Source organism: Micromonospora sp. NPDC051300 (assembly GCF_044455315.1).
Classification (GTDB): domain Bacteria; phylum Actinomycetota; class Actinomycetes; order Mycobacteriales; family Micromonosporaceae; genus Micromonospora; species Micromonospora robiginosa.
In genome coordinates this window covers 1-42,732 of sequence record NZ_JBITEP010000039.1, presented here as the reverse complement: position 1 = coordinate 42,732, position 42,732 = coordinate 1, and the positions used below count along the sequence as shown (strand labels likewise).

Sequence of the window (42,732 nt, the reverse complement as noted above, 5' to 3'; positions counted from 1 at the left end):
GCGGGGCCGTGGAGGTTCGTCTTCCTCGGTCGTTCACCGGGTTACAACGCCCCGCCCCCACCAACGATTCCGCCACCAGGGTGCCACCCACCACCCCCGAACCGGACATCACACCCACCCGGGCAGATACCACCGGCACACCCCGCCCGGCCCGGCCCACCGACCGGAACACCACGGGTGCATCCCGGCCCCGGAGACACCCATGACGCTCCACCCACCAGCGCACCGAGGCGTCACCGGAACACCACGGGTGCCTCAAGCCCGCGCAGACACCCACCGCGTTCCACCCGGCAGCCCACCGAGGCGTCACTGGAACACCATGGGTGCCTCAAGCCCTCCGAGACACCCACGACGTTCCACCCACCGACCCACCGAGGCACGACTGGAACACCATGGGTGTCTCAAGCCCGCGCAGACACCCACCGCGTTCCACCCACCAGCCCACCGAAGCGTCACTGGAACACTATGGGTGTCTCAAGCCCGCGCAGACATCCACCGCGTTCCACCCGGCAGCCCACCGAAGCGTCACCGGAACACCACGGGTGCCTCAAGCCCGCGCAGACACCCATGGCGCTCCGCCCGGCAGCCTCTTGAAGCGTCACTGGAACACCACGGGGTGTCGGGCGGCCGGGAACGGCGGCGCCGGTCTCGTAGGAGCGGCCGCGACAGGCCGGACCCGTTGGGGTACGGCGGGGCGACAACTACCCGATCGACGCGAGGGATGGTCAGGCGGCGGGCCAGTCCTGGGAGGCCATACGCGGCGAGACCGCCCCCGGAGGGGCGGCCTCGAGCCAGGAGAGGAAGCCGGTCACCGTGGACCGCGCCATGGCGATCTCGACCGGAGCGTGGTCGCTGGTGCAGCGCAGGATCACCCAGTCGGCCGGCATGGAGAAGCGCTCCTGCCCCTCGGGCAACCGGCGTCGCTCCACCGCGAGCCCCTTGCGGGAGAGGACCCGCTTCGGACGCAACGCGAAGCTGAACATGCGGTACCAGCGAAGCTGGTCGCCCGCGAACCGGCCGAAGCCGGGCGACCAGCCGCGACCGTCGAGAACGGTGGTCACCCGGACGCTCAGCCGGATGATGCCCCCGCTACGGGTGAAGAGCGCCCGCCGGATGAAGAGGATCAGGAGCGCGACGACGACTACCGCGACGCCGATTCCGATCCCTTCCACGATCTCCATCGGCGGGTCGGCTCAGCGGGCCGGAGTGGCCGGGGTGGCGCTCTCGGCCAGGACGGTCACGCCCTCGCCGGTCACCGACAGGAAGCCGCCGGCGACGTCGTACGCGACCTGCTGGCCGCCGGCCTGCTTGATGCGCACCTGGCTGGGCTCCGCGAGCTGGCCGAGCAACGGCGCGTGCCCCGGCAGCACACCGAGCTCACCCTCGGTCGTCCGGGCGACGACCATTTCGGCCTCACCGGACCAGACCTTCTCCTCGACGGCTACGAGCTCGACGTGAAGCTGCTGTGCCACGCTGTCTCCTTGCTGCGGCGGCGGATTGTCGAAAGTCTAGTCGCGCGCCCGTCGCCCACCCAAGGCGGGTGGTGAGAGCCGGAACACGACGCTCCGCACCCGCCCAGGCTACTTGGTCTTCTGCTTGAAGTCGGGGTGCTCCAGCAGGAACGCGTCCAACTGGTCGGTGCGCAGCGCGGCGAAGAAGTCGTCGGACGGGGCGAGCAGTTCCTCGCCCCGGTAGGCGCTGCCGCTGCCGATCGGGCCGCCAGGCAGCTTGATCGTCTCGATCGCGTCGGGTCGGATGTCCTTCAGCGCGAGCCCGAAGTCGACGACGCTGTTGCCCCGGCCGTTGAAGATCAGCGACTGCCCGGCGGCGCGCAGCACCCGGTCCAGCTTGACCGGGTTGGACACCACGTCGGCGCTGAACGCCTGGCTCACCATCGCCTTGACGAACTGCTGCTGGTGCCGCTGCCGGCCGTAGTCCGCGTCCGGCACGCCGTTCTTCGGGTAGCGCTGCCGGACGTAGTCCAGCGCCTGCCAGCCGTTGAGGTGGGCGTCGCCCTTCTGGTAGCGGGCCTGCGGGCCGAGGTAACCCCCGCCGCCGGGCTTGAGCTGGCGGGCCGAGCCGTCCGGCTTGAGGTGCTCGGACTTCACGTCGCGCTCGATGTACATGTCGACGCCGCCCATGGCGTCCACGATCTTCTTGAATCCGCTGAAGTTGATGATCGCGCCGGCGTCGAACCGCTTGATGCCGGTGACCCCCTGGACCGTCTTGGCGAGCAGCTCGAAGCCCTGCGCGGCGCTCGGGTCCTTGCCCGGCACGTTGCTGCCGTGCGACATGGCGGCGTTGATCCGGTCGTTGCCGCCGCGGTAGTCGGCCTTCGGGAAGGCCGGGATGTCCACCCGCAGGTCACGGGGGAGCGAGAAGAGGTAGCCCCGGTCCATGCCCGCCGGCACGTGCAGAATCATGATCGAGTCGGAGAGCGGCCGGGCCGTCGGGGTACGCGGGTCGACGCCGACCAAAAGGATGTTGAGCGGCCCCTTGATGTTGCTCTTCTTCTCCGACGCGCCGGCCGCCTGGTCGCCGAAGAGGTCGCCCTTGCCGACCGAGCCCTCGTAGCGCGCGACGAGCGTGTGGTAGCCGAGCAGCACCGAGCCGCTGAGCACCACCATGACGATGCCGAGGATGGTGCAGACCCGGGCCCACCGGGGCACGCCACGCCACATGGACCGCTTGCCGCGATCCACGCCGTCGCCCTTACCCACGAGCATCTCCAATCGTCGCACCCATGAGAGGAGACGGGCGCGGGAGTCCGTTTGGTTGCAGAGATCAACGCTGGTGACGCGAATTCGTGTCACGAACGGTACCGCGCCCGTCGGCGAACCGCCTGCCGGCGAAGCGGGCATCCGGCACCTGGACGGCCCGGAACGGGCGAAGGCCGCCCCGACATCTCGTCGGGACGGCCCTCGTGGTGTGAGCGGGCTCTCAGCCCTCCTCGGCCATCAGCTCCTCGGCCTTGGCCTTGAGGTCCTCCAGGCCACCGCACATGAAGAACGCCTGCTCCGGGAAGTGGTCGAACTCCCCCTCGCTGATCCGGCGGAAGGCGTCGATGGTCTCCGCGATCGGCACCGTCGAGCCCGGGACGCCGGTGAACTGCTCGGCCGCGTAGGTGTTCTGCGAGAGGAACCGCTCGATCCGGCGGGCGCGGCCGACGGTGAGCTTGTCCTCCTCGGAGAGCTCCTCGATGCCGAGGATGGCGATGATGTCCTGCAGGTCCTTGTAGCGCTGCAGGATCCGCTTCACCTCGGTGGCGACGGCGAAGTGGTCCTCGCCGACGAACTCCGGGGCGAGGATCCGGGACGAGGACGCCAGCGGGTCCACGGCCGGGTAGATGCCCTTGTCGGAGATCGACCGCTCCAGGTTGGTGGTCGCGTCGAGGTGGGCGAACGTGGTGGCCGGCGCCGGGTCGGTGTAGTCGTCGGCGGGCACGTAGATCGCCTGCATCGAGGTGATGGCCTGGCCCCGGACGGAGGTGATCCGCTCCTGGAGCTCGCCCATCTCGTCGGCCAGGGTCGGCTGGTAACCCACGGCGCTCGGCATCCGGCCGAGCAGCGTGGAGACCTCGGAGCCGGCCTGGGTGAAGCGGAAGATGTTGTCGATGAAGAGCAGCACCTCCTGCTTCTTCACGTCACGGAAGTACTCCGCCATGGTCAGGGCCGACAGCGCGACCCGCAGCCGGGTGCCCGGCGGCTCGTCCATCTGGCCGTAGACCAGCGCGGTCTTGTCGATGACGCCCGACTCGGTCATCTCGGCGATGAGGTCGTTGCCCTCACGGGTGCGCTCACCCACGCCGGCGAAGACCGAGGTACCACCGAAGTTCCGGGCCACTCGGGTGATCATCTCCTGGATGAGCACCGTCTTGCCCACGCCCGCGCCGCCGAACAGGCCGATCTTGCCGCCCTTGACGTACGGGGCGAGCAGGTCGATGACCTTGATGCCGGTCTCCAGCATCTCGGTCTTCGGCTCCAGGTCCGCGAAGGCCGGAGCCTTGCGGTGGATGCCCCACCGGTCGTCGGCCTGGATGGTCTCGCCCTCGGTGAGGTTGAGGCACTCGCCGATCGCGTTGAACACGTGGCCCTTGACCGCGTCGCCCACCGGCACGCTGATCGGCGCGCCGGTGTCGCGGACGTCGGCACCCCGGACCAGGCCGTCGGTCGGCTGCATCGAGATGGCACGAACCAGGTTGTCACCCAGGTGCTGGGCGACCTCCAGGGTCAGCGTCTTCTCGCCACCGGAGAGCGTCACGTCCACGTGCAGGGCGTTGAACAGGTCCGGCATGGCGTCGCGCGGGAACTCGGCGTCGACGACCGGGCCGATGACCCGGACCACGCGACCCGTGGCCGTCTTGGTCTCAACTGCGGATACAGTCATCACACTTCACTTCCCGACGCGGCAAGCGCGTTCGCGCCGCCGACGATCTCACTGATCTCCTGGGTGATCCCGGCCTGACGGGCCGAGTTCATCTCACGCGTGTACTTCTCGATCATCTCTTCGGCGTTGTCGGTGGCGCTCTTCATCGCCCGCCGACGGGCGGCCGACTCACTCGCCGCCGACTCCAGCAACGCCGCGTAGATCCGCGTGTTGATGTACTTCGGCAGCAGCGCGTCGAGCAGCGACTCCGGCTCCGGCTCGAACTCGTACGCCGGCAGCAGCCCCTCGGACCGGGGCCGGTCCTCGACCTGCATCGGACCGACGATCCGGGTCACCGGGTTCTGCGTCATCAGGGACTTGAACTCGGTGTAGACGATGTGCAACTCGTCCACGCCGAGGATCCCGTCCGCGCCGGCGTGGCCGTCGGTGTCGTCCGCGCCGGCGGTGAACGCCTTGATCAGCGTGTCACCGACCTCGCGGGCGTCGTCGAACGACGGCTGCTCGGAGAAACCGGTCCAGCTCCCGGCGATCTCCCGGTTGCGGAACCGGTAGAACGCCACGCCCTTGCGGCCGATGACGTAGAGCACCGGCTCCTTGCCGTCGGCGCGCAGCCGGGCGATCAGCGACTCGGCGGTCCGGATCGCGTTCGAGCTGTACCCGCCGGCCAGGCCACGGTCGGCCGTGACCAGCAGGACGCCCGCCCGCCGCACCCGCTCGCGCGGGGTGAGCAGCGGGTGGTCGATCCGCGCGTTCGAGGCCAGCGCCGTCAGCACGCCGGTGATCGCCTCGGCGTACGGCAGCGAGGCCGCCACCTTGGCCTGGGCCTTGGCGATGCGGCTCGTCGCGACGAGCTCCATCGCCTTGGTGATCTTCTTCATCCCCTTGGCGGAACGGATCCGCTGTCGGAGAACGCGTACCTGGGCGGCCATCGGATCAGCTCTCGGCCGGGCGGTCGGTGGTGCCGTCGCGGAAGCGGGTCACCGTCTCGCGGGTCTGCTCCCCCTCCAGCGGCTCGGCCGGGGCCTCGTTGACGCGGACCTCGTCCTCCTTGCCCAGGAAGACCTGCTTGAACTCGGTGATCGCCGAGTCCAGCGAGGAGATGATGTCGTCGCCCCACTTGTTGTCCGCGATCGAGGCCAGCACGCCCTCGTGCTTGTGCCGGAGGTACTGCAGGAACTCCGACTCGAAGCGGCGGACCTCGCCGACCGGGACGTCGTCCAGCTTGCCCTCGGTGCCGGCCCAGACGGAGACGACCTGCTCGTTGACCGGGTACGGCGAGTAGTTCGGCTGCTTGAGCAGCTCGACCAGCCGGGAACCACGGGCGAGCTGGTTCTGCGAGGCGCGGTCCAGGTCGGAGGCGAAGGCGGCGAACGCCTCCAGCTCACGGAACTGGGCCAGGTTGAGCCGCAGCGAGCCGGCGACCTTCTTCATCGGCTTCACCTGCGCGGCGCCACCGACCCGGGAGACCGAGGTGCCGACGTTGATGGCCGGCCGGACGCCCTGGTTGAACAGGTCGGTCTCGAGGAAGATCTGGCCGTCGGTGATCGAGATGACGTTGGTCGGGATGAACGCCGAGATGTCGTTCGCCTTGGTCTCGATGATCGGCAGACCGGTCATCGAGCCACCGCCCAGCTCGTCGGAGAGCTTGGCGCAGCGCTCCAGCAGGCGGGAGTGCAGGTAGAAGACGTCACCCGGGTAGGCCTCACGGCCCGGCGGGCGGCGCAGCAGCAGCGACACGGCGCGGTACGCCTCGGCCTGCTTGCTCAGGTCGTCGAAGACGATCAGGACGTGCTTGCCGCCGTACATCCAGTGCTGCCCGATGGACGAGCCGGTGTAGGGCGCGAGGTACTTGAAGCCGGCCGGGTCGGAGGCCGGGGAGGCGACGATGGTGGTGTATTCCATCGCGCCGGCCTCCTCCAGCGTCCCCTTGATGGAGGCGATGGTGGAGGCCTTCTGGCCGATCGCGACGTAGATGCAGCGGACCTGCTTGGTCGGGTCGCCGGAGCGCCAGTTGTCCCGCTGGTTGAGGATGGCGTCCAGCGCGACGGTGGTCTTGCCGGTCTTCCGGTCACCGATGATGAGCTGGCGCTGGCCGCGGCCGACCGGGGTCATCGCGTCGATGGCCTTGATGCCGGTCTGCAGCGGCTCGAAGACGGACTGCCGGGCCATCACGTTCGGGGCCTGCAGCTCCAGCTCGCGGAAGCCCTCGTTGGCGATGTCGCCGATGGCGTCGATCGGCTCGCCGAGCGCGTTGACCACGCGGCCGAGGAACGCGTCACCGACCGGCACCGAGAGCACCCGGCCGGTGCGCTTGACGCGCTGACCCTCTTCGATCCCGCCGAAGTCACCGAGGACGACGACACCGATCTCCCGGACGTCGAGGTTCAGCGCCACGCCGAGCGTGCCGTCCTCGAACTCCAGGAGCTCGTTGGTCATGGTCGAGGGGAGACCCTCGACGTGGGCGATGCCGTCGCCGGCGTCGGCGACGGTGCCGACCTCCTCACGGGAGACGTCGGCCGTGTAGGAGGAGACGTAGCGCTCCAGGGCGCCGCGGATCTCCTCCGTCGAGATGGTCAGCTCGGCCATCCTCTGCTTCCTTAAAGTTCAGGGGCCCGGGATACCAGGTACCGACCGGTCCGATGGCGTCGAAATCAGGGCTGCAAGACGCTGGTCAGCGCTTCGCGAGCGCGTTGCGGGTCTCGTTGAGGCGGCGCAGGACGGTGCCGTCGTACAGGTCGGAGCCGACCCGCACCCGCACCCCGCCGAGCACGTCGGGGTCGACCGTCTGCTTGACGGACACCTCCCGACCGTACATCTCGGTGAGGCGGGCACCGAGGCGTCGCTCCTCCTCGTCGGTCAGCGGAGCCGCCACGGTCACGTACGCGACCTGACGGTCCCGCCGGTCGGCGGCCAGCTCGACCAGCCGGGTGAGCGCCCCGACGAAGGAGCGTCCCCCGAAGCCGGCGAGCGCCGCCGCGACGAGCCGGACGGTGACCGGCCGGGCCTTGCCGTCGAGGAGCTGGCCGGTGAGGCCGGCCCGCCGCTCGGCCGGGGCCATCGGGTCGGAGAGCGCGTTGGACAGCTCGGTGGAGCCGGAGACGACCTGCCCGAAGCGGAACAGCTCGTCCTCGACCTCGCCCAGCTCGCCGGCCGAGTCGGCGCTCGCCAGGAGCGCCTCCACGCCGAGCCGCTCGACGCCGTCGAGCAGTTCCGACGGGGTCGACCAGCGTCCCGAGACCAGCGCGGCGAGCAGGTCGAGCGCGTCCGCGCCGACCTTGCCGCTCAGGATCCCGGTGAGCAGCGCGCCCCGGTCCTCGCCGGAGCGGGCCGGGTCGGAGAGCGCCCGGCGCAGCCGCGGCTCGCGCCGCAGCAGGGCGGCGACGGAGAGGATGTCGTCGGCGGTGGTGGCCACCGCCGACGGCTCCGCGCCGCGGACGTACGCGTCGAGGCGCTCGACCCCGGCGGCGTACGACTCCCGGCTGGCGGCCTGCATCAGCGGGCCCCCGTGCTCTCGAGACCGTTCAGGAACCGGTCGACGGTGCCCTTGCGACGCGCCTCGTCGGCGAGCGACTCACCGACGATCTTGCTGGCCAGGTCCACCGCGATGGTGCCCATCTCGGTGCGCAGCTCACGCACGATGGTGGCCCGCTCGGCCTGGAGCTGCTCCTTGCCGGCGGCGATGACCCGGTCGGACTCCTCGCGCGCCTTGGCGAGGATGTCCTGCCGGATGCCCTCGGCGTCGGCCCGCGCGTCGTCGCGGATCTTGGCGGCGTCGGTGCGCGCCTCGGCGAGCTGCGCGCGGTACTGCTCGAGCAGCTGGTTCGCCTCGGCCTGCGCGGCCTCGGCGCGCTTGATGCCGCCCTCGATCGCGTCGACCCGGGCCTGGAACGTCTGCTCCATGCGCGGGAAGACGAACTTCATCAGCACGAAGCAGAGGACACCGAAGGCGACCAGCCCGACCACGATCTCCTGCCAGACCGGAATGATCGGGTTGTGGGTCGTCTCACCACCCTCAGCGGCGAGGAAGTACATGGGAAAACCTCCCGGTCAGAGGGACTGGGTCAGCCGGCCCAGATGAAGCCGAAGGCGATGCCCAGCAGCGCCAGGGCCTCGATGACGGCGAAGCCGATCCAGACGTAGGGCAGGGTCATCCGGGACGACTCCGGCTGGCGGGCGGTCGACTGGATGTAGGCCGAGAAGACGAGGCCCACGCCGATGCCCGGGCCGATGGCCGCGAGACCGTAGCCGATGGCGGCGGTGCTGCCCTCTACCGCGGCGTAGATGTCCATTGGTTGGTTCCTCCTGGTTATCACGCGTGACTCTCACGCGGGACGACAACGGTTGGTGCGAAAGAACGGATCAGTGCTCGTCGGCGAGGGCGCCCTGCACGTAGCTGGCGGTCAGCACCGTGAAGACGTACGCCTGCAGACAGATCACCAGGAATTCGAGGAAGGTCAGCGCGATGGTCATGATCCAGGACAGCACCGACACGGGCGCCAGCCAGACGTTGGCGCTGAGCATGGCGAACCCGCCGAGCGTGAACACCAGCAGGAGCATGTGGCCGGCGAACATGTTCGCGAAGAGACGGACGGCCAGCGAGAACGGCCGGACCAGGAAGGTCGAGAAGAACTCGATCGGGATCAGCAGCGGCAGGATGTACCAGGGCGCCGGCGGGATCAGGGAGTTCTTGAAGTACTTCACGAAACCGTGGTGCCGGATGCCGACGAAGTTGAACATCACGTAGCTGATCACGGCGAGGATGGCCGGGAACGCGATGTGCGAGTTCGGCGAGATCTGGAAGAACGGCACGATCGCGAAGAAGTTCGTCAGCAGGATGAAGCAGAAGAGCGTGGTGAAGTAGGGAGCGAACCGCACCCCCGCGTGCCCGATCATGTCCACCGCGATGTTGTTCCGCACGAAGCCGTAGATCGATTCGGCGAACCACTGCTTCTTGGTGGGGACCAGCTGCGGCTTGCGGTAGCTGACCAGGAAGAAAATGATCAAGATCCCGACGGCGACCCACACCATCGCCGTGATCTTGGTGAACCAGTACGAGTTCTCCGCACCCCAGGGCAGGATGCTGGGCAGGTAGAAGTCCCCCACGCTCGGTGGGAATTCCGCCTGGCCCTGAGCCAGGACGTTCGCCTGTCCGAACACCGCGTCCCTTCCTAAGTAGGCGTGCCCAGCCGGCGGACGACCAGGATGATGCCCCCGGCCATGCCGAGCACGACCCCGATGCCGGTGGCGACGCCGCCGGTATCGAGCCAACGGTCGACCAACCAGCCGATGAAACCCCAGACGAGCATGCCCCCGATGAGGTATGAGAGCGCGGTCCAACCCTGACCGGCACCGGACGGAACGTCGCCCGAGCCGCCAGTGTTGGGGGGTTTCTGGTCACCGGCCATGACGGGGCGAACGATATCAGTCGAGCAGAAGAGGTTGTGCCTCACCCCCCGCACAACTCGGTTGTGTGGGACACGGGTGGGCGAAGTCGTCTGGAGGCACCGTACTCCTCCCCCGCCACTGAGAGAATGACCGATCGCGGACACTCCGGCGCGTCGCCCGAAGGGTGGGACGTGTCAGCCCCGCACCCGTCGCGCGTGGACGGTGGCCAGCCACCAGATGTGCACGCCGGTCCAGACCACCACGCCGGCCGCGATGCCCAGGCAGAACGGGATCAACCCCGGCCAGCCGGTCGCGCCGACCAGCACCATCACCCCGCCGAGCGCGGTGATCTTGGCGAGGTAGAGGCCCAGCCCGAACGGCAGCACGAGCTGCGGATCCCGGGCGTCGGCCCAGGCCAGCACCACCGTGGTCAACGTGTAGCTGGCCGCCGTGACGGCCACCCCGGCCGCCGCGCCGAGCGCGCCGTCCGCGCCGCGCCACACCCCGCCGGCCACCGCCGTCACCGCGGCCATGACCGCCACCGCGGCCAGCAGCACCGGCAGGTGGCGCAGTCGCCAGCCACGGTCCGCGGTCGCCTCCGCCGCGCGCGTCCCCGGCTCAGCCACGGGGGTACGCCGGGAACGCGGTGACCAGCTCGGTCACGTCGGCGGCCACGCGGGCCAGGCCGTCGGCGCCGCCGGGCGACTCCGGATCGGTCCGCACCGCCCGGCAGACCAACGCCGCGATCCGCCGCATCTCGCCCTCGCGCATGCCCTGGGTGGTGACGCTCGGGGTGCCCACCCGGATGCCGGAGGCGACCATCGGCGGCTGCGGGTCGTACGGGATCGCGTTCTTGTTCAGCGTGATCCCGGCGGCGTCGCAGCGGGCCTCGGCCTCGGCGCCGGTCACGCCGGTCTCCCGCAGGTCGAGCAGGGCCAGGTGGGTGTCGGTGCCGCCGGAGACCGGTCGCAGGCCCTCGGCGGCCAGCCCGTCGGCGAGCGCCCGGGCGTTGGCGACCACCTGCGCCGCGTACGTGCGGAACTCGGGCTGCGCGGCCTCGCGCAGCGCGACCGCCTTGGCGGCGACCGCGTGCATCAGCGGGCCGCCCTGGGTGAACGGGAAGACCGCCTTGTCGATCCGGGCGGCCAGCGACTCCCGGCACAGGATCATGCCGCCGCGCGGCCCGCGCAGCACCTTGTGCGTGGTCGCGGTGACCACGTCGGCGTGCGGCACCGGGGACGGGATCGCGCCACCGGCCACCAGCCCGACGAAGTGCGCGGCGTCCACCATCAGGTACGCGCCGACCTCGTCGGCGATCTCCCGGAACCGGGCGAAGTCGATCAACCGGGGGTACGCGGTCGCGCCGCAGATGATCAGCTTCGGCCGGTGCGCCCGGGCCAGGTCACGGACCTCGTCGTAGTCGATCGTCTCGGTGTCCGGCCGCACCGGGTAGCCGACCGGGTGGAACCACTTGCCGGAGAAGTTCACCCGGCTGCCGTGGGTCAGGTGCCCGCCGTGCGGCAGGTCCATCGCCAGCACGGTGTCGCCGGGCTGCACCAGCGCCGCGTACGCGGCCAGGTTGGCGCTCGCGCCGGAGTGCGGCTGGAGGTTGGCGTGCTCGGCGCCGAACAGCTCCTTCGCCCGGGCGACGCCCAACTCCTCGGCCCGGTCCACCTCGGCGCACCCGCCGTAGTAGCGCCGGCCCGGGTAGCCCTCGGCGTACTTGTTGGTGAGCGTGGAACCCAGCGCGGCAAGCACCGCGGGCGAGGTGAGGTTCTCGCTGGCGATCAGTTGCAGGCCGCCGCGCAGCCGCTCCAGCTCCCCCAGCACCACCCCGGCGATCTCCGGGTCGACGGTGCTGAGCTGCTCGAAGTCCGGTCCCCAGAAGGTGTCCCTCGCGTTCTCCACAGCGAAGGAGTCTACGGAGCCGCACACTGGAGCCCGTGAGATGCCTCGTCACCGGCGCCACCGGCTACATCGGCGGGCGCCTCGCGCCCCGGCTCCTGACCGAGGGGCACGACGTGCGTTGCCTAGCCCGCAAGGCCGGGCGGCTGCGCGACGTGCCCTGGGCCGCGAAGGCGGAGATCGTCGAGGGCGACCTGCGCCGGCCGGAGACGTTGCCGGCCGCGTTCGAGGGCGTGGACGTCGCCTACTACCTGGTCCACTCGCTGGGCCAGCGCGGCTTCGAGGCGGCCGACCGGGAGGCGGCGACGAACTTCGCCGAGGCGGCCCGCGCCGCGGGCGTACGCCGGATCGTCTACCTCGGTGGGCCGGAGCCGGCGGAACGGGACGGCCTGCCCTCGGCGCACCTGCGCTCCCGCGCGGAGGTGGCGCGGATCCTGCTCGACAGCGGCGTGCCGACCGCGGTGCTGCGCGCGGCGGTGATCATCGGCTCCGGCTCGGCCTCGTTCGAGATGCTGCGCTACCTGACCGAGCGGCTGCCGGCGATGGTCACCCCGCGCTGGGTGCGCAACCGGATCCAGCCGATCGCGGTCCGCGACGTGCTGCGCTACCTGGCCGGCTGCGCGCACCTGCCGCCGGAGGTGAACCGCGGCTTCGACATCGCCGGCCCGGACGTGCTGACGTTCGCGCAGATGATGCAGCGCTACGCCCGGGTGGCCGGGCTGCGGCCGCGGATCATCCTGCCGGTGCGCCCGCTCACCCCGGGGCTCTCCTCACACTGGGTCGGCCTGATCACCCCGGTGCCGAACGCGATCGCCCGCCCGCTGGTGGAGAGCCTGATCCACGAGGCGGTGGCGCACGAGCACGACATCGCCCGGTACGTGCCCGACCCGCCGGAAGGGCTCACCGGCTTCGACCAGGCGGTCGGGCTGGCGCTGACCAAGGTGCGCGACGCGCAGGTGGAGACGCGCTGGTCGAACGCGAGCGGGCCGGACGCGCCGGCCGAGCCGCTGCCGTCGGACCCGGACTGGTCCGGCGGCACCGCCTACACCGACGTGCGGGAACAGGCAGTCGGCGCGCCGCCCGCCGCGTTGTGGCGGGTCATCGAGGGGGTCGGCGGCGAGCACGGCTGGTATTCGTTCCCGCTGGCCTGGTCGGTGCGCGGCTGGCTGGACCGGCTGGTCGGCGGCGTGGGGCTGCGCCGCGGCCGGCGTGATCCGCACCGGCTCCAGGTCGGCGAGGCGCTGGACTTCTGGCGGGTCGAGGAGATCGTGCCGGGCGAGCTGCTGCGGCTGCGGGCCGAGATGCGGGTGCCCGGCCGGGCCTGGCTGGAGATGCGCGCCGAGCCGGCCGAGGGCGGCGGCAGCCGCTACGTCCAGCGCGCCGTCTTCCTGCCGCACGGCCTGCCCGGCCACCTCTACTGGGCCTCGGTCGCCCCGTTCCACGCGGTCGTCTTCGGCGGCATGGCCCGCAACATCGCCCGGGGCGCCGAGCACCCCACCGGTTAGGCGGGGCCCCCTGTTATCGCCTGGCGTTAACAAGGGGCCCCTCCTTACACCTCAGTTGCCGGTGCGCGGGCCGGTGCGCTGGAAGGCGACCGCCTCGCCGGGCGGGACGAAGTCGCGGACCGGCTGGTCGCGCAGCGCCCAGGCGAGGATCCGCCCGACGGCCGGGATCTGCCGCTTCTGCACGCCCCCGCCTACCGCGTCGCGCGGGTCGTCCGGGTTCGCCGCGATCGTCGCGACGGAGAGCTGCGGGGTGAACGCCACCACCGTCTCCGTGGCGTTCCGTTCCGAGCTGCCGGTCTTGCCGCCCAGCGGCCGGCGCAGCCCCGGGGCCAGCTCCTCGGCGGTGCCGCCGGCGCAGCGCCGGTACATCGTCTGGTCGCCGACCGGGCAGCGGCTGGCGTCGGCCGCCGCGCGGGCCACCTCGGTGTCGAGCACCTGGCGGCAGTCGGTGTCACCGGCGGCCACCCGCCGGCCGGTCGCGTCCGTGATCGAGGCGACCGGGGTGGGCCGGCACCAGGTGCCCTCGGCGGCCACCGTGGCGTACGCGTTGGCCAGGTCCAGCGGCGTGGTGGCGGAGACCCCGAGGGTGAACGGCCCCCAGCTCGCCGCCCCGTCGCGGGCCAGCTTCGCGTCCTGCGGCGCGCGGAACACGATGCCCAGCCGCTCGGCCATCTCGACCACCCGGTCCGCGCCGACCCGCTCGGTCAGCCAGGCGAAGTAGGTGTTCACCGAGCGGCCGAACGCGTCCCACATGTCCCGGTCGCCGTCCATCCAGTAGGTGTTGGCGTTCGCCGGGCACCACCGGCCGCCGCAACTGGCCGGACCGCCGTCGATCGGGTACTTGGTGACGTAGACCCGGGGCGCGTCGAACTCGGTGTCCAGCGGCATCCCGGCCTCCAGCGCGGCCAGCAGGGCGAACAGCTTGAACGTGGAGCCGGCCTGGTAGCCGGTGATGCCGCCGCCCCCGGCCACGAGCTGGTTCACCGTGTTCGGGTAGTTCTGCTGCCCGGCCGGGTTCCCGCCGACGCCGTACGCGCGGTTCACGGCCATCGCGAGCACCCGGCCGGTGCCGGGCTGCACCACGGCGGTCGGTGCGGCGCGCTGGATCGTCTCCGGGTAGATCGTGCGCACCTGCTCGCTCGCCTTGGCCTGCACGTCCGGGTTCAGCGAGGAGACGATCGACCAGCCGCCGCGACGCAGCGTGCGCTGCCGCTCGTCGACGGTCTGGCCGAACGCCGGCTGGGCGTTCCACCACTGGGTGAACCAGTCGCAGAAGAAGCCCCAGTCGTTGTGGCCGGCGGGCACCGCGGCGCAGTCGTTCGGGGTGGCGCTGGGCTTCAGGTTCAACGGCGTGCCCTTGGCCGCCGCCGCGTCCGCCGCGCTCAGCCGGCCGGTCTCCGCCATCCGGTCCAGCACGTACGCGCGGCGGTCCAGCGCCGCGCCGGAGTCGCCGTTGATCGGGTCGTCGTGGTCCGGCGCCCGCACCAGCCCGGCGAGCATGGCCGCCTGGCCCAGCGTGAGCCGGTCAGGCGTGGTGGAGAAGTAGCGCTTGCTGGCGGCGGCGATGCCGTACGCGCCGGCGCCGAAGTAGGCGATGTTCAGGTAGCGCCCGAGGATCTCGTCCTTGCCGACGCGCCGTTCCAGCGTCAGCGCGTACCGCATCTCGCGGATCTTGCGGCCGGCGGTGATCTCGGTGGCGGCGGCCCGTTGCTGCTCGGTCAGTCGAGGGTCACCGGCCAGCGCGTTGCGCACGTACTGCATGGTCAGCGTGGAGGCGCCCTGCCGGGTGCCCTCCTTGCGGTTGGCGGTCAGCGCCCGCACCACGCCCCGCACGTCGACGCCGTGGTGCTCGTAGAAGCGCGCGTCCTCGGCGGCCACGATCGCGTCGCGCATCACCGGCGCCACCTCGCCGACCGGCACGTCCACCCGGTCCTCGACGTAGAACGAGGTGATAAGCGTGCGGCCGTCGTCGGCGTACAGGTTGGAGCGCTGCGCCGGCTGCGGCGCCTTCAGCGCCTCCGGCAGTTCGGTGTACGGCATCAGGTTCTTCACGCCGAGCCCGAAGACCAGCGCGGCCGGCAACGCGGCGGCGGCCAGGGCCAGGCCGGCGAGCACGCCGGCGAGCAGAACGGTGAACAGCTTGTCGAGATGGGCGCGGTTCATCAGCTCTCCCCGCAGGAGCCGGCCGTACGGACCCGTCAAGAATGACCGGATTCGCCCTTTCAGCCGACAACTTCGGAGAAATGCGCAGGAAGTTCGCGAGGAAGGATGAACGTCAGGGCAGCAGCACGGCGGCCAGCGGCTGGACCGTCTCCTCGATCTCGTCGGCCACCCGGCCGAAGCACTGGTCGCCCCGGCCCCACGGGTCGTCCAGGTCGTCCGTGGGCAGCGCGGAGGCGCCCTGCCGGGCCGCCTCGGCGGCCGCCACCAGCGCGACGCCGCGGGCGTGCACCGCCTCCGGCGTCGGCTCCCCCGGCGGCAGGGCGGACCGGTCCAGCGCGCCGAGCAGCCGGCCGAACTCCCCGAGCACGAACGTGCGCCCGGCGGCGTCCGGCCGCAGCGCCACCACGTACTCCTGCTGGTCGGCGGTGGCGGTGAGCACCAGGTCGGCGGCGTCGATCAGGTCCGAGCGCAGCCGCCGCGCGGCGAAGCCGGTCACCTCGCCCCCGCGCGCGATCACCTGGCGGGCCGCCGGCGGGTTCATCTCCTCGCCGGCGTGCCACCCGCCGGTGCCGGCGCTGTGGCTGTGCACCAGCGCGTCCGAGCCGGCCGGGTCGACGTCGAGGCGGGCCAGCCGCTCCCGGACGGCGAGCAGCAGCAGGCGCTCGGCCATCGGCGACCGGCAGATGTTGCCCATGCAGACGTGCAGGACGGTGAACGGCGGCACTCAGAACCCCCGCTCGTCGAGGATGCCCGGCGCGACCTCACGCAGCTTCGCCAACGTCACCGCGCCCTGTCGCAGCACCCGCGGCACCTCGCCGGTCACGTCGACGATGGTGCTCGGCACCGGGTCCACCGCCGGCCCGGCCTCCAGGTAGGCCCGGACGCCGTAGCCGAGCTGGTCGCGGGCCTCCTCGGCGGTCTGCGCGGCCGGCTGGCCGATCTTGTTGGCGGACGCCACCGCCATCGGCCCGGTCTCCCGCAGCACCTCCAGCGCGACCGGGTGCAACGGCATCCGCACCGCCACCGTGCCGCTGGTGTCGCCGAGGTCCCAGGCCAGGCTCGGCGAGTGCTCCACCACGATCGTCAGCGCCCCCGGCCAGAACGCCTCGATCAGGTCGCGGGCCGCCTGCGGCAGCGAGAAGACCAGGCCGTCGAGCGTGTGCCGGGAGCCGATCAGCACCGGGGGCGCCTGCCGGGCGCCACCCTTGGTGTCCGCGAGGGCCTTCACCGCGTACGGGGTGAAGGCGTCCGCCCCGATGCCGTAGACCGTGTCGGTCGGCAGGACGACGAGCTCGCCGTTCTTGACGGCCTCGATGGCAGCGGCGATGCCGCGGTCCCGGTCGGCGGGCGACCGACAGTCGTAGAGCATCACGAGAAGTCAGTCTGCCACGCCGGGTCGGGGTCGGCGGAACGGCCGTCCGCCCGCCGGGACGCGCTCGCCCACCGGGGTCGCCCGGTCAGGTCCCGGTGCTCCTCGACCCGCTCGTAGCGGCGGTCGGCGGCGAACACCGCCGGCACCGCCGTGGCGTGCGTGTCGTCGTGCTCGACGCCGATCACCCCGCCCGGCCGCAGCAGCGTCGCGGCCCGCGCCACCACCGGGCGGATCACGTCCAGCCCGTCCGCGCCGCCGAACACCGCCTCGTCGGGATCGTGACCGGCCACCTCCGGCGGCACCGGCACCGACCGGGGCACGTACGGCGGGTTGCAGAGCAGCACGTCGACCCGGCCGGCCAGGTCGGCCAACAGCTCCGGGTCGGTGACGTCGGCGGCGACCACCTCGACCGGGCGGTCCCCCGCGTCGGCCCGGGCGGCGGCGTTGCGGCGCAGCCAGGCCAGCGCGGCCGGAGACCGCTCCACCGCCACCACCCGCGCCGACGGCACCTCCTGGGCGACCGCGAGCGCGATCGCGCCGGAGCCGCTGCACAGGTCGACCACGAGCGGCGCGGCGAGCCGCCGGGCCACCTCGATCCCCCAGCCAACCAGCAGCTCGGTCTCCGGCCTCGGCACGAACACGCCCGGACCGACCGCCAGCTCCAGGTGCCGGAAGCCGGCCGCGCCGGTCAGGTGCTGCAACGGCTCCCGGGCCGCCCGCCGGCCGACAAGCGCGTCGAGGCGGTCGCGCTGCGCCGAGGTGAACCCGTCGGCCAGCGCCAGCCGGCCGCGCGGCACCTGGAGCACGTACGCGGCCAGTTGCTCGGCCTCCGCCCGGGGCGACTCGACCCCGGCATCGGCAAGCGCCCGCGCCGTGCGGGCGACCACCACCGAGGGCCGTTCGCGTTCTGTCCCTTCGGACGGGTGTTGCGGGAGTGTGCTCACGCAATAATCATGAAGCGTCGCGGGTCGCCACACGAGCGGGTGCGTCCGGGCGCACACGGCAGGGAGGTCGCGAGTGGGCTGGCTCGACCAGGTCGAGGACCAGGTTGACGCCCTTCGGAGCGCGCGCGCGTTGCAGGAGGCCAGCCGCTCCGCGGAGGCGTGCGTCCTGCTGGACCGGGTGATCCGCACCACCGGAGACCCGTACGCCCGGGCGGACGCGCTGGTGCAGCGCCTGTCCGCGCTGATCAATCTCGGTCGGACCGCCGAGTTCACCCGGGCCGTCGAGGACGCCTCCGCCGCCGTGCGCGACCTGGCCGAGCCCTACCTGCACGGGCACCTCAACGCGCTGGCCGCGCTCGCCGCCCACCACCAGGGCGCCCTCGACAGGTGCGTCATGCACCTGGTCCGGGCCGCCCGCGCGCTGGGCGCCGACGACACCCCGGACCGGGACACCGCCTGGGGCTGGCACGACCTGGCGATGGCCTACTCCTACCTCAGCTTCCACGGTCACGCGCTCGGCGCGATCGAACGCGCCCGCGAGGTCGGGCTGAGCGCCGGCATCCCCGAGGAGACGTTCGCCGCGCCGGGCATCCGGCTGCGCAACGCGGTGGCGCTGGACCACAACGGCGACAGCGACGGCTGCCTGCGGGTGCTGCGGGACGTGGCCGGCGACCTGGCCCGGTTCCTGCGCGGCGGGCGGGCCGGCAACATCCGGCCCAGCAGCCTGGCCGCCTACGGATACGCCGCCGCCCGGCGGGCCGCGCTCGGCGACCGGGTGGAGTCCGCCGGGGACGCCGACCCGAACCGGCTGCTCGGCCACGGCGGGGACAGCGCCCGCGCCCGTGACCTGCGCCAGCTCGGCCAGGTCTGCCTGGCGGTCGCGGCCGGCCGGCCGATCGAGGCGGTCACCCGGCTGGACGCGATCCGGGTCTCCGACGAGACGCTGGGCGCGGCCGAGGCGCCCCGGCTGCGCAGCGTCGCGCTCGCCCGGGCCGGTGACCACGCCGGCGCGCACCGCGCGGACCGGCACGCGTTCCGGCTCGCCGCGCGGCGCAGCGACCGGCTGCGCGACGTCTACATCGACGGCATCGCCGCCCGGATCGACCACGAGGAGATGCGCCGCGAGGCCGCCCGCTACGAGGGCGAGGCGCTCACCGACCCGCTCACCGGGCTGCCCAACCGGCGTCGGTTGGAGCGCTACCTCGGCGCGGTGGTGTCCCGGGGCGAGCGGGTGGTGATCGGCGTCTGCGACCTCGACGGGTTCAAGGCGGTGAACACCCGCCACGGCCACCACTCCGGCGACCTGGTGCTGCAACGGGTGGCCGGTGTGATCAACCGGGTGATGCGGCGGGGCGACTTCGTGGCCCGCTACGGCGGCGACGAGTTCGTCGTGGTGCTGCCCGACACCGGCATGTCGGAGGCGGTGGAGGTGGCCCGGCGGATCGAGGCGGCCGTGCGCACCGAGGACTGGGAGTCGCTGGTGCCGGGCACCCCGGTCGGGGTGACCATCGGCTTCGCCGAGGTCGACGGCAGCACCACGATCAGCGTCCGGGAGGCGCTCGGGGCCGCGTTCGAGCTGGCCGACCGGGAGATGCTGCGCGCGAAGGACCGCCTCCGCGCGAGCTGAGGGGGGTAAGGAGGGGCCCCCTGTTAACGCCTCCGGTATAGGCGGGGCCCCTTGTTAACCGCGTCGGCCCTCAGCGGCGGGACAGTTCGGTGCCGCCGGCCAGTCGGGCCGCGCGGTCCGCCTCGGCCAGCGCGTCGAGCACCCCGTCCAGCTCGCCGGCCAGCGCCAGGTCCAGGTTGTACGCGGTGTAGCCGATCCGGTGGTCGGTGATCCGGTTCTGCGGGAAGTTGTAGGTGCGGATCCGCTCCGACCGGTCCACGGTGCGGACCTGCGCCTTGCGGGCGTCCGAGGCGGCCGCGTCGGCCTGCTCCTGCGCCGCCGCGAGCAGCCGGGCACGCAGGATCCGCATCGCCTGCTCGCGGTTCTGCAACTGCGACTTCTCGTTCTGGCAGGAGACCACGATGCCGGTGGGCACGTGCGTGATCCGGACCGCGGAGTCGGTGGTGTTGACCGACTGGCCGCCCGGCCCGGACGAGCGGAACACGTCGATCCGCAGCTCGTTCGGGTCGATGGTGACGTCCACGTCCTCCGCCTCGGGCAGCACCAGCACGCCTGCCGCGCTGGTGTGGATCCGGCCCTGCGACTCGGTGACCGGCACGCGCTGCACCCGGTGCACGCCGCCCTCCCACTTGAGCCGGGACCAGACCCCGTTGCCGCCGTCGGGCACGCCCTTGGTCTTGATCGCCAGGGAGACGTCCTTCACCCCGCCGAGGTCGGAGTCCTGGGCGTCGATGACCTCGGTGAGCCAGCCCCGCCGCTCGGCGTAGCGGGTGTACATCCGCAGCAGGTCGCCGGCGAACAGCGCCGACTCCTCGCCGCCCTCGCCGGCCTTGATCTCGACGATCACGTCCTTGGCGTCGTGCGGGTCGCGCGGGATGAGCAGCTCGGCGAGTCGCTCCTCCAGCGCCGGCAGGGCGGCGGCGAGGGTGTCCGCCTCGGCGGCGAACGAGGCGTCCTCGGCGGCCAGCTCGCGGGCGGCGACCAGGTCGGCGCGGGCCTGCTCCAACTCGCCGGCCGCCTTGTGCAGCGGGACCAGTTCGGCGTACCGCCGGCCGACCCGCCGGGCGGTGCCCTGGTCGGCGTGGATGGCCGGGTCGGCCAGCCGCTTCTCCAGCTCGGCGTACTCGTCGAGGAGGGCGGCCAGGCGCTCACTGCTCATGCTGCGGGGGCTCCTTCGGTTGAAACCGGCGGAAACGGACGAACGCCCGTGTCCGGCACGGAGCCGGACACGGGCGTCGTCGACGGAGCTACTTGGCCTTCTTGGCCTGAACCTTGGCGTACTTCTGCTGGAACTTCGCGACCCGACCGGCGGTGTCCAGCACGCGCTGCTTACCGGTGTAGAACGGGTGGCAGGCGCTGCAGGTCTCGACGCTGATGGCGCCGCCCTTGGCGGTGCTGCGGGTCGTGAACGTGTTGCCGCAGGAGCAACGGACCTCGGTGGTCGTGTACTCCGGGTGGATGTTGGGCTTCATGTCGCCTCGGTCCTTTCGTGGGTGGTCGCCGGGTCGCCCTCGATGCGCCCCGTCGTCGCGACGGGCTCGGGCGTGAACCGGAACCGGTGGCCGATTGACCAGTGTGCCATGGGCGTCGGCCGGCCGGCACAGCAGGTCCGGCAGCAGTAACGCACCCCGACCCTCCCGCATTCCCACCCTCCGCCCGACCACTCCCCCGCTCCCGTCGATCATGAAGTTGACCGCGAATTCTGTCCGTTTTGTCGCCGCCAACTTCATGATCGACGGATTCTCCGGCGAGGGCTCCTCCCCCAGGTCGAGGAGCCCCCGCCGGGGAATCACGCGGCGGGGCGCGCCTGCGCCGCCGCGGTGGTGACCGTCGCCTCGGCGCGCACGCCGTTGACGGTGACGGTGAGCAGGATCCGTCCGCCCGGGCGCAGCGCGGTGAGCCGCCCGGTCGCCGGGTCGAACCGGGCCACGTGCCACCGGCGTACCCCGGAGGCGTCGCCGACGAGCAGGTTGGGCGAGCCGGCCCAGTCGGCGCTGACCGGCGCGGCCACCGGCACCTGCCGGCCGCCGGGCTGGGTGAGCGTGGCGGCGACGGTCGCCGGAGCGCCGATCCGCACCTCGGCCGGCGCGGCCAGGTCGAGCCGGTCGACGTGGGCGTGCGTCTCCGCCGTCACCCACCGCGGCCCCTCCGCCAGCGGGTCCCGGCGGGCCCGGTCCGCCTCCCGCGGCGTCACCGGGTCGACCCCGAACTCGGTCCAGCCGGTGAACCCGCCGAGCCCGGCCGGCGTGGACGGGTCCTTGCCCGCGTTGCCGTTGACCACGTACGGCACGCCGTCCACCCGGTCGGCGTGGAACGTGCCGACATGCCCGTTGACCACCAACGCGCCCTTGCCGGTGCGGTGCTGGAAGTCGGCCAGCCACTGCTCGACCAGGGCGGCCTCCTTCCGGTCGCCGAGCTGGCTGGCCTTGGCCGGGCTGGGGTCGCGCGGCGGGTGGTGGAACAGCACCGTGACCGAGCCGACCGACCGGTCGGCGGCCGCCTGGTCCAGCGTCCGGCGCAGCAGCTCCACCTGGTCGAAACCGCCCCCGCGCAGCGAACCGGAGGCCGTGGACAGGGTGACGAAGCGGGTGCCCCGGTGGTCGAAGACGCGGGAGGTGTCCCCGAAGACGCTCCGGAAGTTGTCGATCGGCGCGCCCATGATCTCGTGGTTGCCCGGCACGTAGTAGTAGGGCACCTGACCGCCCAGCTCCTCGTCGAGGATCCGCTTCGCCAGCGCGAAGTCGGCCGGGTAGGCGGTGTCCACGAAGTCGCCGTCGATGACCAGGAAGTCCGGTCGGGCGGCGCGGACCTCGCGCAGCGTACGGCGGGCCTGGGCGACCAGCTCACTGTCCGGGTCGGCGGCGACGAACTGGGCGTCGGAGAGCACCGCGAAGCGCCAGGGCGCGCCGTCCACCGTGCCGTCGCGCAGCACCACCCGGTCGGTGCGGTTCGGCTCCGGCGGGGCCTGCACGTCCGGTGGCACCCGGGCCACCAGGTCGTCGACGACCACCTCGCTGCGGTACTGCTTGGCCGGGTCGGTCTCGGCGACGTAGAAGCGGCGCACCCGCACCGGGTACTGCACGCCGGGCGGGACGGCGAACTCGACGTACTTCCAGCCGGTCCAGTCCAGGTAGGGGCCGCGCAGCACGAACTGGGTGTCCTGCGCGTCGTGCAGGTGCAGGCTCGGCCACTCGCCGGTGCCGTTGGCCTTGATCCACATCCCGAACGCCTGCGGCTGGCCGGGCACGTCGATCCAGGCCGGCGGGTCGGCGTACGCGGCCCGGGTGCCGGTGGACTGGTCGAACTCGTACGACATCTTCAGGCCGGCGCCGGTGTGCCCGTCGGCCGGGGCGACCGAGCCGGCGGCCCGGGCCTGGCTGAACGTCCAGGACGCGGCATCGTCGAAGCCGGCCACCGGCACGTCGGTCAGCCCGACGGTCACCGGCAGCACCGTGGTACGCGTGCCGACCCGCGCGGTGACGAGCGCGGAGCCGGCGTCGCCGAGCGCCTTCACGGCCAGGTTGCCGTCGGCGGTGGGCGTGACGGAGAGCAGCTCGTGGTCGTACTCCAGCCGCAGGTCGGCCGGCTCGATCGGCGCGGTGTTCCCCTCGGCGTCGTAGCCGACCACGCCGAACAGGCCGGTGTCGCCGGCCCGGTCGAGGCCGACCCGGTCGACTGTGGCGTCGACCCGCTCCAGCGGACCGAGCACGGTCAGGTCGAGCGTGCCCCGGGCCCGTCCCCGCGCGGCGGTGACCGTGCTCGGGCCGGGGCCGCCGGCCCGGAACACGCCGTCGGCGTCCACCCGGCCGTGCGTGGCCCGCCAGCGCGGCTCGCCCGCCGCCGGCCCGTACGTCTCGTCGTAGCCGGCAGCGGTGAGCCGGCGGGTGAGGCCCGGGAAGACCCGGTCCGGTCGACCGCCGCGCACCGGGGCGACGCCTGGCGCGGCGGTCGGGTCGCCGGCGGTCTCCAGCCAGTAGCCGGTGAGCCGGCCGCTGCCCTTCGGGGCGTAGATCGCCAGCCCGTTCGGCACCGGGCGTTCGCTGCCGTCGGACGGGCTGTTCTCCACCTGGACCGCCGCCGCGCCCGGCTCGCGGGCGAGCAGGGTGGACGAGCCGCCGCCGTCGAGGTTGAGCGCGTTCGCCGCGCCTAGCTCGACCATCATCCGGCCCATCTCGGCCTGGGTGACGCCCCGGCTGTCGACCTGCCGGCCGTCCACCGTCATCATGATCATCTTCCGGCCGTCGGCGGAGAACCCCACCGAGGTACGCGGAGCCAGCGACTGGTCGGCGACGGCCTGCACCACGCCGTCGCGGACCAGCACGTTGCCGCCGCCGACCGCCGCGCGCAGATCGCCGCCGTCGGAGGCGCGCGGGCGCCAGGACAGGTGCACCGCGTCGCCGGGGCGCAGCGCGGCGAGCGCGTCCGCGCCGGCCTCGCGGCCGAGCAGCACCGTGCTGCCGGCCGGGATCGGCCCCTCCCCCGCCGTGGTGGCCACGCCGGCCACCCGGCCGCCGGTAAGCGTCACCTCGACCACCCGGGCGGCGCCGTCCACCGCCCGCTGCCGGGTGTACGTCCCCCACAGCGGGGTGAAGACGCCGACGCCGTCGCGCTGCACCATGTTGTTGAACTGGGTCAACGACACCGGCCCGGCGGGCAGCGCCGCGGTGCCCTCGAAACCGACCTGGACCACCCGACCGATGCCCTGGGCGCTGATCCCGACCGCGTTGGGGTGCCCGGCGACCGGCGACTGGACCAGCTCACCGGAGCGGATGCCGACGCCCTGCGCGGCGCCGGAGTTGTTGATGTCGAAGAAGTCGCCGTTGACCGCCGCCACCGCGCGGGACCGGTCCACCGCGACGCGCAGCGGCTCGTCCCGGGTGACCGCGCCGGAGTTGACGTAGTCGACGCCCAGCCCGCCGGACAGGTCGGCGGTGAGCGCGTCGGCCCGCAGCCAGCCGGCGGCGTCGTACCTGTCGAAGGAGGTCAGGTCCAGGCCGGGCGCGACCGGCCGGGTGGTCTTGGCGGTCTCCAGGCCGCCGGCGGGCTCGACGCCGGCCAGCGCGACCGCGGGGTCGGGACGGGAGGACGCCGCAGGCGCGTCCTCGGCCGGGGTCGCCGGGGCCGGCCTCGTGGCGGCCGGCCCGGCGGCGGCGGGCGCCACCGGAGCGGTGAGGGTGAGCAGCGGCGTCAGCAGCAGGACGCCGGCGAGACGGGCGGATCGCATGGACGACAGTCAACCCGACCATGAACAGAAGTTTCAATACTCTGCGACTGAACTGTAGAAAAACTTCACGCCCACCCGACGGGCCCGAGACGCGAACGAGGGGCACGGCCGGTGGCCGTGCCCCTCGTCGTCGATCCTCAGATCACTCGCCCGGAGTAGACTTCGCGATCTGCATCAGGAACTCGATGTTGGTGCGGGACTGCTTGAGCCGGTCCAGCAGGAGGTCGAGCGCCGCCTGCGAGTCCAGCGAGTGCAACACCTTGCGGAGCTTGTGGATGATCGCCAGCTCCTCCGGCGCGAACAGGACCTCCTCCTTGCGCGTGCCGGTGGGGTTGATGTCGATCGCCGGGAAGACCCGCTTGTCGGCGATCTTCCGGTCCAGCTTCAGCTCGGCGTTGCCGGTGCCCTTGAACTCCTCGAAGATGACCGTGTCCGCCATGGACCCGGTCTCCACCAGCGCGGTGGCGATGATGGTCAGCGAGCCGCCGTTCTCGATGTTGCGGGCGGCGCCGAGGAAACGCTTCGGCGGGTAGAGCGCGGTGGAGTCGATACCACCCGACATGATCCGGCCGCTGGCCGGCGCCGCCAGGTTGTACGACCGGCCGAGCCGGGTCACCGAGTCGAGCAGCACGACCACGTCGTGACCCAGCTCGACCAGGCGCTTGGCCCGCTCGATCGCCAGCTCGGCGATCGTGGTGTGGTCCTGCGGCGGACGGTCGAACGTGGCCGCGATGACCTCGCCCTTGATCGACCGCTGCATGTCGGTGACCTCTTCGGGCCGCTCGTCGACGAGCACCACCATCAGGTGGCACTCCGGGTTGTTGCGGGTGATCGCGTTCGCGATCGCCTGCAGCACCATCGTCTTACCCGCCTTGGGCGGCGACTGGATGAGCGCCCGCTGGCCCTTGCCGATCGGCATCACCAGGTCGATCACCCGCGTGGTCAGGATGTGCGGCTCGGTCTCCAGCCGCAGACGCTCCTGCGGGTAGAGCGGGGTGAGCTTGTAGAACTCCGGTCGGCGGCGCGCCTCCTCGGGCTCCATCCCGTTGATGGTGTCCAGCCGGACCAGCGGGTTGTACTTGTCGCGCCGCTGCTCGCCGTCCCGGGCCGCCCGGACCGCGCCGGTGATCGCGTCACCGCGGCGCAGGCCGTACTTCTTGATCTGGGACATCGAGACGTACACGTCGTTCGGGCCGGCCAGGTAGCCGGTGGTCCGGACGAAGGCGTAGTTGTCGAGCACGTCGATGATGCCGGCGACCGGGACGAGCACGTCGTCCTCGCCGACCTGCGGCTCGCGGCCACCACTGCCGCCGCCGTCGCCGCCCTCGCCACGCTCGCCGCGCCCGCGCCGGCGGTCCCGGAACCGGCTGCGCCGGCCCCGCCGGCCGCCGCCCTCGTCGTCGTCGTCGACGTCCCGGTCGGCGCGCGGACCCCGGTCGCCCCGGTCGTTGCGGTCACCGCGGTCGTTGCGGTCACCGCGGTCGTTGCGGTCACCGCGCTCGTTGCGGTCGCCCCGGTCGCCGCGCTCGGCGCGCTCGCCCCGGTCGTTGCGGTCACCGCGCTCGCCCCGGTCGTTGCGGTCGCCCCGGTCGTTGCGGTCACCGCGCTCGGCCCGCTCGCCCCGGTCGTTGCGGTCACCGCGCTCGGCGCGGTCACCCCGCTCGGCACGCTCGTTGCGGTCACCCCGGTCGGTGCGGTCGGTGCGCTCGCCCCGGTCGGTGCGGTCGCCGCCGCGCTCGACCCGCTCACGGCCCCGGTCGTCGGTGCGCTCCGCCCGCTCGCCGCCGCGCTCGGCCCGCTCGCCGGTCTCGGCAGGAGCCTCCTCGGCGCGCGTCTCGGCCGGACGCGTCTCGGCGCTCGCGGCGGTGGCCCGGCTGCGGCGACCCCGGGTACGGCCCTCGGTCACCTCGGCGGCCGGCGCCTGCTCGGCGGTGCGACGCTCGCCCTCGGCCCGATCCTTGGAGACCTCGGCGTGCACCTCCTCGCGGGCGGGAGCGGCCGCGGCCGCGACCTCGGCCCGTGGTCGAGGGGTTCCGGCGGCGGCGCCGCCCTGCCGCTCGGTGATCGCACTGATCAGCTCGCCCTTGCGCATGCGAGCCGTACCGGAGATGCCGAGCGACGCGGCCAGGCTCTGGAGCTCCGGCAGCAGCATCGCCGACAGGCCGGTGCCGCTACGCCGACGGCGCGTGGGGGCCGCGGTGGTGGCATCGCCAGCGACGTTGGAAACATCCGACGTCACGTCGGTGGTGTCGCTCAATGGATTCCTTCCCTCGATAGGCCGGGGCTGCCCGGAGTCGTGGAGCCAGGTGGCCGGGCGGCCTCGGTGCACCCGCCTCGCATGGACGCGTCGCGGGAGTCTTGAGCACAGCAGCCGGGCGGTCTCCCGACTCACCAACATCGGTGAGCAGGTCTCGCCGTCTGCGGCGACCTGCGGAAACTGCGGTGCGGCGTATGCCTTGGGCAGGGGTGACGGGCTGACCGCCGAGAGCTTCGGGGGTGCGCCGAACCGCAGGAAGATCGCATGCTTCGCGGCTGTGCTCGGTCTAGAGCGTAATCAACTCTTCCGACCTGCGGCAACAGGGTCCCGCTCGGCGTGTCAAAGTCTACCCCGGAAAACCCGGGCCCCGCTGACATCTGTCGGCAACTCCCAACGGCGCCAATCTGTTCCCGCAGCGAAACCCGCCGGCACCTCGGAGAGCGCCAGCACCGTCGGACCCGCCCCGCTGACCACTGCGGCCACACCGGCCCCACGCAGCTCAGCCATCAGCTTCGCGGTGCCCGGCATCCCCGGGGCCCGCTGGTCCTGGTGCAGCCGGTCGACGGTCGCCGGCAGCAGCAGCGCCGGGTCGACGGTCAACGCGTGCACCAGCAGCGCGGCCCGGCCGGCGTTGGACGCCGCGTCCGCGTGCGGCACGGTGGCCGGCAGCGCGGCGCGGGCCACCGAGGTCAGGCCCCGCTCGGCCGGCACGAAGACGGTGGGCCGGATCGCCGGCGCCACCGGCAGCGACACCGCCCGGGCGCCGGACGGCTCGGTCCAGGCGATCGTGAACCCACCGAGCAGGCAGGGCGCCACGTTGTCCGGATGGCCCTCCAACTCCGCCGCCAGTCGCAGGACCGCGTCGTCGGCCAGCCGCTGCGCGCCGTCGACCACCAACGCGCGGGCCGCCAGCACCCCGGCCACGATCGCCGCCGAGGACGAGCCGAGGCCGCGCGCCTGCGGGATCCGGTTGGCGCACTCCAGGACCAGGCCGGCGGGGCGCGCGCCGAGCACGTCGAAGGCGGCCCGCATCGCGGTCACGACCAGGTGCCGGTCGTCCGACGGCAGCTCACCGGCGCCCTCGCCGGTGACCACCACCCGCACGCCGCCGTCGGTCACCTCGGCGGTGACGTCGTCGTGCAGGCCGAGGGCCAGCCCGAGCGCGTCGAAGCCGGGACCGAGGTTGGCGCTGGTCGCGGGCACCCGGACCCGGACCGGGCCGGAGGCGAGAGTCGTCGGCACCGGCACATGCTATGGCCTGGGTACGACCTCGCACCGAACCCGCCCGCAGCCTGGGAACGGTCCCCGTCAGCCGGCCCGCCCCGGGGCCGGGGCGCCGGCCGGGTCGGTGAGCGACAGCCGCCGGGTGGCGAAGCGCCAGCCGATCGCGTAGACCACGGTGACCAGGCCGCAGCCGGCCAGCACGGTGCGCTCGTCCACCCGGTCCACCACCAGCGCCACCACCAGTTGGCTGACCGCGATGGCCAGCGTGGCCAGCATCATGTCGGTGGCGAAGACCCGGCCGCGCAGCCGGTCCGGCACCTCGCCCTGCAGGGCGTAGTTGGACAGCACCCAGTTGCTGCCGCCGCCCAGGTGGGCCAGGAAGACCAGGACCAGCACCAGCGGGAACCAGGACACCGCCGACGCGCCGAGATAGGCCAGGCCGTACGTCGACATGGACAGCGCGAGGCCGGTGAGCAGCCAGCGCCGGTTGCTGAGCACCCGGCGCATCAGGATCGGGCCGACAAGCGCCCCGGCGCCCCGGGCGGCGAAGAGCAGGCCGGCGCCGACCGCGCCGACGCCGTAGACGCCGGCGAGCAGCGGAAAGACGGTCAGCACGCCGTTGCCCAGACCGACCGCCGACTTCACCGTGACCAGCGCCAGCACGCGCGGCCGGTGGGCGATGTAGCCGAGCGCCTCGCGGATCGCCGCCATCGTGCGCGGCACCGACGCCGCCGGGTCCCGGGGCGCCTGCAGGGGCCGGCGGATCAGCGCGGCCAGCACCGCCGCCCCGGCCAGGCCCGCGGCGGCCACCCAGAAGCTGGCGTACGGCCCGGACGCGGCGCTGAGGATGCCGCCGAGCGAGGCGCCGACCACCGTCATCGTGCCCCAGGCCGAGCCGGCGACCGCGTTGGCCGCGGCCAGGTCCGCCGGGTCGACCACGTTGGGCAGGGCGGCCTGGGCGGCGGGCGAGTAGAACGCCTTCGCCACCGCGACGATCGCGATCGCCGCCAGCGCCAGCCACGCCGTCGCGCCGGAGCGGACGCCGAGCAACAGCAGGACACCGACGAGCGCGGCCACGTTGGCCGCCATCATGACCTTGCGGCGGTCGAACCGGTCGGCGACGGTGCCGGCGTACGGCAGCAGCAGCGCGGTGGTGCCGGTGTCCACGGCCAGCACCAGCGCGCCCCAGACCCCGCTGCCGGTCAGGTCCGGCAGCAGCACCAGCAGCGGCACCATCACGAACCAGTCGGCGCCGAAGACCACCAGCTCGGCGAGGAACAGGTTGCGGAAGTCGCGGTTGCGAACGAGGACCGAGAGGGTGGGCGGCACGCCGGCACCCTACCGGGCCGCTCCCGGGCCGGCAGCGCGACGCAGCAGGTCGGAGACCGTGACGAAGGTGTAGCCCCGGGCCCGCAGCCCGGCGATCATGTCGGGCAGGCCGCGCAACGCGACAAGTCGCCGTTCGTCGCCGACGTCGTGACCGAGCAGGATGGTGCCGGGTCGCACGTCGGCGACGATCCGCCGGGCGTGCCCGGCCGGGTCGTGCGGGAACTCGCTCTCCACCATCTGCAGCGTCCAGAGCACCACCCGGTAGTCCAGCCGGGCCGCGGCGTGCAGCACCGCCCCGCCCAGGTGGCCCCAGGGCGGGCGGAGCAGGCGCGGCGCCGACCCGGTCGCGGCGACGATCGCGTCGTGGCTGCGGCTCAGGTCGTCGTGCACCGTGTCGGCGTCCATCCGGGCCAGGTCGTGGTGCGCCCAACTGTGGTTGCCCACCTCGTGCTCGCCCATCCGGCCCCGCACCAGCGCGGCGTGCCGGCGGGCGCGCTCACCGACCAGGAAGAACGTCGCCGGCACCCGGTGCTCGGCAAGCGTGTCCAACACCATCGGCGTCCACTGTGGCCGGGGGCCGTCGTCGAACGTCAGCGCGACCAGCGGTGTGCCGGCCCGGACGCCCCAGACCACCTGGACCCCGCCCCCGCCGACGTCCTGGCGACGGTTGCCCAGCGTGGCGCTGGCCGGACCACCGGCCAGCGGGAGCCGGCGGTCGGCCACCCAGGTGCTCTCCGCCGTAGCGGCGGACCCGAGCGCGGCGCCGCCGAGCACGAGCGCGGACCGGCGCAGCAGTGTGCGCCGATTCCACCGGCCCGCGCCGTCCGCCATCGCGCCCCCGCACCCCGAGTAGGCACCAGCTCACTGAGCGTACCGCCCGGCTCGGGGTTGAGCGGGGCCCCCGCCTATGCAGGACGCGTTAAGCAGGGGCCCCGCCTTTCACTCGGTGGGGGGAAGCGGGGAACGGCGACTCTTCGGCAGGCGGAGCACCTCGAACTGGTCCGTACCGTCGATCAACGCGCCGGAGGGGCGGGCCGGCGGCCTGGCCGGCTCCTCCCCGCCACCGACCGGCACCGGCACCGGGGCCTCGGCCGGCTCGACCGGCCGGGCCGCCTCGACCGGAGCCGGGCCGCCCCGGCGACGGTCCCGGCGGGCCCGCAGGGAACCCTTGGTGCGCTCCACCATCGTGTAGAGCGTCGGCACCAGCACCAGCGTCAACAGGGTCGAGCTGAGCAGGCCGCCGATCACCACGATCGCCAGCGGCTTGGAGATGAAGCCACCCTCGCCGGTCAGTCCGAACGCCATCGGCAGCAGCGCGAACACGGTGGCGACAGCGGTCATCAGGATCGGCCGCAGCCGCCGCCGGCCGCCCTCGACCACCGCCTCGGTGACCCCCATCCCCTGCGCCCGGTACTGGTTGATCAGGTCGAGCAGCACGATCGCGTTGGTCACCACGATGCCGACGAGCATCAGCACGCCGATCAGCGCCGGCACGCCCAGCGGCGTCCCGGTGGCCAGCAGCAGCGCGATCGCCCCGGTCGCCGCGAACGGCACCGAGATCAACAGGATCAGCGCCTGGGTCAGGCTGCGGAACGTGGCCACCATGATCAGGAAGACGATCGCGATGGCGGCCAGGACGGCCAGCCCGAGGTCCGCGAACGCGTCCGCCTGGTCGGCGCTCACCCCGCCGATCACGTACGTGGCGCCCGGCACGTCCAACGCGTCCAGCTTCTTCTGCAGTTCCTGCGTGGTGGCCCCGAGGTTCGAGCCGGTGGCCGTGCCGGTCACCGAGACGCTGCGCTCCCCGTCGATCCGGGTCACCTGCTGCGGGCCGTCGACCTGGTCGACGTCGGCGATCGCGTCAAGCGTCACCGCCCCCACCCGCAGCGCCCGCAGCTCGGCCACGCTCACCGGCGGCCGGGCCCCGGTGCTCAGCACCACGTCCTGCGCGGCGCCGTCCAGCGTCACCTGGCCCAGCGGCGCCCCCCGGTACGCCTGCGCCACGACCTGCCCCACGGCCGCCTCGGTGAGACCGGCCCGGGCCGCGGCGACCCGGTCCACGGTCACCTCCACCCGGGGCACCCGGGTGGCCAGGCTCGTGGTGACGTCCTCGACGCCCGAGGTGCCGGCCATCGCGGCCCGGACCTCCTCCGCCGCCCGCGCCAGCGTCTCCTGGTCGGCGGCCTGCACCACCACCTCGACCTGGTTGGCGGAGGCGTTCTGCCCGCCACCGAAGGTCAACTCGCCGACCTCCGGGCCGAGCGTGTCGAACTCCTCGCGCAGCGCCTCACGCACCGTCTTGGCGTCGGTGTCGTCGGAGAGCGCCAGCGACCAGGAGGCGCGGTCGCTGCCGCCGCCTCCGGCGAACGGGTTGTCCCCACCACCGGCGCTGACCTGGTAGGTCTCCACCCCCGGCGTGCGCCGCAGCACCTCCTCGACCCGGGCGGCGGCCCGGTCGGTGCCGGCGAGCCCGGTGCCGGCCGGCATCTCCTGCCGGATGGCGAGCGTGTCCTGGCCGGAGTCGTCCAGGAAGTTCGTCTCCAACTTCTGCGCCAGGCCGAACGTGCCCAGCAGCACCAGCAGGCCGAGTGCCACGGTCGCCCACCGGCTCTTGCGGGACCGGGTGGCGAACCCGATCACCGGCAGGTACGCCCGCTGCAACGGGCTGCGCAGTTCCTTCTCCTCGGCGGCCCGGCGGGCGGCCTCGTCGTCCGCGCCGCGACGCGGCCGCAGGAACCAGTAGGCAAGCACCGGGATCACGGTCAGCGACACCAGCAGCGAGGCGAGCAGGGCCACCGTCACGGTGATCGCGAACGGCGCGAACAACTGCCCGACGAAGCCACCCACCAGGGCGATCGGCGCGAACACGGCGACCGTGGTGAGGGTGGAGGCGGTCACCGCGCCGGCCACCTCGCGGACCGCGGCCAGGATCGCCGCCCGCTTCTCCTCGTCGTACTCCAGGTGTCGTTTGATGTTCTCCAGCACCACGATGGAGTCGTCGACCACCCGGCCGACCGCGATGGTCAACGCGCCGAGCGTGAGCAGGTTCAACGAGTAGTCGCCCGCCCACAGCACGATCAACGCGACAAGCACGGACAGCGGGATGGAGACCGCGGTGACCACCGTGGATCGGATCGAGAGCAGGAAGACCAGGATCACCACCACCGCCATCAGCAGGCCGAGCAGGCCCTCGGTGGTGAGGCTCTCGATGGACCGCTCGACGAACGGCGCCTGGTCGAAGACCACTGTCAGCTCCGCGCCGGAGGCGTCCTTCAGGTCGGCCAACCGGTCCCGGATGTCGTGCGAGATGCCCACCGCGTTGCCGTCCGGGCTGGCGGTGACCGCGATGCCGAGGCTCGGCTTGCCGTTGGTGCGGGTGAACGACGTCGCCGGGGCGAGCTGCTGCTCCACCCGGGCCACGTCGCCGAGGCGGACCGGGGCGGCGGGCGCGGTGGTGAGCACGATGCCGCGCAGGTCGTCCACGGTGCGGATCGGGGTGCCGACCTGCACCGGCAGCGAACGGTCGCCGTCGGCCAGCGCGCCGGCCGGCACCGCCACCCCGTTGGTCTTCAACGCCTGCGCGATGGCGGTCGGCGCCACCCGTGCCGCGGCCAGCTTCGCCGGGTCCGGAGTGATCGTCACCACCTGGTCCCGGGCGCCGGTGACGTCCACCGAGCGGACCCCGTCCAGCCCCTCCAGCTCCGGCACCACCGTGGCGCGCAGCTTCTCGGCCAACGCCCGCTCGTCGCCGTCGCCGGTCGCGGCCACCACCACGGCGGGCAGGTCGTCGGTGCTGCCGGCGATCACCTGCGGGTCCACGCCCTCGGGGAGCTGGGCCCGGTTGATCGCGGTCTCCATCTTGCTGACCACGTCGTCCAGGTCGGTGCCGAACTCGTACTGCACCTGGACGGTGGCCGCGCCCTCGCGGGACGTGGAGGTCACCTTCTCCAGCCCCGGGATGCCCTGGAGGCTGTTCTCGATCGGCTCGGCGACCTGCGACTCGACGATCTCGGGCGCGGCGCCCGGATACGGCGCCACGATGAACGCGGCGGGGAACTCCAGCGACGGCAGCAGTTGCTGCTTGAGCGACGGCACGGCGAACAGGCCGAAGGCCGTCGTCACCAACGCGATCAGGGCGATCAGGCCCCGGTTGGCAAGACTGAATCTGGCGAGCAACGACATGGGCGTTGGTCACTCCTGAGGAGGGGTCTGCGGGGTGCCCTGAGTCTGCCGCACCCGCTCGCGTCGCCCGCTGTCGGGGCGGGCGGGTTCAGGCCAGGTCGAGGGCGCGCGCGGCGGCGATCGGGTCGTTGGCGACGGTCAGCGGCGCGGGGGCGGTCGAGATGGCCCACTCCGGGTCCTTCAGGCCGTGCCCGGTGACCGTGCAGACCACCCGCGACCCGGCCGGCACCCGGCCCGCGTCGGCCTGCTGGAGCAGACCGGCCACGCTGGCCGCGCTGCCCAGCTCGACGAAGACGCCCACCTCGCGGGCCAGCAGCCGGTAGGCCGACAGGATCTCCCGGTCGGTGACCGCGGAGATCAGCCCGTCGGAGGCGTCCCGCGCGTCGACGGCCTTCGTCCAGCTCGCCGGGTTGCCGATCCGGATGGCGGTGGCGATGGTCGACGGCTCGGGCACCATCCGGCCGGTGACGATCGGGGCCGCGCCGGCCGCCTGGAAGCCGTACATCCGGGGGGCCCGGGTGGCGTTGCCCTCGTGCAGGTCCTCCGAGTAGCCCATCCAGTAGGCGGAGATGTTGCCGGCGTTGCCGACCGGCAGGCAGTGGATGTCGGGCGCGTCGCCGAGCGCCTCGACGATCTCGAAGGCGGCGGTCTTCTGCCCGTGCAGCCGGTAGACGTTCACGGAGTTGACCAGCCCGACCGGGAAGTCCTGGGCGAGCTTGCCGGCCAGCGCCAGGCAGTCGTCGAAGTTGCCCTGCACCTGGAGCAGCTTCGCGCCGTGCACCAGCGCCTGGGCCAGCTTGCCCAGCGCGATCTTGCCCTGCGGCACCAGCACGGCGCAGGTGATCCCGGCGCGGGCCGCGTACGCGGCGGCCGACGCGCTGGTGTTGCCGGTGGAGGCGCAGATGATCGCCTTGTCACCGGCCTCGACCGCCTTGGAGACGGCGACCGTCATGCCCCGGTCCTTGAAGGAGCCGGTCGGGTTCGCGCCCTCGACCTTGAGCCACACGTCGGCGCCGACCCGGGCGGAGAGCACCGGCGCCGGCAGCAGCGGCGTGTTGCCCTCGTGCAGGCTCACGACGGGAGTGGCGTCGGTGATCGGCAGCCGGTCCCGGTACGCCTCGATCAACCCTCGCCACATGTCGCGCTCCTCGCCTCCGTCGCCCCGGTCACGGGCCCGTCACCAGCGTGACCCAGCCTGCCCGGCCGGTCACCGCCACACCCTGCCTTAACCATCAGGCGGGACGGCCTGGTTACGCGCCGCCCTCGACCCGCAACACGCTGGTGACCGAGCGGACGGTCTCCAGCCCGCGCAGCTCCCGCACGGTGGCCGCGAGCGCGGCGTCCGGCGCGACGTGGGTGACGATGACCAGTTCGGCGTCGCCGCCGGCCGGCCCCTGCCGCACGGTGGCGATGGAGACCTCGTGCCGGGCGAACACCCCGGCGACCGACGCCAGCACACCCGGCCGGTCGGCCACGTCGAGGCTGATGTGGTAGCGGGTGAGCGCCTCCCCCATCGGCCGCACCGACAGGCCCGCGTACGCCGACTCGCTTGCCGCGTGCACCCCGGCGATGCGGTTGCGGGCCACCGCCACCACGTCGCCGAGGACCGCGCTGGCGGTGGGCGCGCCGCCCGCGCCCCGGCCGTAGAACATGAGCTGCCCGGCCGCGTCGGCCTCGACGAAGACCGCGTTGAACGCGTCGCCCACCCGGGCCAGCGGATGGGTCAGCGGGATCATCGCCGGGTGCACCCGGACGTTGACGGTCTCGCCGCCGGCGGCGTCGACGCCCCGCGCGGCGATGCAGAGCAGCTTGATCGTGCAGCCCATCGCCCTGGCGCTGGCCACGTCCGCCGCGGTCACCTCGGTGATGCCCTCGCGGTGCACGTCGGCGGCGGTGACCCGGGTGTGGAACGCCAGCGAGGCGAGGATCGCGGCCTTGGCGGCGGCGTCGAAGCCCTCCACGTCGGCCGTCGGGTCGGCCTCCGCGTAGCCCAGCTCGGTGGCCTCCTCCAGCGCCTCGGCGAAACCGGCGCCTGTCGCGTCCATCGCGGAGAGGATGAAGTTGGTGGTGCCGTTGACGATGCCGGTGACCCGGGTGATCCGGTCGCCGTGCAGCGACTCCCGCAGCGGGCGCAGCAGCGGGATGGCCCCGGCGACGCTCGCCTCGTAGTAGAGGTCGGCGCCGCCCTCGGCGGCCGCGTCGTGCAGCGCCGCGCCGTCCTCGGCGAGCAGCGCCTTGTTGGCGGTGACCACGCTCTTGCCGGCGCGCAACGCCTCGACCAGCCAGCCGCGGGCCGGCTCGATGCCGCCGACGACCTCCACCACCACGTCCACGTCGTCCCGCTTGATCAGCCCGAGCGGGTCGGTGGTGAACAGGGCCGGGTCGACCGGCAGGTCACCGCGGTCCCGCCCGAGCCGCCGCACGGCGATGCCGGCGATCTCCAGCGGCGCGCCGATCCGGGCGGCGAGGTCGGCCGACTGCTCGTGCAGCAGGCGCACCACGTCGCCGCCGACCGTGCCGCAGCCGAGAAGTGCCAAGCGAACCGGTGAGGTCATCCCACATCCAATGCGAGCAGGTCGTCTTCCGTCTCCCGACGAACGATCACCCGGGCCGAACCGTCGCGGACGGCGACGACAGGTGGGCGCGGCACATGGTTGTAGTTGCTGGCCATGCTCCGGCAGTAGGCGCCGGTGCCGGGCACCGCGACAAGATCTCCGGGCTGCACGTCGGCGGGCAGGAATTCATCCTTCACCACGATGTCCCCGGACTCACAGTGCTTTCCCACCACGCGGGCCAGCATCGGCTCCGCGTCCGACGCGCGGCCGGCGAGCGTGGCCGAGTAGGACGCGTCGTAGAGCGCGGTGCGGATGTTGTCGCTCATCCCGCCGTCGACGCTGACGTACGTCCGCAGGCCGTCCAGTTCCTTGACGGTCCCGACCTGGTAGAGCGTGAACACGGCCGGGCCGACGATCGCCCGGCCGGGCTCGACGGAGAGGTGCGGCACGGCCAGGTTCTCGGCCGCGCACTCCCCGTCGACGATCTTCCGCAGTCGCTTGGCCAGGTCGTGCGGCGAGGCCGGGTCGTCCTGCGTGGTGTACGCGATGCCGAAGCCCCCGCCCAGGTCCAGCTCGGGCAGCTCCACGCCGCGGGCGTCGCGGATCTGCGCCTGCAGGGCGAGCACCCGGCGGGCGGAGACCTCGAAGCCGCTGGCGTCGAAGATCTGCGAGCCGATGTGCGAGTGCAGCCCGCGCAGCTCCAGCACGTCCTCGTCGAGGATCCGGAACGCCGCCGCGGCGGCCGCGCCGCCGGCCAGCGAGAAGCCGAACTTCTGGTCCTCGTGCGCGGTGGCGATGAACTCGTGGGTGTGCGCCTCCACGCCGACGGTGACCCGCAGCAGCACCCGGGGGCGGACGCCGCGCTCCCGGGCCAGCGCGGTGAGCCGGTCGATCTCGGTGGTCGAGTCGACGATGATCCGCCCGACCCCGGCGTCCACCGCCCGGGTCAGCTCGGCGACCGACTTGTTGTTGCCGTGGAAGCCGATCCGCGCGGGGTCCATCCCGGCGGACAGCGCGGTGGCCAGCTCGCCGCCGGTGCAGACGTCGAGGAACATGCCCTCCTCGGCGATCATCCGGACCACCGCGCGGCAGAGGAACGCCTTGCCGGCGTAGTAGACGTCCGCGTCCGGGAAGGCGGCCCGGAACTCGCGGCAGCGCTCGCGCAGGTCGTCCTCGTCCAGCACGTACGCCGGGGTGCCGAACTCGGCGGCCAGGTCACGGACGTCGAGGCCGGCCACGGTCAGCGCGCCGGCCGCGCCGCGCGCCACGTGCCGCGGCCAGAGCTGCGGCACCAGGGAGTTGACGTCGACCGGGGTACGCAGCCAGGCCGGCCCCCGGTTGCCGATGTCGCCGTGCAGGGCACCGGCCTCGTGGGCTCGCATGTCTACATCCGCTCCGGCGCGGAGACGCCGAGCAGGCGCAGGCCGTTGGCGATGACCACCCGGGTGGCGTCGTTGAGCCAGAGCCGGGCCCGGTGCAGGTCGGTGACCTTCTCGTCGCCGCGCGGCAGGATCCGGCAGTTGTCGTAGAACCGGTGGTAGGCCTGCGCCAGGTCCTCCAGGTAGTGGGAGAGCCGGTGCGGGGCGCGCAGCTCGGCCGCGGCGGCCACCACGGACGGGAACGCGGCCAGCTCCTTGAGCAGCTCGTTCTCCTTCTCGTGGTCGAGCAGCTCGGCGCGGAAGTCGGCGGCGTCACCCCGGGTCAGCCCCACCTCGGCGGCGTTGCGGTTGACGCTGGCGGTGCGGGCCGCGACGTATTGCACGTAGTAGACCGGGTTGTCGCGGGTGGCCCGGGTCCACAGCTCGACGTCGATGTCGATAGGTGAGTCGCTGGAGTAGCGGGCCAGCGCGTAGCGGGAGGCGTCCACGCCGATCGCGTCGACCAGGTCCTCCAGGGTGACCACGGTGCCGGCCCGCTTGCTCATCCGCACCGGGGCGCCGTCGCGCACCAGGTTGACGAGCTGGCCGATGAGGATCTCCAGGTTGCGGGCCGGGTCGTCGCCGAAGCAGGCGGACATCGCCTTCATCCGGCCGATGTAGCCGTGGTGGTCGGCGCCCAGCATGATCACGACCCGCTCGAAGCCGCGCTCCCGCTTGTCCAGGTAGTAGGCGCAGTCGGCGGCGAAGTAGGTCCACTCGCCGTTGGACTTGCGCAGCACCCGGTCCTTGTCGTCGCCGAAGTCGGTGGTGCGCAGCCAGGTCGCCCCGTCGGACTCGTAGAGGTGGCCCTGCTCGCGCAGCCGGGTCAGCGCCTGGTCCAGCTCACCCCGGTCGTGCAGGTCCTTCTCGTTGAAGTAGGTGTCGAACTCGACGCCGAAGTCGCGCAGCGAGGACTTGATCTCGGCGAACATGAGCTGGACGCCCTCGACCCGGAAGACCTCCTGGGCGGCGTCGTCGGGCAGGTCCAGCACGTCGGGCCGGGCCTTGATCACCTCGGCGGCGATCTCCGCGACGTAGGCGCCGCCGTAGCCGTTCTCGGGGGCCGGTTCACCCTTGGCGGCGGCCAGCAGCGAGCGGGCGAACCGGTCGATCTGGGACCCGGCGTCGTTGAAGTAGTATTCCGTGCCCACGTCGGCCCCGGTGGCCCGCAGCAGCCGGCTGAGCGCGTCGCCGACCGCCGCCCAGCGGACGCCGCCGATGTGCACCGGGCCGGTCGGGTTCGCCGAGACGAACTCCAGGTTGATCCGCTGCCCGGCCAGGGTGTCGCTGCACCCGTACGCCGGGCCGGCCTCGACGATGACCTTGGCGAGCTGCCCGGCGGCGGCCGCGTCCAGCCGGATGTTCAGGAAGCCGGGGCCGGCGATCTCCACCGACTTGATCCCCGGCGCCCTGCCGAGCTGCTCGGCCAGCGCGGTGGCCAGCTCCCGCGGGGGCACCCCGACCTTCTTGCTGAGCTGCAGCGCCAGCGTGGAGGCGTAGTCACCGTGATCGGGGTTACGGGGTCGCTCGACGGTGGTCTGCGCGGGCAGCGCGGCGCGGTCCAGACCCCGCTCGTCGAAGACGGCGTGGGCTGCGGCGAGGACGACCTCGGCGAGTTCTGCGGGAGTCACCGATCCATGTTATCGGGGGTAGACTCGGGCACCGCGGCGGCGACCCAGCATGTGAACCGGCCCCGCGCTCCCCTGACCGACCGACCTGACGAGGCACGATGAGCATCAGCACCCCGGGCGGCCCGGAACGCCGTCCCACCGTGGTCAGCACCGGCAAGAAGCCGGCCGCCGGCCGACCCGCGGCCGGCGACAAGCCCGCCGCCAAGGCCGGTGCGGGCAAGCCGGGCGCCGGCAAGGGCGGGCCACGGCCGGGCGCCGGGGGCAAGGGCCGCAAGCCGGTGACCCCGGTGAAGGTGAGCCAGGGTCGTTCGTGGGGTCCGATCGCGCTCTTCGCCGCGGTCGGCGTGCTCGCCGTCGCCATCATCGGCATCGGCGCCTGGTCGGTCTACCAGGGCGCCCAGCCGTGGCAGAAGCGGGCCGACGCGATCAACGGCATCGTCGACCTCCGCAAGAAGGACAAGGACCTGCTCAAGGGCGGCCAGCACCAGCCGGGCACGCTCAAGTACGAGCAGTCCCCGCCGGTCGGCGGCCCGCACAACCAGGCCTGGCAGAACTGCATGGGTGACGTCTACGACGCCCCGATCGCCAACGAGCACGCGGTGCACAGCCTGGAGCACGGCACGGTGTGGATCACCTACCGCCCGGACCTGCCCGCCGACCAGGTGGCGAAGCTGAAGAGCAAGGTGCAGGGCAAGGAGAAGCTGATGCTCAGCCCCTACGAGGGGCTGGACAAGCCGATCTCGCTCCAGGCCTGGGGCTTCCAGCTCAAGGTCGACAACGCCGACGACGGCCGGATCGACGAGTTCATCAAGACGCTGCGGGTGAACGCCTCGATCGAGGGCCCGAACGCGCTCTGCGACCAGGGCATCACCGCCACCGGCGCCGTCCGGGACAACGTGCAGCCGAACATGCCCGAGCAGCCCACCCAGTGAGGACGCCGCGATGACCGCTCCGGTGACCACCGACAGCGAGTTCGACGACGAGGTGCCGGCCGCCGACCAGGGCGGCCGGCCGGCGGCGCGGCGCTACGGCCTGCTGGCCGTGGCCGCCGCCGTCGTGGTCGGGCTGCTCCTCGGGTACGCCGGCGGCCTGCTCACCCCGGCGCTGACCCGCCCGGGGGACACCTCGGCGGAGGCCGGTTTCGCCCGGGACATGACCGCCCACCACAACCAGGCGGTGGCCATGGGGCTGCTGGCGTTCCGCCAGGGCCAGGACCCGGAGGTGCGGCAGGTAGGCGTGGACATCGCCACCGGGCAGCAGGGTGAGATCGGCACCATGCAGACCTGGCTGCGCTCCTGGAAGCTGGACCCGACAGGTGACCAGGCCCCGATGGCGTGGATGCCGGACGGCGCCGGGCTGGTGAAGGACGGCCTGATGCCGGGCATGGCCACGCCGGAGGAGATGGCGAAGCTCAAGGCAGCGAGCGGTCGCGAGTTCGACGTGCTGTTCCTGAACATGATGATCCGGCACCACCTCGGCGGGGTGCACATGATCGACGGGATCCTGGACGAGGGGCACGACGACGACGTGCTGGCGGTCGCCCAGGTCATGAAGAACACCCAGCAGAACGACCTGGCCAACCTGAACGCGGCGCTGAAGCGCCTGGGTGGCACGCCCTGACGTCCCGCTTGTCCGCTTTGACCGTTTGTAACGTTTTGGGGATAACGACCCATTGCACTGCTTCGGGAGTTTTCTCCATACATATCGTGACCGGTTACGGTTCGGGCTCGTTGCGCAGGACGTGGGGGTTGCACTCAGAGACGCAGGGCGGTCGGTGACCAGCTGGTGCCGACGCCACACCATCGGCGGTGACGGGGCGGTGGCAGCCGTCCGTCGCGGACTGCGACAGGGCGAGCCGGGAACGCTCAGTCGCGAACAGGAACTCGAACTCATCGACGTGCTCCGGGGTGTCCACCCCGACGCGTTCGGCATCGACGAGGAACTCTGGACCCGGCAGAGCCTGACGACGCTCATCGAGCGTCGGTTCGCGCTGGCCATGGACGCCGGCGCCGTCGGGGCGTACCTCCGGGCCTGGGGGCTCGGGCCGCGCGAGCCGCGCGAGCGGGCCTGCGGGCTGTGCGTCGGCGCGGTCGAGCGGTGGGTGCGCAGCGAGTACCCGGCGATCACCCGGGCCGCGCAGGAGCACGCCGCGGAGGTCTACTGGATCGGCCGGGTGCGGCTGCGCGGCACCATGCCCGCCGCCGACGTGGTCTCGGCGGTCTCCTCCCGGGGGCGGGTGCGCTTCATGGTCACCACGCCGTCGGTGGACCCGCCGCTGCCCCGGGACTTCGTGCTGCGGCTCAGCGGCGCCGAGGAACGCGCCGTGCACCTGATCGTGGACGGCTCCTGGCCGCGCAACGAGTGGCCCCGCCGGCTGCCCCGCCGCATCGCGCTGCACCCGCTGCCGAGCTGCGGTCGTACCCTCGCCGCCGCCTGACCGGCGAAGATCGACTCCCCGGCGATACCGATTCGGAGATCCGGGAAGGGGTTTGCTACTCTTCTCGGGTCGCTGAGCCCCCGTAGCTCAGGGGATAGAGCACCGCCCTCCGGAGGCGGGGGCGCAGGTTCGAATCCTGCCGGGGGCACACTAGCTAAGAAGGCTTTGACCAGCACGAAGAGGCCCCTGACCAGGCGAAACCTGGTCAGGGGCCTTCATCATGTGTCCGGCTGTGTCCGGCCGTCACCGGCCCGTGGCGGACGTCTGTGCCAAATGCGTGCCACGGAACGCGGCGCCCTCAGCCGTGCCCGAGCGCTCTCTCGATGCGCTGCCGAAGAGCCGCGTCACCGCCGTCAAGGCACTTGGCGTAGATCCTGAGCAACACCTCCACGGATTGCCCCGCCCACTCGGCCACCTGCGTCGGCGGCACTCCCCCGTTGAGCCACGTCGACACGGCAGCGTGCCGCAGGTCGTACGGGGTGCGAGCCAGCGGCGAGGCATGTACCTCGGGCGTGAACACAGCGCCACGTGCCCAGCGCCATACGCGGTTGATCGTGCCCTTGGGAAGTTCCTCCTTGTTGCGCTCCCCCACGAACAGGCGACCGTTCGGCCCGTAGCCGAACAACCCGACATGCGCGTGAATGATCGCGGTCAGCTCGGGCGGGCAGGGAACCGTTCGCGTCTCCCCTCGTGCTCGCTGCTTGAGCTGTCGGCTGTCACGATTCTTTCCACTGTCGGTCCATTCGCGGCCAGCGTGCGGGTCGGCTCCGTCAAGGGTGAATTCCCCCCACCCCTTATCGGGCAGATGCAGGTTCGGTTTGGCGAGGCGTACGGCTTCCTCCGGTCGCAGTGCGGCGTAGTAGAGGCAGGCGTAGAAAGCCACCATGCGCGGACCGATTCGGCCCTGCTCTCGCACTCCGTCCAGCAGGGTTCGCACCTGCACCGGGTTGGCAACCGATCGCCGGTCGATCGTGGTCACGGTTTTCGGCGGCTTCCATTTCAACTGCGGGAGCGGGTTTGCCGGCAAGAGTCGCTTCTCCACCGCGTATTCGATCGCGGTATTGAATATCTTCCGGCGTCGGCTGATGACGCTGGGACTGCGTAGATTTCCGTGTTTGACCTGGGTGTGGTCCGTTGGACAGGACGTTGATCCTGTCCGGGAAGGACCACGTCATGGCAGACAAGAAG

Annotated in this window: 35 protein-coding genes and 1 tRNA gene; 6 read left to right on the top strand and 30 right to left on the bottom strand. The window is 72.6% G+C overall.

Annotated features, from left to right (window positions below; genetic code table 11):
• Positions 1-725: 725 nt before the first annotated feature.
• From ACIA5A_RS28370 to glyA, 13 genes are all read right to left on the bottom strand, one after another.
• On the bottom strand, positions 726-1,181 hold the full coding sequence (locus tag ACIA5A_RS28370; RefSeq protein ID WP_396767491.1) for a DUF2550 domain-containing protein: 456 nt from the start codon (positions 1,179-1,181) through the stop codon (positions 726-728).
• 12 nt (positions 1,182-1,193) lie between these two features.
• A complete protein-coding gene (locus ACIA5A_RS28365; RefSeq protein ID WP_089012816.1) occupies positions 1,194-1,472 on the bottom strand; it encodes a F0F1 ATP synthase subunit epsilon in 279 nt (92 codons plus the stop codon).
• Positions 1,473-1,580: 108 nt separating this feature from the next.
• Entirely contained in the window at positions 1,581-2,726 is a 1,146-nt protein-coding gene (locus tag ACIA5A_RS28360; RefSeq protein ID WP_396767490.1) for an LCP family protein, read from the bottom strand.
• Positions 2,727-2,940: 214 nt separating this feature from the next.
• Entirely contained in the window at positions 2,941-4,386 is a 1,446-nt protein-coding gene (gene atpD, locus ACIA5A_RS28355; RefSeq protein WP_396767489.1) for a F0F1 ATP synthase subunit beta, read from the bottom strand.
• Positions 4,386-5,315, bottom strand: coding sequence for a F0F1 ATP synthase subunit gamma (locus ACIA5A_RS28350; RefSeq protein ID WP_181570030.1), 930 nt, complete (start codon positions 5,313-5,315; stop codon positions 4,386-4,388). The genes atpD and ACIA5A_RS28350 overlap by 1 nt, the downstream gene beginning before the upstream one ends.
• Before the next feature lie 4 nt (positions 5,316-5,319).
• Positions 5,320-6,972, bottom strand: coding sequence for a F0F1 ATP synthase subunit alpha (atpA, locus tag ACIA5A_RS28345; protein WP_181570031.1), 1,653 nt, complete (start codon positions 6,970-6,972; stop codon positions 5,320-5,322).
• 85 nt (positions 6,973-7,057) lie between these two features.
• Entirely contained in the window at positions 7,058-7,879 is an 822-nt protein-coding gene (locus ACIA5A_RS28340; RefSeq protein WP_396767488.1) for a F0F1 ATP synthase subunit delta, read from the bottom strand.
• Positions 7,879-8,418, bottom strand: a complete 540-nt coding sequence (locus ACIA5A_RS28335) for a F0F1 ATP synthase subunit B (protein WP_396767487.1) — start codon at positions 8,416-8,418, stop codon at positions 7,879-7,881. The genes ACIA5A_RS28340 and ACIA5A_RS28335 overlap by 1 nt, the downstream gene beginning before the upstream one ends.
• Positions 8,419-8,447: 29 nt before the next feature.
• The gene (locus ACIA5A_RS28330) at positions 8,448-8,675 is read right to left on the bottom strand and encodes an ATP synthase F0 subunit C (protein WP_091422600.1); all 228 of its coding nucleotides are present in this window, start codon (positions 8,673-8,675) and stop codon (positions 8,448-8,450) included.
• A gap of 70 nt (positions 8,676-8,745) precedes the next feature.
• Positions 8,746-9,543: a F0F1 ATP synthase subunit A gene (atpB, locus tag ACIA5A_RS28325; protein WP_396767486.1), complete on the bottom strand. Its 798-nt coding sequence runs from the start codon at positions 9,541-9,543 to the stop codon at positions 8,746-8,748.
• Between the two features lie 11 nt (positions 9,544-9,554).
• Positions 9,555-9,791: an AtpZ/AtpI family protein gene (locus ACIA5A_RS28320; RefSeq protein ID WP_091069120.1), complete on the bottom strand. Its 237-nt coding sequence runs from the start codon at positions 9,789-9,791 to the stop codon at positions 9,555-9,557.
• Positions 9,792-9,965: 174 nt separating this feature from the next.
• Complete coding sequence (locus ACIA5A_RS28315; RefSeq protein ID WP_396767485.1) at positions 9,966-10,397, bottom strand: hypothetical protein; 432 nt, start codon at positions 10,395-10,397, stop codon at positions 9,966-9,968.
• Positions 10,390-11,679, bottom strand: a complete 1,290-nt coding sequence (gene glyA, locus ACIA5A_RS28310) for a serine hydroxymethyltransferase (RefSeq protein WP_396767484.1) — start codon at positions 11,677-11,679, stop codon at positions 10,390-10,392. The genes ACIA5A_RS28315 and glyA overlap by 8 nt, the downstream gene beginning before the upstream one ends.
• A gap of 35 nt (positions 11,680-11,714) precedes the next feature.
• Here glyA and ACIA5A_RS28305 point away from each other — a divergent pair, with 35 nt between their 5' ends.
• A complete protein-coding gene (locus tag ACIA5A_RS28305) occupies positions 11,715-13,181 on the top strand; it encodes an SDR family oxidoreductase (RefSeq protein ID WP_396767483.1) in 1,467 nt (488 codons plus the stop codon).
• A gap of 51 nt (positions 13,182-13,232) precedes the next feature.
• Here ACIA5A_RS28305 and ACIA5A_RS28300 read toward each other — a convergent pair whose 3' ends face one another.
• From ACIA5A_RS28300 to prmC, 4 genes are all read right to left on the bottom strand, one after another.
• Positions 13,233-15,344 (bottom strand): transglycosylase domain-containing protein, encoded by a 2,112-nt coding sequence (locus tag ACIA5A_RS28300; RefSeq protein ID WP_396767482.1) that lies wholly within the window; start codon positions 15,342-15,344, stop codon positions 13,233-13,235.
• A 112-nt stretch (positions 15,345-15,456) separates the two neighbouring features.
• Positions 15,457-16,068 (bottom strand): phosphotyrosine protein phosphatase, encoded by a 612-nt coding sequence (locus ACIA5A_RS28295; protein WP_396767481.1) that lies wholly within the window; start codon positions 16,066-16,068, stop codon positions 15,457-15,459.
• The gene (locus ACIA5A_RS28290; RefSeq protein WP_396767492.1) at positions 16,069-16,713 is read right to left on the bottom strand and encodes an L-threonylcarbamoyladenylate synthase; all 645 of its coding nucleotides are present in this window, start codon (positions 16,711-16,713) and stop codon (positions 16,069-16,071) included. It abuts the gene before it with no gap.
• A complete protein-coding gene (prmC, locus tag ACIA5A_RS28285; protein WP_396767480.1) occupies positions 16,713-17,660 on the bottom strand; it encodes a peptide chain release factor N(5)-glutamine methyltransferase in 948 nt (315 codons plus the stop codon). The genes ACIA5A_RS28290 and prmC overlap by 1 nt, the downstream gene beginning before the upstream one ends.
• A gap of 73 nt (positions 17,661-17,733) precedes the next feature.
• Here prmC and ACIA5A_RS28280 point away from each other — a divergent pair, with 73 nt between their 5' ends.
• A complete protein-coding gene (locus tag ACIA5A_RS28280) occupies positions 17,734-19,287 on the top strand; it encodes a diguanylate cyclase domain-containing protein (protein WP_396767479.1) in 1,554 nt (517 codons plus the stop codon).
• Between the two features lie 70 nt (positions 19,288-19,357).
• Here ACIA5A_RS28280 and prfA read toward each other — a convergent pair whose 3' ends face one another.
• From prfA to argS, 12 genes are all read right to left on the bottom strand, one after another.
• Positions 19,358-20,446, bottom strand: a complete 1,089-nt coding sequence (gene prfA / locus ACIA5A_RS28275) for a peptide chain release factor 1 (RefSeq protein WP_396767478.1) — start codon at positions 20,444-20,446, stop codon at positions 19,358-19,360.
• Positions 20,447-20,534: 88 nt separating this feature from the next.
• Entirely contained in the window at positions 20,535-20,759 is a 225-nt protein-coding gene (gene rpmE, locus ACIA5A_RS28270; RefSeq protein ID WP_181570044.1) for a 50S ribosomal protein L31, read from the bottom strand.
• Positions 20,760-21,076: 317 nt separating this feature from the next.
• The gene (locus ACIA5A_RS28265) at positions 21,077-24,511 is read right to left on the bottom strand and encodes a phosphodiester glycosidase family protein (RefSeq protein ID WP_396767477.1); all 3,435 of its coding nucleotides are present in this window, start codon (positions 24,509-24,511) and stop codon (positions 21,077-21,079) included.
• 142 nt (positions 24,512-24,653) lie between these two features.
• A complete protein-coding gene (gene rho / locus ACIA5A_RS28260) occupies positions 24,654-26,768 on the bottom strand; it encodes a transcription termination factor Rho (protein WP_396767476.1) in 2,115 nt (704 codons plus the stop codon).
• 339 nt (positions 26,769-27,107) lie between these two features.
• Positions 27,108-28,010 carry a homoserine kinase gene (thrB, locus tag ACIA5A_RS28255; RefSeq protein WP_396767475.1) on the bottom strand — a complete coding sequence of 301 codons (903 nt, stop codon included), beginning with the start codon at positions 28,008-28,010 and terminating at the stop codon, positions 27,108-27,110.
• Positions 28,011-28,076: 66 nt separating this feature from the next.
• Positions 28,077-29,321, bottom strand: a complete 1,245-nt coding sequence (locus tag ACIA5A_RS28250) for an MFS transporter (protein WP_396767474.1) — start codon at positions 29,319-29,321, stop codon at positions 28,077-28,079.
• Positions 29,322-29,330: 9 nt separating this feature from the next.
• Positions 29,331-30,152 carry a polysaccharide deacetylase family protein gene (locus tag ACIA5A_RS28245; protein WP_396767473.1) on the bottom strand — a complete coding sequence of 274 codons (822 nt, stop codon included), beginning with the start codon at positions 30,150-30,152 and terminating at the stop codon, positions 29,331-29,333.
• Positions 30,153-30,260: 108 nt separating this feature from the next.
• Positions 30,261-33,503 carry an efflux RND transporter permease subunit gene (locus tag ACIA5A_RS28240; RefSeq protein ID WP_396767472.1) on the bottom strand — a complete coding sequence of 1,081 codons (3,243 nt, stop codon included), beginning with the start codon at positions 33,501-33,503 and terminating at the stop codon, positions 30,261-30,263.
• An 88-nt stretch (positions 33,504-33,591) separates the two neighbouring features.
• Entirely contained in the window at positions 33,592-34,641 is a 1,050-nt protein-coding gene (gene thrC / locus ACIA5A_RS28235) for a threonine synthase (RefSeq protein WP_396767471.1), read from the bottom strand.
• 112 nt (positions 34,642-34,753) lie between these two features.
• Positions 34,754-36,058: a homoserine dehydrogenase gene (locus ACIA5A_RS28230; RefSeq protein ID WP_396767470.1), complete on the bottom strand. Its 1,305-nt coding sequence runs from the start codon at positions 36,056-36,058 to the stop codon at positions 34,754-34,756.
• On the bottom strand, positions 36,055-37,440 hold the full coding sequence (gene lysA / locus ACIA5A_RS28225; RefSeq protein WP_396767469.1) for a diaminopimelate decarboxylase: 1,386 nt from the start codon (positions 37,438-37,440) through the stop codon (positions 36,055-36,057). The genes ACIA5A_RS28230 and lysA overlap by 4 nt, the downstream gene beginning before the upstream one ends.
• A gap of 2 nt (positions 37,441-37,442) precedes the next feature.
• Positions 37,443-39,107, bottom strand: a complete 1,665-nt coding sequence (argS, locus tag ACIA5A_RS28220) for an arginine--tRNA ligase (RefSeq protein WP_396767468.1) — start codon at positions 39,105-39,107, stop codon at positions 37,443-37,445.
• A 98-nt stretch (positions 39,108-39,205) separates the two neighbouring features.
• On the opposite strand from argS, the gene ACIA5A_RS28215 reads away from it, so the two are divergent.
• The 4 genes from ACIA5A_RS28215 to ACIA5A_RS28200 all read left to right on the top strand — a co-directional run bounded on the left by ACIA5A_RS28215 (position 39,206) and on the right by ACIA5A_RS28200 (position 41,692).
• Positions 39,206-40,039, top strand: a complete 834-nt coding sequence (locus tag ACIA5A_RS28215; RefSeq protein ID WP_396767467.1) for a DUF3105 domain-containing protein — start codon at positions 39,206-39,208, stop codon at positions 40,037-40,039.
• 10 nt (positions 40,040-40,049) lie between these two features.
• Positions 40,050-40,727 (top strand): DUF305 domain-containing protein, encoded by a 678-nt coding sequence (locus ACIA5A_RS28210; protein ID WP_396767466.1) that lies wholly within the window; start codon positions 40,050-40,052, stop codon positions 40,725-40,727.
• A gap of 121 nt (positions 40,728-40,848) precedes the next feature.
• Complete coding sequence (locus tag ACIA5A_RS28205) at positions 40,849-41,544, top strand: winged helix-turn-helix domain-containing protein (protein WP_396767465.1); 696 nt, start codon at positions 40,849-40,851, stop codon at positions 41,542-41,544.
• A 76-nt stretch (positions 41,545-41,620) separates the two neighbouring features.
• Positions 41,621-41,692, top strand: a tRNA-Arg gene (locus tag ACIA5A_RS28200).
• A gap of 150 nt (positions 41,693-41,842) precedes the next feature.
• Here the strand turns inward: ACIA5A_RS28200 and ACIA5A_RS28195 are convergent.
• Positions 41,843-42,586 carry a tyrosine-type recombinase/integrase gene (locus ACIA5A_RS28195; RefSeq protein WP_396767464.1) on the bottom strand — a complete coding sequence of 248 codons (744 nt, stop codon included), beginning with the start codon at positions 42,584-42,586 and terminating at the stop codon, positions 41,843-41,845.
• Positions 42,587-42,732 lie beyond the last annotated feature (146 nt).

Bases quoted from the DNA above. Each gene is read 5' to 3' on its own strand.
- ACIA5A_RS28370 (WP_396767491.1), bottom strand. From the start codon at position 1,181: ATGGAGATCGTGGAAGGGATCGGAATCGGCGTCGCGGTAGTCGTCGTC.
- ACIA5A_RS28360 (WP_396767490.1), bottom strand. From the start codon at position 2,726: ATGCTCGTGGGTAAGGGCGACGGCGTGGATCGCGGCAAGCGGTCCATG.
- atpD (WP_396767489.1), bottom strand. From the start codon at position 4,386: ATGACTGTATCCGCAGTTGAGACCAAGACGGCCACGGGTCGCGTGGTC.
- ACIA5A_RS28350 (WP_181570030.1), bottom strand. From the start codon at position 5,315: ATGGCCGCCCAGGTACGCGTTCTCCGACAGCGGATCCGTTCCGCCAAG.
- atpA (WP_181570031.1), bottom strand. From the start codon at position 6,972: ATGGCCGAGCTGACCATCTCGACGGAGGAGATCCGCGGCGCCCTGGAG.
- ACIA5A_RS28340 (WP_396767488.1), bottom strand. From the start codon at position 7,879: ATGCAGGCCGCCAGCCGGGAGTCGTACGCCGCCGGGGTCGAGCGCCTC.
- ACIA5A_RS28335 (WP_396767487.1), bottom strand. From the start codon at position 8,418: ATGTACTTCCTCGCCGCTGAGGGTGGTGAGACGACCCACAACCCGATC.
- ACIA5A_RS28330 (WP_091422600.1), bottom strand. From the start codon at position 8,675: ATGGACATCTACGCCGCGGTAGAGGGCAGCACCGCCGCCATCGGCTAC.
- ACIA5A_RS28320 (WP_091069120.1), bottom strand. From the start codon at position 9,791: ATGGCCGGTGACCAGAAACCCCCCAACACTGGCGGCTCGGGCGACGTT.
- ACIA5A_RS28300 (WP_396767482.1), bottom strand. From the start codon at position 15,344: ATGAACCGCGCCCATCTCGACAAGCTGTTCACCGTTCTGCTCGCCGGC.
- ACIA5A_RS28290 (WP_396767492.1), bottom strand. From the start codon at position 16,713: ATGCTCTACGACTGTCGGTCGCCCGCCGACCGGGACCGCGGCATCGCC.
- prfA (WP_396767478.1), bottom strand. From the start codon at position 20,446: ATGAGCAGTGAGCGCCTGGCCGCCCTCCTCGACGAGTACGCCGAGCTG.
- rpmE (WP_181570044.1), bottom strand. From the start codon at position 20,759: ATGAAGCCCAACATCCACCCGGAGTACACGACCACCGAGGTCCGTTGC.
- ACIA5A_RS28265 (WP_396767477.1), bottom strand. From the start codon at position 24,511: ATGCGATCCGCCCGTCTCGCCGGCGTCCTGCTGCTGACGCCGCTGCTC.
- ACIA5A_RS28245 (WP_396767473.1), bottom strand. From the start codon at position 30,152: ATGGCGGACGGCGCGGGCCGGTGGAATCGGCGCACACTGCTGCGCCGG.
- ACIA5A_RS28240 (WP_396767472.1), bottom strand. From the start codon at position 33,503: ATGTCGTTGCTCGCCAGATTCAGTCTTGCCAACCGGGGCCTGATCGCC.
- thrC (WP_396767471.1), bottom strand. From the start codon at position 34,641: ATGTGGCGAGGGTTGATCGAGGCGTACCGGGACCGGCTGCCGATCACC.
- ACIA5A_RS28230 (WP_396767470.1), bottom strand. From the start codon at position 36,058: ATGACCTCACCGGTTCGCTTGGCACTTCTCGGCTGCGGCACGGTCGGC.
- lysA (WP_396767469.1), bottom strand. From the start codon at position 37,440: ATGCGAGCCCACGAGGCCGGTGCCCTGCACGGCGACATCGGCAACCGG.
- ACIA5A_RS28215 (WP_396767467.1), top strand. From the start codon at position 39,206: ATGAGCATCAGCACCCCGGGCGGCCCGGAACGCCGTCCCACCGTGGTC.
- ACIA5A_RS28210 (WP_396767466.1), top strand. From the start codon at position 40,050: ATGACCGCTCCGGTGACCACCGACAGCGAGTTCGACGACGAGGTGCCG.